Annotated in this window: 51 protein-coding genes and 1 tRNA gene (2 of these 52 running past the window's edge); 32 read left to right on the plus strand and 20 right to left on the minus strand. The window is 64.0% G+C overall.

Going from position 1 to position 57383, the window contains the following annotated elements; genetic code table 11:
- The 9 genes from cydB to FLM52_06050 form a co-directional block, all read left to right on the plus strand.
- Positions 1 to 534 carry the 3' end of a cytochrome d ubiquinol oxidase subunit II gene (gene cydB, locus FLM52_06010; GenBank protein NVN55349.1) on the plus strand. Its footprint begins 603 nt before the window's first position, so 534 of the gene's 1137 nt are visible here — the last part of the coding sequence; its start codon lies beyond the left edge, outside the window; it ends in the stop codon at positions 532 to 534.
- Positions 535 to 614: 80 nt separating this feature from the next.
- Positions 615 to 716, plus strand: a complete 102-nt coding sequence (cydX, locus tag FLM52_06015) for a cytochrome bd-I oxidase subunit CydX (protein NVN55350.1) — start codon at positions 615 to 617, stop codon at positions 714 to 716.
- A gap of 59 nt (positions 717 to 775) precedes the next feature.
- Positions 776 to 1081, plus strand: a complete 306-nt coding sequence (locus FLM52_06020; protein ID NVN55351.1) for a Cyd operon protein YbgE — start codon at positions 776 to 778, stop codon at positions 1079 to 1081.
- A 561-nt stretch (positions 1082 to 1642) separates the two neighbouring features.
- Positions 1643 to 2704, plus strand: a complete 1062-nt coding sequence (locus FLM52_06025) for a glycosyltransferase family 2 protein (protein ID NVN55352.1) — start codon at positions 1643 to 1645, stop codon at positions 2702 to 2704.
- A complete protein-coding gene (locus FLM52_06030; protein ID NVN55353.1) occupies positions 2673 to 3128 on the plus strand; it encodes a GtrA family protein in 456 nt (151 codons plus the stop codon). The genes FLM52_06025 and FLM52_06030 overlap by 32 nt, the downstream gene beginning before the upstream one ends.
- A complete protein-coding gene (locus FLM52_06035) occupies positions 3125 to 4324 on the plus strand; it encodes a hypothetical protein (GenBank protein ID NVN55354.1) in 1200 nt (399 codons plus the stop codon). Before FLM52_06030 ends, FLM52_06035 begins: the two co-directional genes overlap by 4 nt.
- On the plus strand, positions 4299 to 4994 hold the full coding sequence (locus tag FLM52_06040) for a hypothetical protein (protein ID NVN55355.1): 696 nt from the start codon (positions 4299 to 4301) through the stop codon (positions 4992 to 4994). Before FLM52_06035 ends, FLM52_06040 begins: the two co-directional genes overlap by 26 nt.
- 231 nt (positions 4995 to 5225) lie before the next feature.
- A complete protein-coding gene (locus FLM52_06045; GenBank protein ID NVN55356.1) occupies positions 5226 to 6041 on the plus strand; it encodes a mechanosensitive ion channel in 816 nt (271 codons plus the stop codon).
- A gap of 144 nt (positions 6042 to 6185) precedes the next feature.
- A complete protein-coding gene (locus tag FLM52_06050) occupies positions 6186 to 8012 on the plus strand; it encodes a hypothetical protein (GenBank protein ID NVN55357.1) in 1827 nt (608 codons plus the stop codon).
- A 143-nt stretch (positions 8013 to 8155) separates the two neighbouring features.
- On the opposite strand, the gene putP is transcribed toward FLM52_06050, so the two are convergent.
- The 4 genes from putP to FLM52_06070 all read right to left on the minus strand — a co-directional run bounded on the left by putP (position 8156) and on the right by FLM52_06070 (position 15041).
- Entirely contained in the window at positions 8156 to 9637 is a 1482-nt protein-coding gene (gene putP, locus FLM52_06055; GenBank protein ID NVN55358.1) for a sodium/proline symporter PutP, read from the minus strand.
- Between the two features lie 468 nt (positions 9638 to 10105).
- Positions 10106 to 13285, minus strand: coding sequence for a bifunctional proline dehydrogenase/L-glutamate gamma-semialdehyde dehydrogenase PutA (gene putA, locus FLM52_06060; protein ID NVN55359.1), 3180 nt, complete (start codon positions 13283 to 13285; stop codon positions 10106 to 10108).
- Positions 13286 to 13917: 632 nt separating this feature from the next.
- Positions 13918 to 14676: a helix-turn-helix transcriptional regulator gene (locus tag FLM52_06065; protein NVN55360.1), complete on the minus strand. Its 759-nt coding sequence runs from the start codon at positions 14674 to 14676 to the stop codon at positions 13918 to 13920.
- Complete coding sequence (locus tag FLM52_06070; GenBank protein NVN55361.1) at positions 14676 to 15041, minus strand: hypothetical protein; 366 nt, start codon at positions 15039 to 15041, stop codon at positions 14676 to 14678. The genes FLM52_06065 and FLM52_06070 overlap by 1 nt, the downstream gene beginning before the upstream one ends.
- 200 nt (positions 15042 to 15241) lie before the next feature.
- On the opposite strand from FLM52_06070, the gene FLM52_06075 reads away from it, so the two are divergent.
- Positions 15242 to 15907, plus strand: a complete 666-nt coding sequence (locus FLM52_06075; protein ID NVN55362.1) for a helix-turn-helix domain-containing protein — start codon at positions 15242 to 15244, stop codon at positions 15905 to 15907.
- A 140-nt stretch (positions 15908 to 16047) separates the two neighbouring features.
- On the opposite strand, the gene FLM52_06080 is transcribed toward FLM52_06075, so the two are convergent.
- The 4 genes from FLM52_06080 to FLM52_06095 all read right to left on the minus strand — a co-directional run bounded on the left by FLM52_06080 (position 16048) and on the right by FLM52_06095 (position 20973).
- Positions 16048 to 17568: a tripartite tricarboxylate transporter permease gene (locus FLM52_06080; protein NVN55363.1), complete on the minus strand. Its 1521-nt coding sequence runs from the start codon at positions 17566 to 17568 to the stop codon at positions 16048 to 16050.
- Entirely contained in the window at positions 17568 to 18005 is a 438-nt protein-coding gene (locus tag FLM52_06085) for a tripartite tricarboxylate transporter TctB family protein (GenBank protein NVN55364.1), read from the minus strand. Before FLM52_06085 ends, FLM52_06080 begins: the two co-directional genes overlap by 1 nt.
- Positions 18005 to 18991, minus strand: coding sequence for a tripartite tricarboxylate transporter substrate binding protein (locus FLM52_06090; protein NVN55365.1), 987 nt, complete (start codon positions 18989 to 18991; stop codon positions 18005 to 18007). Before FLM52_06090 ends, FLM52_06085 begins: the two co-directional genes overlap by 1 nt.
- A 914-nt stretch (positions 18992 to 19905) precedes the next feature.
- Positions 19906 to 20973, minus strand: a complete 1068-nt coding sequence (locus tag FLM52_06095) for a tripartite tricarboxylate transporter substrate binding protein (protein ID NVN55366.1) — start codon at positions 20971 to 20973, stop codon at positions 19906 to 19908.
- A 340-nt stretch (positions 20974 to 21313) separates the two neighbouring features.
- Here FLM52_06095 and FLM52_06100 point away from each other — a divergent pair, with 340 nt between their 5' ends.
- The 3 genes from FLM52_06100 to FLM52_06110 all read left to right on the plus strand — a co-directional run bounded on the left by FLM52_06100 (position 21314) and on the right by FLM52_06110 (position 22830).
- Complete coding sequence (locus FLM52_06100; GenBank protein ID NVN55367.1) at positions 21314 to 22336, plus strand: adenosine deaminase; 1023 nt, start codon at positions 21314 to 21316, stop codon at positions 22334 to 22336.
- Positions 22337 to 22494: 158 nt separating this feature from the next.
- Positions 22495 to 22568: transfer RNA gene (locus tag FLM52_06105), tRNA-Gly, on the plus strand.
- A 52-nt stretch (positions 22569 to 22620) separates the two neighbouring features.
- Positions 22621 to 22830: a hypothetical protein gene (locus FLM52_06110; GenBank protein NVN55368.1), complete on the plus strand. Its 210-nt coding sequence runs from the start codon at positions 22621 to 22623 to the stop codon at positions 22828 to 22830.
- Here the strand turns inward: FLM52_06110 and FLM52_06115 are convergent.
- Positions 22813 to 23811, minus strand: coding sequence for a TRAP transporter substrate-binding protein (locus tag FLM52_06115; protein ID NVN55369.1), 999 nt, complete (start codon positions 23809 to 23811; stop codon positions 22813 to 22815). The two genes, FLM52_06110 and FLM52_06115, sit on opposite strands and share 18 nt — an antisense overlap.
- A gap of 144 nt (positions 23812 to 23955) precedes the next feature.
- Positions 23956 to 25065, minus strand: a complete 1110-nt coding sequence (locus FLM52_06120) for a TRAP transporter substrate-binding protein (protein NVN55370.1) — start codon at positions 25063 to 25065, stop codon at positions 23956 to 23958.
- Positions 25066 to 25325: 260 nt separating this feature from the next.
- On the opposite strand from FLM52_06120, the gene FLM52_06125 reads away from it, so the two are divergent.
- From FLM52_06125 to xylB, 10 genes are all read left to right on the plus strand, one after another.
- Positions 25326 to 25919 (plus strand): YIP1 family protein, encoded by a 594-nt coding sequence (locus FLM52_06125; GenBank protein NVN55371.1) that lies wholly within the window; start codon positions 25326 to 25328, stop codon positions 25917 to 25919.
- Between the two features lie 181 nt (positions 25920 to 26100).
- Positions 26101 to 27057, plus strand: a complete 957-nt coding sequence (locus FLM52_06130; protein NVN55372.1) for a sugar-binding transcriptional regulator — start codon at positions 26101 to 26103, stop codon at positions 27055 to 27057.
- A gap of 396 nt (positions 27058 to 27453) precedes the next feature.
- On the plus strand, positions 27454 to 28797 hold the full coding sequence (locus FLM52_06135; protein ID NVN55373.1) for a sugar ABC transporter substrate-binding protein: 1344 nt from the start codon (positions 27454 to 27456) through the stop codon (positions 28795 to 28797).
- A gap of 237 nt (positions 28798 to 29034) precedes the next feature.
- Positions 29035 to 29922 carry a sugar ABC transporter permease gene (locus tag FLM52_06140; protein ID NVN55374.1) on the plus strand — a complete coding sequence of 296 codons (888 nt, stop codon included), beginning with the start codon at positions 29035 to 29037 and terminating at the stop codon, positions 29920 to 29922.
- 31 nt (positions 29923 to 29953) lie between these two features.
- On the plus strand, positions 29954 to 30838 hold the full coding sequence (locus FLM52_06145; GenBank protein ID NVN55375.1) for a carbohydrate ABC transporter permease: 885 nt from the start codon (positions 29954 to 29956) through the stop codon (positions 30836 to 30838).
- Positions 30839 to 30927: 89 nt separating this feature from the next.
- Positions 30928 to 32175, plus strand: a complete 1248-nt coding sequence (ugpC, locus tag FLM52_06150; GenBank protein NVN55376.1) for a sn-glycerol-3-phosphate ABC transporter ATP-binding protein UgpC — start codon at positions 30928 to 30930, stop codon at positions 32173 to 32175.
- Positions 32176 to 32228: 53 nt separating this feature from the next.
- Positions 32229 to 32927 (plus strand): HAD family phosphatase, encoded by a 699-nt coding sequence (locus FLM52_06155; GenBank protein ID NVN55377.1) that lies wholly within the window; start codon positions 32229 to 32231, stop codon positions 32925 to 32927.
- Positions 32928 to 32970: 43 nt separating this feature from the next.
- Entirely contained in the window at positions 32971 to 33813 is an 843-nt protein-coding gene (locus tag FLM52_06160) for an L-iditol 2-dehydrogenase (GenBank protein ID NVN55378.1), read from the plus strand.
- A gap of 93 nt (positions 33814 to 33906) precedes the next feature.
- Positions 33907 to 34575: a nucleoside/nucleotide kinase family protein gene (locus FLM52_06165; GenBank protein ID NVN55379.1), complete on the plus strand. Its 669-nt coding sequence runs from the start codon at positions 33907 to 33909 to the stop codon at positions 34573 to 34575.
- A 24-nt stretch (positions 34576 to 34599) separates the two neighbouring features.
- Positions 34600 to 36117: a xylulokinase gene (xylB, locus tag FLM52_06170; protein ID NVN55380.1), complete on the plus strand. Its 1518-nt coding sequence runs from the start codon at positions 34600 to 34602 to the stop codon at positions 36115 to 36117.
- Positions 36118 to 36242: 125 nt separating this feature from the next.
- On the opposite strand, the gene mgrA is transcribed toward xylB, so the two are convergent.
- Positions 36243 to 37286, minus strand: a complete 1044-nt coding sequence (mgrA, locus tag FLM52_06175; GenBank protein NVN55381.1) for an L-glyceraldehyde 3-phosphate reductase — start codon at positions 37284 to 37286, stop codon at positions 36243 to 36245.
- 194 nt (positions 37287 to 37480) lie between these two features.
- On the opposite strand from mgrA, the gene FLM52_06180 reads away from it, so the two are divergent.
- The gene (locus tag FLM52_06180) at positions 37481 to 38386 is read left to right on the plus strand and encodes a LysR family transcriptional regulator (GenBank protein NVN55382.1); all 906 of its coding nucleotides are present in this window, start codon (positions 37481 to 37483) and stop codon (positions 38384 to 38386) included.
- 124 nt (positions 38387 to 38510) lie between these two features.
- On the opposite strand, the gene FLM52_06185 is transcribed toward FLM52_06180, so the two are convergent.
- The 4 genes from FLM52_06185 to glcD form a co-directional block, all read right to left on the minus strand.
- Positions 38511 to 38918, minus strand: a complete 408-nt coding sequence (locus tag FLM52_06185; GenBank protein NVN55383.1) for a hypothetical protein — start codon at positions 38916 to 38918, stop codon at positions 38511 to 38513.
- Between the two features lie 78 nt (positions 38919 to 38996).
- Positions 38997 to 40379 (minus strand): glycolate oxidase subunit GlcF, encoded by a 1383-nt coding sequence (glcF, locus tag FLM52_06190; GenBank protein NVN55384.1) that lies wholly within the window; start codon positions 40377 to 40379, stop codon positions 38997 to 38999.
- 28 nt (positions 40380 to 40407) lie between these two features.
- Positions 40408 to 41556, minus strand: a complete 1149-nt coding sequence (gene glcE, locus FLM52_06195) for a glycolate oxidase subunit GlcE (protein ID NVN55385.1) — start codon at positions 41554 to 41556, stop codon at positions 40408 to 40410.
- Positions 41557 to 41689: 133 nt separating this feature from the next.
- A complete protein-coding gene (gene glcD / locus FLM52_06200; GenBank protein NVN55386.1) occupies positions 41690 to 43189 on the minus strand; it encodes a glycolate oxidase subunit GlcD in 1500 nt (499 codons plus the stop codon).
- Between the two features lie 389 nt (positions 43190 to 43578).
- Here glcD and glcC point away from each other — a divergent pair, with 389 nt between their 5' ends.
- Together glcC and FLM52_06210 are read left to right on the plus strand one after the other, a co-directional pair.
- On the plus strand, positions 43579 to 44394 hold the full coding sequence (gene glcC / locus FLM52_06205; GenBank protein ID NVN55387.1) for a transcriptional regulator GlcC: 816 nt from the start codon (positions 43579 to 43581) through the stop codon (positions 44392 to 44394).
- Positions 44395 to 44503: 109 nt separating this feature from the next.
- Positions 44504 to 45088 carry a DedA family protein gene (locus FLM52_06210; GenBank protein ID NVN55388.1) on the plus strand — a complete coding sequence of 195 codons (585 nt, stop codon included), beginning with the start codon at positions 44504 to 44506 and terminating at the stop codon, positions 45086 to 45088.
- 4 nt (positions 45089 to 45092) lie between these two features.
- Here FLM52_06210 and FLM52_06215 read toward each other — a convergent pair whose 3' ends face one another.
- From FLM52_06215 to FLM52_06230, 4 genes are all read right to left on the minus strand, one after another.
- The gene (locus tag FLM52_06215; protein NVN55389.1) at positions 45093 to 46499 is read right to left on the minus strand and encodes a D-serine ammonia-lyase; all 1407 of its coding nucleotides are present in this window, start codon (positions 46497 to 46499) and stop codon (positions 45093 to 45095) included.
- A gap of 614 nt (positions 46500 to 47113) precedes the next feature.
- Positions 47114 to 47533 carry a CBS domain-containing protein gene (locus FLM52_06220; protein NVN55390.1) on the minus strand — a complete coding sequence of 140 codons (420 nt, stop codon included), beginning with the start codon at positions 47531 to 47533 and terminating at the stop codon, positions 47114 to 47116.
- A 155-nt stretch (positions 47534 to 47688) separates the two neighbouring features.
- The gene (locus tag FLM52_06225; protein NVN55391.1) at positions 47689 to 49173 is read right to left on the minus strand and encodes a dihydrolipoyl dehydrogenase; all 1485 of its coding nucleotides are present in this window, start codon (positions 49171 to 49173) and stop codon (positions 47689 to 47691) included.
- Between the two features lie 113 nt (positions 49174 to 49286).
- Entirely contained in the window at positions 49287 to 50036 is a 750-nt protein-coding gene (locus FLM52_06230; protein ID NVN55392.1) for a glutathione peroxidase, read from the minus strand.
- A gap of 356 nt (positions 50037 to 50392) precedes the next feature.
- On the opposite strand from FLM52_06230, the gene FLM52_06235 reads away from it, so the two are divergent.
- The 6 genes from FLM52_06235 to FLM52_06260 all read left to right on the plus strand — a co-directional run bounded on the left by FLM52_06235 (position 50393) and on the right by FLM52_06260 (position 56094).
- Entirely contained in the window at positions 50393 to 50671 is a 279-nt protein-coding gene (locus tag FLM52_06235) for a hypothetical protein (GenBank protein NVN55393.1), read from the plus strand.
- 114 nt (positions 50672 to 50785) lie between these two features.
- Positions 50786 to 50947 carry a YqaE/Pmp3 family membrane protein gene (locus FLM52_06240; protein NVN55394.1) on the plus strand — a complete coding sequence of 54 codons (162 nt, stop codon included), beginning with the start codon at positions 50786 to 50788 and terminating at the stop codon, positions 50945 to 50947.
- A gap of 368 nt (positions 50948 to 51315) precedes the next feature.
- The gene (locus FLM52_06245; protein NVN55395.1) at positions 51316 to 52464 is read left to right on the plus strand and encodes an ABC transporter ATP-binding protein; all 1149 of its coding nucleotides are present in this window, start codon (positions 51316 to 51318) and stop codon (positions 52462 to 52464) included.
- Between the two features lie 213 nt (positions 52465 to 52677).
- Positions 52678 to 53763: an extracellular solute-binding protein gene (locus FLM52_06250; protein NVN55396.1), complete on the plus strand. Its 1086-nt coding sequence runs from the start codon at positions 52678 to 52680 to the stop codon at positions 53761 to 53763.
- Positions 53764 to 53937: 174 nt separating this feature from the next.
- The gene (locus FLM52_06255; GenBank protein NVN55397.1) at positions 53938 to 55239 is read left to right on the plus strand and encodes an ABC transporter permease; all 1302 of its coding nucleotides are present in this window, start codon (positions 53938 to 53940) and stop codon (positions 55237 to 55239) included.
- Positions 55240 to 55242: 3 nt separating this feature from the next.
- The gene (locus FLM52_06260; GenBank protein NVN55398.1) at positions 55243 to 56094 is read left to right on the plus strand and encodes an ABC transporter permease; all 852 of its coding nucleotides are present in this window, start codon (positions 55243 to 55245) and stop codon (positions 56092 to 56094) included.
- A gap of 194 nt (positions 56095 to 56288) precedes the next feature.
- Here FLM52_06260 and FLM52_06265 read toward each other — a convergent pair whose 3' ends face one another.
- Positions 56289 to 57383, minus strand: the 3' portion of a protein-coding gene (locus FLM52_06265; protein NVN55399.1) for a hypothetical protein. It continues 1056 nt past the right edge of the window; the window shows 1095 of its 2151 coding nt (coding positions 1057-2151); its start codon lies beyond the right edge, outside the window; it ends in the stop codon at positions 56289 to 56291.

Consider the following 57383-nt stretch of genomic DNA (forward strand, 5'->3'; position numbering starts at 1 on the left):
GCGCGTCTGGTGCAGCCGCTGGGCCTGTTGACGCTGGGGCTGTTCGCGCTGGGCGGGCTGTGGGTGTGGCTGTCCGGCATGGGCTACAGCATCGATCAGATGGGCGATACCGCCTCGGCCCTCAAGCTGCTCGACAAGCAGGTCGGGCCGGGTAGCTGGCTGGATGTCTATGCGCGTGAGCCGCTGACGCTGCTGGCCCCGCTCAGCGCGGTGGTCGGTGTGCTGGCCGCGATGGTGCTGTCGGCTCGCCGCAAGGGCGGCGCGGCCTTCACGGCAAGCTCCGTCGGGGTAGGAGGTGTGGTCGCCACCGCAGGCATCAGCATGTTCCCGTTCATCGTGCCGTCCTCGCGCATGAGCGAGGCCAGTCTGACGCTGTGGGATTCCGTTTCCAGCGAGCTGACGCTCTCCATCGTCACCGTGGCGGGTCTGGTGATGGTGCCGACCATCATCCTCTACACCACCTGGTGCTACGTGAAGATGTGGCGTCGCGTCACCGTCGCGCATATCGAGCAGGACGGTCACAGTCTGTATTGAGTTGAGTTGAGCTAGCTGAGCCAATTGCTCCCATTTGCTATCAACAGGCGAGGGCAGTGCCTTCGTCAGGAGACGACACCATGTGGTATTTCGCCTGGATTCTCGGTGTGTTGCTGGCCTGCTTCGCGGGCATCATCAATGCATTGTGGCTTGAGCAGACCCACACCTTTGACGATGATTGAGTGAGGCGGCCCCCAACGTTACTTCTGCGCCGCTGACTGTTCCGATCAAGGAGAGCTTGATGTCACGACCCTGGTACGCCTCACGACCACCGGCCTGGTGCCGAACTCGACCTGCCCATCTGGCCTCGCTGCTGCTGTCTGCCATGGTGGCCATCTGGATGCTGCTGGGGCCGGATGCGATAGCCTCGATGCAGACAGGGCCGCGCTATCTGATGTTGCTGGTCGCGCTTTGGGGGCTGGGCGCCGGCTTCACGCATGGCGTCGGCCTGGTGCCGCGCCATGCGACTCGCGCCTGGCTGCTGGGGGCGCCGCTGAACTGGTGTCTTCTGCTCATCACGCTGGTGGTCCTCGCGTCCAGCCAGTAACGCGATTGCGCAGATTCCATTCATTACATAAACAAACACGGCCGCTCCAGGGAGCGGCCGTGTTTGTTTAGGGCTAAAGGCATGGCTCGAGGGCATGGCTCATGGGCATGGCTTGCGAGCCCTTGAGTGATTCAGGCTTTGCTTGTCGAGGCCGCAGGCTCTATAACGCAGCGAGGTGGTGTCGCGCTCATTGCCCCTCGCAAGCCCTTGCCGATGTCTGGCGCCGTGCGGGGGCTTTTCACGGATTCTTGCAGTTGGCAGGTCCGTTCGCGCGGGTCACCGTCAGCATTGACGCTGCGTTGTAATCGTCGCCCTCGGCCCCAAGAGGTAATGGAGCGGAGGGAGGAGAGGCACCGATCGAGAGCGGGAGAGTGTCTGGCAAGGCGCTGGTGCAGCCCCTGTGTCCTCTTCATTCTCATTTTGTCAGATGATGACGCCCTGGCGTGCATGAATGACGGGGCTCTCGATGGAGGAAATACCATGCGGTCCTTAGCTGATGCATCCTGCGGCCAGACGTCTGGCAGGCAGTCCTCGACTTCGTCGGGGCATATTCCCCGCGACATGTCGCGACGCCTTTCCGGTGACTGGGTCTTGTCATTGGTAGTGCCGGTGATGAACGAGGAGGAGACCATCGGTCTCTTTCTGGAGGCCATCGAGAAGACACTGGGCTCGCAGGTACCGCATCTTGAAGTGCTGTTCGTCGATGATGGCTCGACCGACGGCACCCTGGCGTGTCTGGAGGCCGCGGCAGCCGGCGACGCTCGTGTGCGCTACCTGAGCCTGACACGCAACTTCGGCAAGGAAGCGGCCATGTCCGCGGGCATCGAGCAGGCGCGCGGCGATGCCATCGTGCCGATGGATGTCGATCTGCAGGACCCGCCAGCGGTGATCCTCGAGTTCATCAGTCAATGGCAGGCCGGCTACGACATGGTCTATGGCGTGCGCGCCGCGCGCCCTGAAGACACCGCCACCAAGCGCAAGACGGCAGGCTGGTTCTACCGCATCTTCAACCGCCTGACCTTCACCGAGATACCGCGCGATGCGGGCGACTTCCGCCTGCTGGACCGCCGTGTCGTCGAGGCGCTGCGGCGCCTTCCCGAGCGCAACCGCTTCATGAAGGGCCTGTTCTCGTGGCCCGGCTATCGCTCGGTGAGCGTCACTTACCAGCGCCCGTCGCGCACGGCCGGCACCACCAAGTTCAACTACTGGAAGCTGTGGAACTTCGCCCTCGATGGCGTGGTGAGCTTCTCGACCTGGCCGCTGCGGGTCTGGACCTATATCGGCAGTGTCGTCGCCGCTCTTTCCTTCCTCTATATCCTGGTGATCATCAGCAAGACGGTGCTGTTCGGCGTCGATGTGCCGGGCTATGCCTCACTGATGGTCGCGATCCTGTTCTTCGGCGGCATGCAGCTGATCTCGATCGGCGTGCTGGGCGAATACCTCGGTCGCCTGTTCATGGAAACCAAGCAGCGTCCGCTTTACCTGATCGACCATGACAGCCTGCACGACAGCCCGCCGGGCAGCGTGTCACCGGACAGGGGGCTCGACAGCGGCCTGAGCACTGCGCGAGTCGTGCGCGGTGGGCCACGCGATGCGTCGCGAGGTGAATCACTTGAGCCCTGATCGTGAAGGTGTCAGCGAGTCCGACAGGTCAGTCACTGCGCGCGCCAGGGAGGAGGCGGGCACCGCGACCCGCTTCGGGCTGGTCGGGCTGGCCGCCACTGGCGTGCACCTGGGCGTCGCCGCCTTGCTGCTGTTCCTGTGGCCGCAGCTCAATGAGTTCATCGCCAATATCATTGCCTTCTGCGTCGCCTTTCAGGTCTCGCTGGTCGGCCATCGCCGGCTGACCTTCAAGCGCCAGGGCAGTGCCTGGCGCTTCGGGTTGGTCGCGGCGGGCGGCTTTGCGCTCAACAATGGCCTGTTGGCCCTTCTGATGCAGGGGCTGGACCTGTCGGGCTTCGTCGCCATCGCGATCGCCACGCTCTCGGTGCCGATCGTGACCTATATGGCCTCACGGCTGTGGGCTTTCAAGGAAGACCCTGCATGAATGACAGTGTCACCGCAGGACCGCGCTCGGCGCTGGGAGAGCGCCTCAAGTCCCTGGCGGCCGAGACGCCACCCCCTGCCGAGGCACTCGCGCGGGCGCAGGCCGTGCGCATTCCCTGGGGGCATATCCTGCTGGCGCTGCTGGTAACGCGCGCCGTCTGGATCGCCATCGCGCTGTGGGGCGATCACGGCTATCTGCACGCCATGGCGCAGTTCGATGGCAGCTGGTTCAAGGGCATCATGACGCGCGGCTACGATATCGAGGCGCGCGGCATGAGTGATGGCGACGCCGCCAACTGGGCCTTCTTCCCGCTCTATCCGGCGCTGCTGTGGCTGGTGACGCTGGGCGGTCAGCTGGACCCCGAACTGATGGGCGTGCTCTTGAGCAATGCCTTGCTGGCAGTGGCGCTGGGGCTGGGCTGTCGCTATCTGGCCATCACGCGTCCCGGCGCGCCGTTGCTGCTGTTCGTGTGGCTGGTGGCCAGCATGCCGTACAGCTTCTATTTCAGCGCGCTCTATTCCGAGTCACTGTTCTGGCTGCTGTGTCTGGCGTCATTGATCGACTGGCGCTGTCAGCGCACTGGCCGCGTGATGCTCTGGACGCTGCTGTTGTCGATGACCCGCGCCACCGGGGTGTTCTGGGTCATCGCGATGGGAATCGAACTTGTGGCGCGCCTGCGCCTGCGGGCCTTCGCCGAGCTGTGGCGGCGGCCCGATTGGCTGCTGATCGGCGTGGTGGGGCCATTGGGGCTGTTTCTGTTCATGGCGCTGCTCTATCACCGCACAGGCGACGCGCTGGCCTTCAGCCATGTGCAGATTTCCTGGGGCCGTGAGATGGGCAACCCCCTCATCAACCTCATTGAAGGACTGAGCTACTGGCAGAGCGCGCCGGAGACGCTGCGTCCGGCGTGGCAGGCGAGCATGGCGCTGGTCGGTGTCGGTCTGATCGGCTGGCTGGGCCTGCAGCGGCGCTGGCTGGAGATGGGGCTGGCGGGCTTCACGCTGTTCATACCGCTGGCGACCGGGCTGGACGCCATTCCGCGCTACATGATCGGCATGCCGGTGTTCGTGCTGGCCCTCCATGACCTGCTCACTCGTCTGCCACGCACGCTGGCCTGGGGCCTTGTCATGCTGGGTGCGCTCGCTAATCTCTGGCTGGTGGAGAACTGGTATGACGCCGTCTTCTGGCTCGTCTGATGCCCTGTATGGCGCGCCACGCAGGCGCCGCAGCCAGCGGATCTGGTGGCTGCTGGCCACCGTGGTGGTGCTGGCCTTTGAACTCACCATGCTGTGGCTGGCGCGCACGCCCAGGGTCGATGATCATTACCGGCGCTACTTCATCGAGCATGCCACCACCTGTTACCGGCCGATGGGCGAGGTGCCGGTACTGACGCCCGGTGAGCGCTACTCCATCCGCAAGGGCGAGCCGCTGGGCAATTGCGGCGTGCTGTGGGCCGGTTTCTACTCGCCCCAGCCAGACGTGCCGGTCAGTGCGCGGCTGGCGGAGGTTACCTTGCGCCTGCGGGTGGCGCCCGAGGTCTCGCCGGCAGGCTCGCAGGCCGTGGTCGTGGCGCTTGAGTTGTCACGCTTCCCGGATTCGGCCACCGCGCTGCCGGTGGAAGTCATGATCCAAGAGCAGACCGTCACACGCTGGCCGGTGGGCGGTGATTATGAGCGCTTCGAGGTCGAGGTGCCCGCCGCGCTGATCGCGAGCGATGGCAGTTTCAGCCTGACCCTCAAGGGGCCGCCGCCCATTGCGCCGCGCGATGTGGGGCTGGATGCCAACAAGTTTCCCGTGGGCCTGCGTCTGGACGCGCTGACGCTGCGCTCACCGCTGGGACTGACGCCCGCTCGGGCACAGCCCTGAATGGATGAATGGCCTGGCAGGGCGTGCTGCTTCAGCGGTAAGAGCACTGACGTGACGCCAATAGTCAGGTAGATTGTGCGCGCGTGAATACCCAATAATCCGTTCGGCCGAGTGTCAGTGCGTCCCCGGCGCACGCCTCGTGCCTTATAACGATAAAGCACCCGGTAGTCTGCTGACTGCCACGCAAGGGATGCTCAAGGAGTTGTCGTGGAATTTTTGAATGCCATTCCCATGGATACCAGTCAGCTGTTCGAGATAGGGCTGCAATGGGGCGGAACCCTGCTGTCGGCGCTGGCCGTGCTGGTCTTCGGCATGTGGGTCGCCAAGCGTCTGACCCAGTGGGCGACCTCGCTGCTGCACCGCAAGAGCATGGACGAGGCAGCGGCCGGTTTCGTCGGTCAGATCGCCTACGCCATCCTGGTGGTCATGGTGCTGCTGACCGCCCTGGACCAGCTCGGTGTCGATACCACCTCGATGATCGCCGCGCTGGGTGCGGCGGGTCTGGCGATCGGTCTGGCGCTGCAGAGCTCGCTGTCCAATCTGGCTTCGGGCTTCCTGCTGGTCACGCTGCGTCCGTTCAAGAAGGGCGATTACGTCGAAGCCGCCGGTACCGCCGGCAGCGTCGATCAGATCACCATGCTGCAGACCCGTCTGGTGACGCCGGACAACCGCAAGGTCACCGTGCCGAACTCCAGCGTCATGTCCAACACCATCACCAACTACTCGGCGCTGCCGACGCGTCGTCTGGACCTGGTCGTCGGTGTCAGCTACGACGACGACATCCGTCAGGTCAAGGCGGTGCTCGAGGAGCTGGTCGCCGGTGACGAGCGCATCATGAAGGAGCCATCTCACCTGATCGCCGTGTCGGAGCTGGCCGACAGCTCGGTCAACTTCAACTTCCGCATGTGGTGCAAGGCCTCCGACTACTGGGCGCTGAAGTGGGACATGACCGAACGCATCAAGCTGACCTTCGATGAGCGCGGCATCAGCATTCCCTACCCGCAGCGCGATGTGCACTTCCATCAGGCCAGCACGCCGGCCGAGTAACTCCCGCAAGACGTAAGCATGTCGACAACGCCACCCTCGGGTGGCGTTTTTGATGGGCTTTCGTCGGGGCATTCCATCGCGCCCCGAGTCAGGTACTCTCGACGTCATCCGTCCTGGGTATCGTTCTGATCGGGAGTCCAGTGCATGACAAGGTCGCAGTCGTTGTCCCAAGCGTGTGATGCTGCTGATGCCAGACGGCGTCAGGCATGGCGCATTCTGCTTGCCAGTCTTGTGGTGATCGGCCTCGGGCTTGTGCCGCTGATTGCCACGCGTGCGCTGTATCTGGATGACATGAGTCGCGCGCTGGATGGCTATTTCGGCTGGATGCTCAATGCACGCCCGGCCGCCGAGGGTATCATGCGTCTGCTGGGCTTTGGCGACGTGCTGGTCAATGTTGCGCCCTTGCCGCAGCTGGCGGCCTGGGGACTGGCGGCGAGCATGGCACTGGCCTGGTGGCGATGGCTGCCGGGGCTCTCGCTGGCGGGCTGCGTCGTGGGCAATGCGCTGATCTGGCTGACGCCCTTCACCCTGCAGAATTTCAGTTACGCCTTCGACAGCCTGCCGATGAGTGTGGCGCTGGCCAGTGCCATATTGGCCAGTCTGGTGCTGCGTACTGGCGGGAAAACCAGAGCAGAGGGAGAGCAGGCCGGCGGGGTAAACGAAAGACGAGGGCTATGGCAGGCCTGGCAGCCACCGCTGAGCGCCTTGCTGCTGTTGTTGCTGGCGCTGTGCTGCTATCAACCGGCCCTGAATGCCTTTCTGGTGCTGAGCCTGCTCGAAGCCCTGTTCGCGGGCGCTGCCAGCACGTCACTGTGGTCGCGTTGGCGGATGCTGTTGCAGCGTGGGGCACTGGCCGCCGTCGCCTTGCTGCTCTATCTGCCCATCACGCGGCTGCTGGTGGCGGGGGAGTACAGTCAGCAGCATGGCCAGATGCTGCCCTTCGCCGACCCTCAGGCCTTGCTGGCGGGGCTCGAGCACAACCTTAACGTGGCGTTGGGCGCGCTGCGTGAGGGGCTGGGGCAGGTCACGCTGCTGCTCAGTCTGGCGCTGCTGGCCGGGGCGGCGCTGTTGCGACTCCTTCCTCACGGCGCGCCTGTCCGACAGGGAGCCACTGGCGCACCCGAGGGCAGGTCTCGCTCGGCGCGCCAGCTATCGCTGCAGCGCATGAGCTGGGCCCTGTGGGCGCTGCTGCTGGCTCCCGCCCTGTGGGGGCCGATGCTGTTGCTGGCCGAGCCGGTATTTCATTCGCGCACCCTGATCGCCTGGGGACCGCTGCTGGGCGGTGCCCTGATGCTGGTTCTGAGTGCGAGAGCGAGTGCCGGCGCAACGCCGAGCATGACGGAAACGGCCACCACGCAGCGCAAGCCTCCTGTCTGGCGGCGGCTGAGGCAGTGCTCGTTGATGCAGTGCCTGTTGATCGTCGCCTGCCTGTTGCTGGTGCGCCATGAGGTGATCTTCGCCGCCTGGAGCAATGCGCTGGCCGCCCAGCAGGCCCATGAGACACAGCTGGCCCGCACCCTGGTAGCTCAGGCTCGGGAACAGGGGCTGCCGCTGGACTCGCCCCGCGATGCCGAGCGCTACCAGCCGCGCGATGCCTTGCCGGTACTGGTGCTGGGCGAGGCGCCAGTAGCGCCACTGGCGCGGGTCGCTCGCCAGCAGGTGGCGGCCGTGGGCCAGAATCTGGTCGCCGCCTTCACGCCCGACAACTACTGGGCCGTGGTGCGGCTGCGCCTGGTGGGCGCCAGTGCGGTGACCTTGCTGCGCGATGAGGCGCTCAAGGCACGCCTGCAAGCGCGGTCGCCCTGTGCGCCGGGCGATGCTGTCAGTCAGGCCTCCGATCAGCTCACCAGTCAGTCCTCAGCCCCTTCATCCGCTCAATCTCAAGTGCTGTCGCAAGTGCAATCGCCAGGGCTGTCACTGCAAGAGGGCGTCTGGGTGATCGATTTTCGCAAGCCTCGCCAATGTGATTAGGCCATATGAGAGAGCCATGACAGCGTGAATCAGTGAGGACCAGTTGCCATGAACGACAACGCCGCCCCGAGGGGCGGCGTTGTCGTATTGCCGATATGAACGGCAATAGGTACAGGCTTCAACAGTGTCCTGTCACACCTCGATCAGGCGTGGTTCTCGACCTTGTCGAATTCCGTGGTGACCTCATCAGCCGGTGCTGCGCTCATGATGCTGACCACGTAGATGGCGATGTAGGCGAAGATGACGCCCGGCACGATCTCGTAGAGATCGAAGATGCCACCGGAAAGCTGCTTCCAGACCACCACGGTCACGCCACCGACGATGATGCCGGCCAGCGCGCCGAAGCGGTTCATGCGACGCCAGTACAGCGACATGATCAGAGCCGGACCGAAGGCAGCACCGAAGCCGGCCCAGGCGTAGGACACCAGACCCAGCACGCTGGAGTTCGGGTCCAGCGCCAGGATCCAGGCGATGATGGCGATACCTACCACCGCGAAGCGACCGACCCACACCAGCTCGGACTGGGTCGCATCCTTCTTGAACAGCGCCTTGTAGAAGTCATCGGCCAGGGCAGAGGACGACACCAGCAGCTGGGAGTCAGCGGTGGACATCACGGCAGCCAGGATGGCGGCCAGCAGCACGCCGGCAACCGCCGGGTGGAAGATGAAGTTCACCATGACCATGAAGATCTTCTCGCTGTCGGCCAGGTCCTTCGGCACGTAGACGAGACCCAGCAGGCCGATGCAGATGGCCGCGAACAGACCCAGTGCAGACCAGACGACGGCGATGGTGCGTGCCGCGCCGATGTCCTTCTCGCTGCGGATGGCCGCGAAACGCGCCAGGATATGCGGCTGACCGAAGTAGCCCAGGCCCCACGCCAGTGAGGAGACGATGCCGACCAGGGTCAGCGCTTCGCCGGTGGAGGCGTCACGGAACCATTCCAGCAGCAGCGGGTTCTCGGCGGTGATGCGCGAGGTCGCTTCTGCCACGCCACCCATGTCGGTGAGTGCCACGATAGGCACCACGATCAGGGCCGCGGCCATCATCAGACCCTGGATCAGGTCAGTCCACGACACGGCGAGGAAGCCGCCGAAGAAGGTGTAGGACACGATGGCGATGGTACCGACGGTCACGGCGATGGTGTAGTCGAGGCCGAAGACGGTCTCGAACAGCTTGCCACCTGCCACCAGACCGGAGCTGGTGTAGAAGAGGAAGAACAGCAGGATGAAGACGGCCGAGATGACGCGCAACATCTTGGAGTTGTCGCGGAAGCGCTTCTCGAAGTAATCCGGCAGGGTCAGCGAGTCGCTGGCGACGAAGCTGTAGATACGCAGGCGCTTGGCGACGATCAGCCAGTTGAGCCAGGTACCTGCCAGCAGACCGATGCCGATCCAGGCAGCGGACAGGCCGCTGAGGTAGGCAGCGCCGGGCAGGCCCAGAAGAAGCCAGCCGGACATGTCAGACGCACCGGCGGAAATGGCGGATGTCCAGGGGCCCAATGAACGGCCACCCAGGATGTAATCCGACATGTTGGAGGTGCGCTTGTAGGCCAGCAGGCCAATGCCGAGCATCACCGCCAGATAGATTGCGAACGTGATGAGTATGGTGGGGCTGTTATCGACCATCGTGGAGTAAATCCTTTGCATTTATTGTTGTCGGACGGCGAGCGTCGTGATGATTTACTGCCAGTGACGGTTCCTGTCAGACCGTCACCGGGAGTCCTGCGTCATGCATCGAACGTCCTTCGAGGGCCATGTCGCGGCGGCTCTCGCAAGTTCCTGCCAATCTTGTACGTTCAGATTAGCGCATAAACGAATCTTCTGACGTTCGTCCGTCCCCGCATATTGCCGTCGAGTCAAAAGGGGAAACGGCAACGGACACCGCAGGGCACGAGCATGAGGGGCCAGTCGCTGGCGATCCATGTCCGTGGGCGTCCCTGTCGGTGTCCGGGGCAGATGACGGCCTGGCGTGCTCGCCGTCATCCACTGGGCATCGTCCTGATGCCCTGTCACCTGGCTACCTCATGCACGTCCAGCATGCAGTCTTCCGCCAGGCATGACCTCTGCTGCTGCCGCGAGAGCAGGTAGCGTCGGTCATTCGTCGCCCATGGCGAGAAGAGACGCGTTGCCGCCGAGAGCCGTGGTGTTGACGGTACGGGTCTTCTCGGTAGCGAAGCGGTGCAGGTAGTGCGGGCCGCCGGCTTTCGGGCCAGTACCGGAGAAGCCCTGGCCACCAAACGGCTGTACACCTACTACAGCACCGATGATATTCCTGTTGACGTAGACATTACCAACACGAATTTTCTGTGCAACGGCATTGGCAAAACTTTCGTTTCGCGAATGCACACCGAAGGTCAGGCCGTAGCCGAGGCCATTGATGGTATCGATGACCTTGTCCACTTCGCCGCCTTTCCAGGTCGCGATGTGCAGTACCGGACCGAACTGCTCGCTTTCCAGGCTATCGATGCCGTCGATGCGCAGGGCGACCGGCGCGACGAAGGTACCGTGCTCGGTGATGGTCTTGTCGACGGCGGCTTCGGCGATCACGCGGCCCTGGCTGCGATATTCCTCGATGTGCTTGAGCAGACCGGCACGCGCTTCCTCGTCGATGACCGGGCCGACGTCGGTGCCCAGGTCACGCGGGTCGCCGATCTTCAGCTCGTCCATCGCGCCCTTGAGCAGGCTGATGACGCGCTCGGCGACGTCTTCCTGCACGTAGAGCACGCGCAGGGCGGAACAGCGCTGACCGGCACTCTGGAAGGCGGACTGCACCACGTCGTTGACGACCTGCTCCGGCAGGGCGGTGGAGTCGACGATCATGGCGTTGAGGCCACCGGTCTCGGCGATCAGGCTCGGCAGCGGAGCGTTCTCACGCGCGGCCAGCGAGCGGTTGATGATCTGTGCGGTCTGGGTGGAGCCGGTGAAGCACACGCCAGTGATACGCGGGTCGCTGGACAGCACGCTGCCCACGGTCGGGCCATCGCCCGGCAGCAGCTGGACGACATCGCGCGGCATGCCGGCTTCGCGCAGCAGTTCCACGACGCGGTGCGCGACCAGCGAGGTCTGCTCGGCAGGCTTGGCGACCACGGTGTTGCCGGTGACGGCAGCGGCGACCATCTGGCCGCAGAAGATCGCGACCGGGAAGTTCCACGGGCTGATGCAGGCGAAGACACCCTTGCCGCCGAGCATGATCTGGTTGTGCTCACCGGTCGGGCCCTGCAGCTCGGTCGGCTCGGCGAAGTCGGCACGCGCACGGTTGGCGTAGTAGCGGCAGAAGTCGACTGCCTCGCGGATCTCGGCGATGCCGTCGGTCAGCAGCTTGCCACCCTCGCGGGAGCACAGGGTCATCAGCTCGGCGGTGTGGGTTTCCATCAGGTCACCGAAGCGCTCGAGAATTGCGGCGCGTTCCTCGACCGGTGTCTGCTCCCAGCGCGGGAAGGCAGCCCAGGCGGCGTCGATGGCCTTGGAGGCTTCCTCGGCGCTGGTCCACTGCACGTGGCCCAGGGTATCACGACGGTCGAACGGGCAGGTGACGGCCTGACGACGCTCGGCATTGACCTCGACATCGAAGGCCAGCTGCGGACGCACGTCGTAGGTGGTGTCCATGTGCGTGGCCATCTCGTCGATCAGCGGCTGGTACTGGCTATTGATGTTCAGATTGATGCCCCGTGAATTCAGGCGGTCTGCGCCATAGATGTTCGGCGGCAGCGCGATGCGTGGGTTGTGGTAGGTCTTGTACTGATTGAGCGTGACCACCGGGTGGGTACACAGGCTCTCGACCGGCACGCGCGGGTCGACCAGCTGGTGAACGAACGAGGAGTTGGCCCCGTTCTCCAGCAGACGACGTACCAGGTACGGGAGCAGGTCCTTGTGCGCGCCGACCGGCGCATAGATACGGCACCAGGTCCCCTTGGGGGCACGCTTCAGCGCGGCTTCATACAGGGCTTCGCCCATGCCGTGCAGGCGCTGGAATTCGAACTGACGTGTCTCGCCGGCGTTGGCCACATCCAGGATGGTGCTGATGGTGTGGGCATTGTGGGTGGCGAACTGCGGGTAGATGCGTCCGCGAGTGTTCTCGGACAGCAGGAAGCGCACGCAGACCAGGTAGCTGACGTCGGTGGAGGCCTTGCGGGTGAACACCGGATAGCCTTCGACACCCAGCTCCTGGGATTCCTTGATCTCGCTGTCCCAATAAGCGCCCTTGACCAGGCGCAGCGGGATCTCGTCGCCTTGCAGGTCGGCGATGCGGTTCAGGTACTGCAGGGTCGGCAGGGCACGCGTCGAATAGGCCTGCACGACGAGGCCGAACTTGCCCCAGCCGCGGCAGGTGTCGCTCTCGTAGACGGCGCGGAACACTTCCAGCGAGATCTCGAGGCGATCGACTTCCTCGGCATCGATGGTGATGGCGACGTTCAGCTCGCGGGCGATGCCGGCCAGTTCACGCACGCTTGCCACCAGCTCTTCCAGCACCTGCTCACGACGGCCGAATTCATAGCGCGGATGCAGGGCGGACAGCTTGATGGAGACGGACGGTGACGGGGTGGATTCCTTCAGCTTGCGTGAGGTTTCGCCGACGGTGCGGATGGCACGCGCGTAGTCGTCGAAGTAGCCCTTGGCGTCGTCGCGGGTGCAGGCCGCTTCACCCAGCATGTCGTAGGAATAGGTGTAGCCCTTGTCGAACAGCGGCTGGGAGCGCTTGAGCGCTTCCTTGATATCGCGGCCCAGCACGAACTGCTTGCCCATCACCTTCATCGCCTGGTACATGGCGCGGCGGATGACCGGCTCGCCGAGACGATTGACCATGCGATTGATGAAGGTGGCCGGCTTGCCGTCGCCCTTGGGCAGATCCATCTTGATGACGTTGCCGGTCATCAGAAGGCCCCAGGTGGAGGCGTTGACGAACCAGGACTCGCTCTGGCCCAGGTGGGACTTCCAGTCGGCCACGCCGAGCTTGTCCTCGATCAGCGCATCGGCGGTTTCCTTGTCCGGAATGCGCAGCAGCGCCTCGGCCAGGCACATCAGCAGCACACCTTCCTGAGTGTCGAGGCTGTACTGCTGCAGCAGCTCGTCGATGGAATCGACAGCGGTGTCCATGGTGCGAATCTCGCGCACCAGTTCTGCCGTCTTGTCGCCGATGCGCTTGACATCCTTCTCTTCGGCATTCAGAAGTCCGACCAGCTCGCTGACGTAGGCACTTTCATCGACCAGATAGTGGTCGCTGACGCGCGAGAACAGCGCCTCCGGAGACTGCTGCCAGGTGCTGGCGGCCAGCATCTGGTCACTGCGCAGGATGTTGTCCTTGAGCACATCGCCCTTGAGAACCCCTTGCTTGACAGTATTCGTGGACGAATTGTTCGAGGACTGGGCGGCTGTGGACGTGGCCGAGGCGATCGCGGCATTCACTGCACTGGACTGATCGGAGGAAGTGGAGGTGGTCATGGTGCGAACCCCTTGCTGCTGGGCGTCGAAGCGCCGAATGGGATTGCCGAGTCACAGCGCCGAGAGTGATGCAGAACGCATCAGAAAGCGCGACAGCGGCACGTCTGGATGTATGACTGAGAATGTAGGGTGGCGCAGGGGGGCGGGTCTTTCCAATTTCTCGGCTGCGCATGTCAAATTCACGGGCATGTCAGAAAAGTGACACGCTTCTCCGACCTTTGTCGAAGGATGTGCCGCGAAATGACGCGATCTTGTTATACCAAGGTGGTAGAGGTCTGGAGGAGAACTGGTTTGCAGCTGACGGTGGGGGTGCCGTTGAACGACGTGCGTGCCCCAAGCGACGCACTTCCCGCGCGGGGGAGGAATTGAAGAGCGGGGTGTCAGAAATGCGGCCGTGAATGAGGGAGGCAAGGGCGTGTCAGATACCCGAGGGGGTGCGCACGTCCCATCGGCTTCTGCCAACTCGATCAGGCTTTGCGCAGTGCCGAGGGCGGGAAGCCGAGATGCTTGCGGAAAGCATGGGAAAGGGCGCTCTGGTTGGCAAAGCCGCAGCGATCCGCGATCTGGGACAGGGATAGCTCGCTGGTGCCCAGTAGCTGGCGTGCCTCCTCCAGCCGACGGCGCAGCAGGTACTGATAGGGCGAGAGGCCGGTCAGTACGCGGAAACGCTCGCTGAAATGCTGCTCGGAGAGATGCGACTGGCGGGCAAGATCCGCCACGCTGAGGCGCTGGCCGAGATTGGCATCGATGAAACGATTGAGCGCCACCAGGTCCAGCTGGCGTCCCGTGGTATTCAGGGCGCTCATCGGCGTTTCGATGCGCGTGTTCAGGCAGGCGAGGAAGGTAGCGGCGAGCAGGTCGCCCGGTGCCTGCTGGTAGTCGTTGACTTCCGCGAGCATGAATTCGAGATAACCGCGCAGGCGGGTATCCAGCGTGAAGAAACGTGGCCGCTCGAACAGCCGCCGGAGTTCGCGATGGTGGCCGGTCAGGTAGGGGGCATCATCGGGCAGGTCGAGAATCAGCTGGCGATTCTCGCCGATGCCCGCGTAGTAATGGACATGATCGGCCGGCACGATGCAGCCGGTCAGCGGGCGAATCTCGCCGCCCTGACCCTCGATCTCGAACTCGGCCAGGCCATCGAGGCCGATCACCAGCTGGTGGTAGCTGTGATCGTGGTGCTCGCGCAGGTTGGAGAGCGGGATCAGACGCATCTCGCTGGCGGCCATCAGGCGCGAGTCTCCGCGACACCGGTGCGGGCACGCAGATGGCCCAGCAGCACGTTGAGCTCTTCACGACCGGCGCGCGAGAACAGCGCGCCGCCCTGGGCCAGCTGCCACGGCCGAGCGTGGTTGTCGAAGATGCCCTGGCAGCGGCGCCGCAGACTCTCCAGATACTCATCATGGCGAATCGGGTAGCCGATCACGCTGTGCCATTCGTTCTCGTTGATCTCGCCGCTGATCGCCTGGTCCAGCACGCGGGCGATGTCGCTGTAGTCGGTACGAAAGCGCGGCGTACGCGACATCATCAGCATGGCCACGGTGCCGACGGTGACGATCAGGCAGACCACGAAGGTGATGATGAAGATGGACATGTGTGAACCTTGTGCGGACGTAACCGGGAATAGTGTCGTAGCTCACCATTCTACCACGCTGCACGGCCAGTATCGTCAGTGCGACAGGCGTGTCATGTTCTGTCTGTCAGAACGTTATGGCATGATTCAAGTCCTGTGAGGCGGCATGGCGCAAGCCGCCTGTCAGCCTCGTTCTTCACCTGCCGTGGGAGTCCCGCCGCATGGCCAATCAACGTGTGGAAGCGGTCGAGCGTGCCTTGACGCTGCTGGAAGCCTTTACCCCCGCGACACCTCGCCTGACGCTCAACGAGCTGGCCCAGGCCAGTGGTTTCTACAAGAGCACGATTCTGCGGCTGATGGGCTCGCTTGAGCACTTCGGCTATGTGGCGCGTGACAGCCACGGTATCTACTCCATCGGCGCGGCGCTGGGGCGTTTTGCCCAGTTGGCACCCGCGCTGCCGGCCCGCGAGGTTCAGCTGCGCGGCTGGCTGGCGGCGCTGAATGCCGCCAGTGGCGAGACGGCCAGCCTGATGCTGGTCGAGCATGGCCCGCTGGCCGAGGCGCGCCCGGTGGAGGGCATGACGCGACCGCGTCAGGCAATGTGTCAGTACGCGCATGTCAGCCAGTGGCCGCTGCGCCATCAGCTGGAGGAAGGCGAGCTGGTCGATGAGGCGCTGTCCGCCTTGCTGCAGCAGTGTGTCGATAGTGGCGAGATCGAGACCGCCAACGCCGCCGGCCTGTCGGTGGCGGCGTTGGCGGTCAGCGTCGCCCAGCATCACGACGAGGGGCTGGCACCGGCTGAGGTCATCGTGCTCAGTGGCCCGGCGGCGCGCCTGACGCCTGCCCAGGCCCACCGCCTGCTCGCCCAGTGGCAGCAGGGCGACTGAGGCGCGCTCACCAGTGTCAGGAGTCTTGAAGTGCTGAAATGACATCGCCCCCGCCGGCAAGACCGGCGAGGGCGATGTCATTTCAGAGCGCTGTCGTTCAGGGCGTGTCACCTCATGAGAGGCGTGGGCCCTGGCCCGGATCAGGCGTCGGTGGCAGCCTTGGCGGCGCTCATGCGGCGACGCAGGATGGGGCCGACGATCACCGGCAGCAGCAGACCGGCGATGGCGATGCACCACAGGGTCACGGCCAAGGGGCTACCGATCAGGATGGTCCAGTCGCCGTCGGACAGCTGCATGGCGTGACGCAGGTTCTTTTCCATCTCCGGACCCAGCAGCATGCCGAGAATGACCGGCACCAGCGGAATTTCCAGCTTGCGCAGGAAGTAGCCGGCGACCCCGAAGGCGACCATGAAGTACAGATCGAAGGTCGAGTGGCTGATGGAGTAGATGCCCACGAAGGCAACCATGGTCACCACCGGCAGCAGGTACTTGGGCGGCACGGACAGCAGCTTGACGAAGATGCCGACCATCGGGATGTTCATCAGCAGCAGGATGACGTTACCGATCAGCAGCGCCGCGATCACGCCCCACACGATGTCGCCGTGCTGGGTGAACATCAGCGGGCCCGGGGTGATGTTGAGCGAGATCAGCATCGCCAGCAGTACCGCGGTGGTACCGGAGCCCGGCACGCCCAGCGTCAGCATCGGCACCAGGGCGCCAGAGGCGGCACCGTTGTTGCCGGCTTCCGGGGCGGCCACGCCGCGTGGGTCGCCTTCGCCGAAGTTGCCTTTCTTGCCGACGGTCTTCTTCTCCAGCGTGTAGCTGATGAAGCTGCCCAGCGACGCACCAGCACCCGGCAACACGCCGGAAATGAAGCCCAGCACACCCCCGCGGAAGGAAGTCGGCAGGATGGCGACGATCTCCTTCAGCTTCAGGGTCATCTTGTTCATGGCGATCATCGGCTTGCCTTCACCGGCGTGCTGTTCGATGAAGAACAGCAGCTCCGAGATGGCGAATAGACCGACGATGGCGATGATGAAGTCGATGCCTTCGAACAGCTCCAGCACATCAAAGGTGTAGCGCTGGGTACCGGTGGAGCCATCGATGCCGACGGTGGCAATCATCAGGCCGATGGCGGCTGCCATGATGGTCTTGACCGGATTCTTGCCGGTGATGCCGCCCAGGGTGGCGAAGGCCAGCACGAACAGCGCGAAGTATTCCGCCGGGCCGAAGGTCAGCGCGAAGCTGGCCAGCCACGGCGCCATTACGATCAGGCCGATGGTGGCGATCAGGCTGCCGATGAAGGAGGCGATCGCCGAGATGGCCATCGCTTCGGCGGCCTTGCCTTTCTGGGCCATCGGATAGCCGTCGAGACAGGTCATCATCGCCGGCTCATCGCCCGGGATGTTGAGCAGGATCGAAGAGATGCGCCCGCCGTACATGGCACCGGCGTAGACCGAGGTCAGCAGGATCAGCGAGGTTTCCGGGCTCAGGCCCAGGGTGAAGGCCAGCGGAATCAGGATGGCCACACCATTGGCCGGGCCCAGGCCCGGCAGTGCGCCGATCAGGGTGCCCAGGAAGGCCCCCAGCACGGCGAACATCAGATTCTCAGGCTGCAGGGCGATGCCGAAGCCCTGCATCAAGAAGCCAAGACTTTCCATTACGCCACCTCCAGAATGCCCAGCGGCAGTGGTAGCTCAAGCACGAAGTTGAACAGGGCGAAGACGACAATGCCGCCGAGCAGGCCTGTCACGTAAGCGCGAATCGGCCTGGAACCCATGCGCCAGCACAGGGTGCCGACCGCAGCGGTGGTCGTGACGATGAAGCCCAGCGGCTCAAGCAGTGCGGTGTACAGGCACAGGATGACGATGGCCAGCACCATCTCGGCGCCGGTGCGGCTCCACGGCCATTGCTGGTCCGGGTCGGGGCGCAAGATCAGATACAGGCTGCTCAGCGCCAGCACGATCGAGAGCAACGTGGGGAAGGTTTCGGGCCCGATGGACTCGGCCCCGCCGAAGGGTTCCGGGAACTGCTGGGCACCCCAGCCGTACGCGACGGCCAAGGTGAGCATCAGCAGACCAAAGATGCGGTCATTCATCAGCGAATCAGCCCAATGTCCTTGGAAAGGGTCTGGATGTCCTGGATTTGTGCCTTCACGAAGGCATCAAACTCGGCACCCGATTTGTGGAACGGCATCAGGCCGCTCTTGGTCATCACGTCTTTCCATTCTTCGCTTTCATAGACGCTGTCCAGCGTGGTGGTCCAGTACTGCTCGGCATCGTCGCTGACACCGGCCGGGATGTAGAAGCCGCGCCAGTTGGGGGCGACGGCATCGATGCCCTGTTCGCGAGCGGTCGGCACGTCAGCCAGCTTGCCCGGCAGGCGTTCTTCGGAGAGCACGGCCAGCACTTTCAGATCGCCGGATTCCATGAATCCCTGAATCTCGGAAATATCACCGGTGAAGGCCTGCACGTGGCCGCCGACGACCTGGGTGATGGCTTCGCCGCCGTTGTTGTAGGACAGGTAGGAGACCTTGGGCAGGTTCTCGACATCGGCTGCCTGGGCGGCGATCAGCACCTTGAGGTGATCCCAGCCACCTGCGGCACTGCCACCGGCGAACTTGACGGATTTCGGATCTTTCTTCAGCGCGTCCATCACCTCGCTCAGGGTGTTGTACGGCGAATCCTTGGAGACGGCGATGGCGCCGTAGTCCGCGCCCAGTGCGCCGATCCACTCGACCTGGTCCTGATTCATGCCCGGGAATTGGCCCTGGGCCAGACGGGTGGTGGTCGCGGTGGAGGCGGCCACCAGCAGCTGCTCGTCACCGGCACGCTTGGAGACGGTGTGCGCGAAGGCGACGCCGCCACCGGCACCCGCCATGTTGATGGTCTGCACGTTGCCCGGCACGAAATCGAGCTCAGACAGGATCTTGCCGACGCTGCGGCAGGTGAAGTCCCAGCCGCCGCCCGGATCAGCCGGCGCGATGCAGTCAACCTTGCCTTTCGGTTCGAAGGCGAAGGCCTGGGCGGACATGGCGGTGACCACCGCAGCTGTCAGGAGTTTGAGTGTCATATGACGTTTCATGGCGACCTCTGGTGTTATTGGATTGTGGTAGCGGCACATGTCGTGGGTCAGGCGCTGGCAGCGGTTGAGCGGAAAACTCGCCCTGCAGCCGCGAACCTGACACTAACCTTACAATTCTGTAAGGCGGAACTTTATTCTGTATGGTGAAATTAGACTGCCGCCCGACGGCTCGCAAGATACCCATTCGTCGCACCGACCTTGGTCGAGAAGCGTATTTGCGCACCTTTGCGGTTCACTTTGTGAAAGATCCGACTGGACGTTGTGTCGGAATCTGGCGGTGTCTGATGCTCTCTCGCCTCTCCTTCACGTCTCCCTCGCCCCTCTCCCGGCAGGCTCGAGCGGGGCGCTTGCGCCGCTCGCGTGAGCTATCCGCCCACGGGCGCCATGGCTTGCCTGTCGTGTTTGAAACGCTATGCGGCGTTGCAGCGCAAGCGTGGCCCTTGGGCTCTGGTCTAGCGTGTAGCCGGTGGCCAGACTGCATGCTGTCCGGGTGCCAGCGGCAATCGTGCAAGGGGACAGGGGAGGGGGGAAGGCTCATGGCCAAGGTGTTGGGCAGTGTGTGGGCATTGTTGCTGGGGAGCTGAGCTGACAACTGAGCCAGAAGCAGCGCCGGAGGCAGAGCCTCGGTCACAGGCAGATTCAGAGACAGATTCTGAGCCGCACGAAGAGCGCGACCAGGTATCGTCCTGTCAGTTCGACCCCGATCATCAGCCGCCCAAGGGGCCCTGGCCGTCCATGCCCTGAGATTGCTGGGGCAAACCAGTCAGTCATCAAGAAGCCGCCACCCCGGCTAACGGTGTGGCGGCTTTTTTGGGGCTGCCATGAGCTTTTGCCAGTCTTGAGCGTTTGCCAGGCGAGCGCAGGGCTCAGGGCTCAAGGGCCTCAGGGAGCCACTACCTCAGGGCTTCAGTCGATCACTGCAGGCCCAGCTCCTGCGACAGCTGCTCGACATCGCTGACCTGCTGGGTAATGAAGCGATCCAACGCCTCGCCGGACTTGTGGAACGGCATCAGGCCGTTGTCCTGCATCACCTGCTGCCACTCGGGCGTCTCGGCCATGCGATTGAGAGTCTGCTCCCACCAGTCGAAGGCGGCATCCGATGCGCCGCCCGGCAGGTAGAAGCCGCGCCAGTTGGGTGCGACCACATCGATCCCCTGCTCACGCGCGGTGGGGATGTTGCTGTACTGGCCGGGCAGACGCTCCTCGCTGAACACTGCCAGCAGGCGCAGGTGACCGGATTCGACGAAACCACGGGCCTCGGTCATGTCGCCGGTGAAGGCCTCCAGGTGGCCGCCCATCACCTGGGTGATGGCGACGGAGCCTGAGTCGTAGGCGAGGTACGGCAGGGCGCGCAGGTTGTCGATACCCGCCTCACGCGCCGCCATCAGCACCTTGAGATGATCGAAGCCACCCGCGACATCGCCACCGGCGAAGCGCACCGCCTTGGGGTCTGTCTGCATGGCGGCCAGCAGCTCGGTCAGCGAGTGATAGGGCGAGTCCTCGGCCACGGCAATCACGCCGTAGTCGGCGCCGAGGGTCATCAACCAGCGCACGTCGTCGACCTTGCCGTCCTGATAGGCATGCTGCCCCAGACGGGTGGTGGTCGCGCTCGAGGCGGAGACGATGACCTGCTCATCGTCATGGCGCTTGGACTTCACATGCGCGAAGGCGACGCCTCCGCTGGCGCCGGGCACGTTCAGCGTCTGCATACCGGCGGGGATCAGGTTCTGCTCATCCAGCAGGCGGGCCACGCTACGACAGGTGAAATCCCAGCCACCGCCGGGCTTGGCCGGCGCGATGCACTCCGTCTTGCCCTGCGGGGCGAAGCCAGTCTGTTCGTTATGTTCCTCTTGGGCGGCGTTGGCGCTCAAGGGCACCAGCAGGCCAAGGCTGAGCAACAGCGCAGTGGGCAGGGTGCCAGTGCGCTGTCGAGATTGCTTTCTGCGTGAGAAGGGATGGCGGGCATGGGATGTGGCGTGCATGGCAATCGTGTCCTTGGTGTTCAGCATCGATCGTTATGGTTATGTCAGTCAGCGGGGCATGGGGCTGCGCGTTGCTGGCTGTCGCACGCTCATGACTGTTGTGATGAGCTTGTGTCGTGAGCTTGCGAGAGTGCGAATGAACGAAAATAGCCTATTTCGGCGAGCCGCGAAAAGGCACGGCAGGTGGGCAGTGCGCAGAGAAATCGCATTTCCCGCGCCGTCTCTCCTCAAGGTGGTCTCGGGATTGCTAGAATTGCGCCATCAGGCTGTGGTGAGCGCTCCGCGATCTTCCAGCCGCCGCCTTTCATTGAGGAGACGGGCCATGACCCTTACCCCGCGCATGCACGACTTTCTCGCCCGCCTGCCCAAGGTGGAGCTGCACCTGCACATCGAAGGCTCGCTGACGCCGGCTTTGATGTTCGAGCTGGCGGCGGAGCAGGGCATCACCTTGCCCTACGCCACCCTGGAGGAGGTCGAGGCCGCCTATGACTTCGCGGATCTTCCCGCCTTCCTCGCGCTTTATTACCAGGGCATGGGCGTCTTGAATGACGAGTCGCACTTCTACCGCCTGGCGCAGGACTACTTCCGCCGTGCGAGCGCCGATGGCGTCAAGCATCTGGAGCTGTTCTTCGATCCGCAGGCGCATCTGGCGCGTGGCGTGAGTCTGGAAACCCAGTTCGCGGGCCTGGAGCGCGCCTGTCGTGAAGCGGTGAAGGAATTTGATATTACCTCGGCGCTGGTGCCGAGCTTCCTGCGCTGTCATTCCGCGGCGTCTGCGCGCGAGTTGTTCGACGCGCTGATTCCCTTTGAATCGCGCTTCGTGGGTGTCGGCCTGGACAGCGCCGAGATCGGCAATCCGCCGGAGAAGTTCACCGAGGTCTTCCAGCTTGCGGGAGAGCGCGGCTGGCATCGTGTCGCGCACGCAGGTGAGGAGGGGCCGGCTGCGTACATCCGCACGGCGCTTGAGGTGCTGGGGGTGGAGCGTATCGACCACGGCGTGCGCTGTCTGGAAGATGCCGCCCTGGTCGCGGAGCTGGCCGAGCGGCGTATCCCGCTGACGGTGTGTCCGCTGTCCAACGTCGCGCTCAAGGTGGTGGAGCGCATGGAAGACCACCCGCTGCCGAAGCTGATCGAGGCGGGCCTCAATATCACCCTCAACTCGGATGATCCGGCCTATTTCGGTGGCGGCATGCTCGACAACTTCCTCGCTGTGCAGCAAGCGCTGGATCTCAGCGAGGCGCAATGGCTCACCCTGTGCCGCAACGCCATCGACGCCGCCTTCCCGCAGCGCGCTGAAGGCCTCGGCATGAGTGACGCCCGCCGTGGCGTGCTGCTGGCACAACTCGATAGCTGCGCAGCCTGAGAATTATCACCGGCGCTTGAATACTGAATGCAATCAACGGCTTGGCCACCAACATCGTCAGCACGACGCCGCCTGCGGCAACCGCTCCATCAGATGTTGCTTGACCGCGCTAAGTCGTTGAGTACAATGCAGTTCTGGCGTGCGCAATGCACCGCCCTGCGGGTGTAGCTCAATGGTAGAGCAGAAGCTTCCCAAGCTTAAGACGAGGGTTCGATTCCCTTCACCCGCTCCAGATTCTTCAAAAAAGCCTCCCGAATGGGAGGCTTTTTTGTGTCTAGGATTCCATGCGGCATGCATGCGCATGGAATTCGTTCTTGATCAACTTTCCCAGACCGTTTGCGTTGCTGTGCATGGATCATGGCCTGCGCCACGGCCGACGCCGCTCGGTCTCGACGGTGGCGGGCGGGGCGGCGCCGTCACTGGTGCTGATGGCCTTGTCGTGTCTGGAGCCTGACGATCATCAGGCGTTTTCGGGCTCAGCGCTCAGGGCGTGATTCGAGGTACCTGCTCAGCAATTCGCGATCTTCACTGGTGACCTTCTGCTTCCAGCTTTCCACCACATGCTGGCTGGCCTCCTCGAGGGCATCCTGCAACTCAGGTGGGGCCGGGGTGATCAGCTTCGCGCCGTTCTCCTGCAGGGTGGCGTAGGCCTGGTCCAGCACGCTGTGGGTGGCTGTCCAGCCGGCAGACTCAGCGGCATGCGCGGCATCGATCAACGCCTGCTGCTGGGCCTCTGTCAGGTCGTCGAAGCTATCGCGATTCATGTGGATGATATTGAGCGGCATCGCGTAGTTGAGCGTGGTGAAGTGAGGCATGTAGCGGTAGAGCTCCGCACTGACGCCGCCCATCGCGGAGGTCAGCGCGCCGTGGATGCTGCCACCGTGCAGCAGGGGCTTGAGCTCTCCCCAGCTCATGACCTGAGGTGCCGCGCCCAGATTGAGCAGCACACGCTGCGTGTTGCGGTCGTAGGTGCGGATCGGCATGTCCTTCAGGTCATCACCGTCAGCGATGGGCACTTTCGACCACAGGCCGCTGGGCGTCCACGGCAGGGCATACAGCAGGATCTGGTTGTATTCGGCGAGCAGTTCCTCGTAGCGTGGCTTCGCGACCACGTAAAGGCGGTGAGCTTCATCGAGGTCGTAGGCGATCGCCGGCAGCGACGAGATGCCGAAGAAGGGGGCTTCCTCAGCGAGCGCGCCACTGAGTGTCGCGGCGATGTCGATGACACCGCCGGCAGTGGCCTGCAGGTGACTGGCAGAGCGAATGTCCGAGCGAAGCGTCAGCGTCAGGTCGCCTCCGGACTGGCTGGCGACCTGCTGGCTGAATTCGGCAGCGCGTTGGCCCATCATCGTGTCGGGCTTGTAATCGCTGCTCATGCTGAGGGTCGTCTGAGCCTGCGCACTGAGTGCGCCGATCAGGCCTACCGCTGCCAACCAAGCGGATAACAGGGCGGCATTACGTGAGGAGGACGTCATGGGGAATCCTTTCTTTTTATCTTTGGCCGCTAGGGTAGTGCATGTCTGCGTTTATGCTCAGATGAATCGTGTCTCCACGGACTTTCAGCACTTCCATCGAAGGTGGCCGTCATGGTCAAGGATGGTGGCGTGGGAGCGCCTGGCTCAGAGGGTATCGCGTTGTGCGAGATAGCGGTCCAGCAGTTCGCTTTCCTCGGGGGCGACCTTGCTGCGCCAGCTCTCGATCACGCTGACACTGGCGCGTGCCAGTGAGCGCTTGAGTTTGGGCGAGAGCGGATTGCTGACCGTCACGCCGGCCTCTTCCAGCTGGGCATAGGTCTGTTCCAGGACGCTGGCGATGGCGTTCCAGCTGGTGTCTTCAATTTCGGTCGCGGCAGCGAGAAGGGCCTCGCGCTGGGTGTCGTCGAGCGCTTCGAAGCGTGACCGGCTCATGTGAACGATATTGAGCGGCATGGCGTATTGCAGCGCGGTGTAGTGATCCAGCGTGCGGTTGAGCTCCGCCGTCAGGCCGCCCAGGGCCGAGGTCATCACCGCCTCGATACGGCCTTCGGCCAGTTGCTGCTGCATCGGCTCCCAGCCGAGCACGGTGGCGATGGCGCCGAGGTTGAGCAGCACGCGCTGGGTATTGCGGTCGTAGGCCCTTACTGGCACGCCTCGGAGGTCATCACGTGTGGCGATCGGCTTGCGCGACCACAGCCCGCTGGGCGGCCAGGGCAGGGCGTAGAGCAGAAGCTGGTCATGCTCTTTCAGCTGCGCTTCATAGTGGGGGCGCGCCAGACGGTAGAGTTCGCGCGCCTGATGCGGGTCATCGACCAGTGTCGGCAGCGAGCTGAGGCCGAACAGCGGCATCTCGGCGGCCAGCGCGCCGCTGTGGGAGTCGGCCAGCTGGATGATGTCAGCGCTGATGGCCTCGAGATGATTCACCGAGCGCAGCCGACCCAGCGGGCCTTCTCCGAAGGTGATCTCGAGCTCGCCCCCGCTGAGCGCTGCCACCTGATCGACGAACTGCTGGGCGCGCTGGCCCATCATGGTCTGGGGGCCGTATTCGCGGCTCATGGTCAGCTCGACAGGCTCCGCCTGGGCGGGCGTGCCCGGGACGGAAAGCCCCAGCGCCAGGGCCACGCCGAGCGCTCTCTTGATGCCGAGCTCTCTCTTGATGCCGAGCATTCTCTTCATACCGAACATTTTCTTCATGTCGAGCACTCCCTGCATGACAAGCACTGCCTGCATGCCGCTACTCTGTCCGATTGGCATTCGTCGTCATCCATCCATAGGAGGTGAAATCAAGTATCCCTCAAAGGTGCAGGATGATGTCGCTGTCTCCGTCAACGCTTCCCAGTATGGCCTGTTCCATGCCTGCGCCGGCACGATTCGGAAGGGGTAACGGGCGTTGAACTGCCAGTTGGCGCAATGTGGTCTACGCTCAGAACAAGGCTGTGCAACTGCCCTGACACGCATCCGCGCCGGGACCGCATGGCCGGATTGTCGACGACTGTCAACGGGAGGTAGACCACATGCTGACCCACGTATGGGGCTTGATGGCGCATCCGCAACGGGAATGGCAGACCATCCGCAAGGAACACGAATCCATCACCCACCTCTACGCACATCATGTGCTGCTCATGGCGCTGGTGCCTGTCATCTGCGCCTATATCGGGACCACGCAGTTCGGCTGGAGCCTGACGGAAGGCCACGCCATTCTTCTGGAGCCACTGGATGCCTTCTTCGCCGGTATCGCGTTCTATATCGCCATACTGACAGCGATCGGCTTCATGGGCACTGTCATTCACATGCTCTCGAAGCGTTTCTCGGGGCACCCCAGTCGCCGGCGTTGCATCATCTTCGCGGGCTATGTCGCCACGCCGATGTTCCTCGCGGGGCTGGTCGCGCTCTATCCCGTCATTTGGGTGTGTATCCTCGCGGGGACCATTGGCCTGTGTTACAGCGCATACCTGCTGTATCTGGGCATCCCGCCACTGCTCGACATCTCCAACAAGGAAGGCTTCCTTGTCACCGGGTCGACACTGGGGATCGGGGTGCTGGTCCTCGAGGGTCTGCTGGCGGTCACCGTGCTGCTGTGGGGGTATGGCGCACGCTGGTTCATGTAGTCCTCTGGGCACACTGATGTCAGTCAGCTGATGCCATAGGCGCGAGAAAAGCGTCTCTGCAACGCCTCGCCTTCATCGGCGGGGCGTTGTCGTTTCGTGCGCGGGTTGGCGCGTGGCACTTGTGCTCGGTGGCGGCGGCGTGGAAAGTGTTGGACTCAATCGACAGTGTGGAAGAAAGCGCATGGACAAGTTTGAACAGCGACTGGAGCAGGCTGCGCGGGCTGCATGGTTGTCATATGTCGGTGGACGGACCCAGGACGACATCGCGGTTCAGCTGGGGGTGTCGCGCCCCGGCGTGCAGCGCCTGCTGTCGTTGGCGCGCCAGGAGCGGCTGGTCAAGATCTCCATCGATCACCCCGTGGCCAGCAGCATGGCGCTGTCGGATACGCTGGTGGAGCACTTCGGGCTGAGCTTCTGCGATGTGGTGCCCTCTGACACCCAGTCACCGGAAAGCATCGCGGAATATCTGGCGGTGGCGGGTGCCGAACGCTTGGCGTTCTATCTCGGTCGTCAGCAGCCGCAGACCATTTCGCTGAGCACCGGGCGTGCGGTACGTGCGGCGGTGGAAGCGCTGAGTCGCAGCGAGCGCCCCCAGCATCGCATCGTGTCACTGGTCGGCAATGTGGCGTTGGATGGCTCTTCCAACCGCTATGACGGCGTGATGCTGCTGGCTGACAAGATCGGCGCTGATCGCTTTCTGCTGCCCGCGCCCGTGGTGGCGGCCAGCATCGAGGAGAAGGAGTCGCTGCTGAGTCAGAATCTGGTCAAGGCGGTATTCAAGGTCGCCTGTGAGGCCGATGTGGGCATGATCGGTATCGGGCGTCTCGATGCCCAGGCGACGCTGTTCCAGGATCAGTTCATCAGCGCCGCGGAACGCGATGAGCTGATGGAAGTCGGTGCAGTGGGGGAGTTGATGGGGTGGCCGCTGGACACCCATGGCCGGCTGATCGATTGTCCGCTGGCGCAGCGCATCACCAGTGTGCCGCTGACCTCGCTCAAGGCGCAGCCGCTGATCGGGCTGGCGGGTGGGCACGACAAGGTGCCGGCCATTCTGAGTGCGTTGCGCGGTGGTTGGCTGCAAGGGCTGATCATCGATGAGGTGGCCGCCCAGCGTGTCTGCGCGGCCCTCAAGGAGTGAGCGGTGGCGGCCTGGGTCTGAAAATCGCCCACCTTTGTTCTTCTCGATGATGGCGCCTTGGCGTGACCTTCCTGGCGGATGTCATTTTATTAAACGCTGATATTTGCTCAGACTAATTTCAGCACCACCCCAGTGGCCATGCCGCCTTGTGGCCTACACCCAAAGGATCAGATCCCAAGGTTGTATAGCCCAAGGTATAGCGCTTCAGGGTTTGCTTTTTCACAGGTCTGATCCGATCATTTGTTCACTGAATGACGTTTTGATCGATCGTGTATGCGTCGCGATGTCCCGCCAGGACATCCGTTCACCAAGCCGGTTGATGGGAAGGCAACGGTGCCCAAGGCGCTTTTGCCCTCGAAAAGAACAATGCCAATAACGCCCCGATGGAGTGCCCTTATGCGCCTACCTCACATCACCAAGTCCCGCCGTCATCTGCTCTCGCTCGCCAGTGTCGCTGCCCTGGCGCCGCTCAGCGCCCAGGTCAGCGCCGAGACCATCACCGTCGCGACCGTCAACAACGCCGACATGGTGGTCATGCAGAGCCTGACCAGCGAATTCGAGAAGGCGCATCCGGACATCACCCTCGACTGGGTGATACTGGAAGAGAACGTGCTGCGTCAGCGTCTGACCACCGATGTGGCGACCCAGGGGGGCCAGTTCGATGTCATGACCATCGGCACCTATGAAGTGCCCATCTGGGCCAAGCATGGCTGGCTGACCAAGCTCGACAACCTGCCGGAAGACTATCAGGTCGATGACCTGATCAAGCCGGTGCGGGATGGTCTGAGCGTGACCGAAGGCGAGAAGAAGGGCCTCTACGCGCTGCCGTTCTATGGCGAAAGCTCCATGCTCTATTACCGTAAGGACCTCTTCGAGCAGGCCGGTATCGAGATGCCGGAGCAGCCGACCTGGAGCCAGGTCAACGACTGGGCCGCCAAGCTCAACTCCGCGGATGAAGGCGTCTACGGCATCTGCCTGCGCGGCAAGCCGGGCTGGGGCGAGAACATGGCGGTGCTGGGCACCATGGTCAACAGCTTCGGCGGTCGCTGGTTCAACGAGGAGTGGGAACCGCAGCTGGATTCCCCGGCCTGGAGCGAGGCCATCAACTTCTACGTCGACATGATGGGCAAGTACGGCCCGCCGGGCGCGACCTCCAACGGCTTCAACGAGAACCTGGCACTGTTCTCCAGCGGCAAGTGCGGCATGTGGGTCGACGCTACCTCGGCGGCCGGCAAGCTCTACAACCCGAAGGAATCTTCCGTGGCCGACAAGCTGGGCTTCGCGCCGGCACCGATCGCCAAGACGGAGAAAGGCTCGCATTGGCTGTGGTCCTGGGCGCTGGCGATTCCGGAATCCTCCAAGTCCAAGGATGCCGCCCAGACCTTCATCACCTGGGCCACCTCCCAGGAATACGTGAACCTGGTCGGCGAGCGTGAAGGCTGGGCCAGCATCCCGCCGGGCACCCGTGTCTCCACCTACGAGAACCCGTCCTACAAGGACGCCGCACCCTTCGCCGGCTTCGTGATGGACGCCATCACCAGTGCCGACCCGACCGATCCGACGCTCGAGCCGGTGCCCTATGTCGGCGTGCAGATGGTGACCATTCCGGAATTCCAGTCCATCGGTACCCAGGTGGGTCAGATGATCGCCGCGGCACTCGCGGGCCAGATGTCGGTCGACCAGGCCCTGTCCTCGGCCCAGCGTTCCACCGAGCGCACCATGCGCCAGTCGGGTTACTGATCTGATCGAGCGGTCGTGGGGCTGACCTGCTGGTCCCGCCTCACGACCTCATGGCCTCCCGCCTTGCCTGGAGCTTCAGGTTGAATTGACACCAGGCATGGCGGGACCCCGTCCGACTCCAGCGGCGCTCCCTTTCTTTCGAGATTCCTGCAACGTCCTCGTGGCGTGGCACGGACAGCCTCTGCCTGAAGGGCGCACCGCAACAACGGACTTCCTCACCGTATCGAAGGACTCACCATGCGCACGAGAGCATCCGGACGCACCGTCGGGGGATTGCGAACCCTGTCGCTGCAAGCCCCAGCCGTAAGCCTGTTGTTGATGTGGATGCTGGTACCACTGGTCATGACCCTGTGGTTCTCCTTCCAGCGTTACAACCTGATGATGCCGTCGGTGTCGGGCTTTGCCGGCGTCGACAACTATTACTTCCTGCTGACCGACCCGTCCCTGTGGACCGCCATGGGCAACACCCTGCTGCTGGTGGGCTGGGTGCTGGTCGCCACCGTGGTCGGCGGCACCCTGCTGGCGGTATTGCTGCAGCAGGAATTCTTCGGGCGTGGCGTCGCGCGCCTGTTCGTGATCGCGCCGTTCTTCATCATGCCCACCGTGAGCGCCCTGGTGTGGAAGAACATGATGATGCACCCGGTCAACGGCATTCTGGCCTGGGTCGCCGGGCTGTTCGGTCTGCCGGCCATCGACTGGTTCGCCAGCCTGCCGCTGACCTCCATCGTGATCATCGTCACCTGGCAGTGGCTGCCGTTCGCGGTGCTGATCCTGCTGACCGCCATCCAGTCGCTGGATGACGACCAGGTCGAAGCCGCACGCATGGACGGGGCAGGGCCGATCGCGATCTTCTTCTACATCACCCTGCCGCACCTCAAGCGTGCCATCAGCGTGGTGGTGATGATCGAGATGATCTTCCTGCTGACCATCTTCGCCGAGATCTTCGTCACCACCTCCGGTGGACCGGGGCTGGCCTCGACCAACCTGGCCTACCTGATCTACATCCGCGCGCTGCTGGACTTCGATGTGGGTGGTGCCTCCGCCGGTGGCGTGATCGCCATCATCCTGGCCAATATCGTGGCCTTCTTCCTGGTGCGTACCGTCGCCAAGAATCTCGAGAACTGATGACAAGCGCTCAGCACAGGGAGACTCAATGATGTCGACTTCAACTTCCAATTCCGTGGCCGCCGCCAGCGCTGCCGTCAGTGCCAGTCGCGCGCGCCGCAGCGTGATCAACAAGAAGCTTGTCCTGACCCTGGTGGCCTGGACCATCGCGCTGGTGATGTTCTTCCCGATCTTCTGGATGATCCTCACCAGCTTCAAGACCGAGGCCGAGGCGATCGCCACGCCGCCGAGCCTGTTCTTCACGCCCAGCGTCGAGGGCTATATCGAGATCCAGGCACGCGCGGACTACTTCAAGTACGCCATGAACAGTGTGGTGATCTCACTCGGCGCGACGCTGCTGGCGCTGCTGATCGCGATTCCGTCCGCCTACTCGATGGCCTTCCTGCCCACCAAGCGCACCCAGGGCACGCTGCTGTGGATGCTCTCCACCAAGATGCTGCCGTCCGTGGGCGTGCTGCTGCCGGTCTACCTGATCTTCCGCGATCTGGGGCTGCTGGATAGCCGTACCGGCCTGATCATCATCTACATGCTGATGAACCTGCCGATCGTGGTCTGGATGCTCTACACCTTCTTCAAGGACATTCCCAAGGACATTCTCGAAGCCGGTCGCATGGATGGTGCCAGCACCCTGCAGGAGATCTTCCACCTGCTGTTGCCGCTGACCCTGCCGGGCATCGCCTCCACCGGGCTGCTGTGCGTGATCCTGAGCTGGAACGAGGCGTTCTGGAGCCTGAACCTGACCACCTCCAACGCCGCGCCGTTGACCGCCTACATCGCCTCCTTCTCCAGTCCTGAAGGACTGTTCTGGGCCAAGCTGTCCGCGGCTTCGACGCTTGCCATCGCGCCGATCCTGATCTTCGGCTGGATGACCCAGAAGCAGATGGTACGCGGCCTGACCTTCGGTGCCGTCAAGTAACGGTTCGCCATACGCATGTTGCACGCATGCCATGCCACCCAAATTTGCCATCACCTGCCCACGGGCAGGTGCGGATAAGGAAACTTCCCATGTCCACACTCACGCTCAAGAACATCGTCAAGGAATTCACCTCCGGCAGCGGCGCCAGCGCGACCACCACCCAGGTCATCAAGGGAGTCGATCTGGAAGTGAAAGACCAGGAATTCGTGGTCTTCGTCGGCCCGTCCGGTTGCGGCAAGTCCACCCTGATGCGCATGATCGCCGGGCTCGAGAACGCGACCTCCGGTGACATCCTGATCGATGGCCAGCGCATGAACGACATCGGCCCGGCCGAGCGCGGCCTGGCGATGGTATTCCAGAGCTACGCGCTCTACCCGCACATGACGGTGGGCGAGAACATGGGCTTCAGCCTCAAGCTCGCCGGCGTCTCCAAGGAAGAGCGCGCCGAGAAGGTCAACGCCGCAGCCGAGGTGCTGCAGCTCGGGCCGCTGCTGGACCGCAAGCCCAAGGCGCTCTCCGGTGGCCAGCGTCAGCGTGTCGCCATCGGCCGCGCCATCGTGCGCAACCCGAGCATCTTTTTGTTCGATGAGCCGCTCTCCAACCTGGACGCCGCGCTGCGGGTGCAGATGCGCATCGAGCTGGCGCGCCTGCATGCCGAACTCAAGGCGACCATGATCTACGTGACCCACGACCAGGTCGAGGCCATGACCATGGCCGACAAGATCGTCGTGCTGCAGGGCGGCGTGGTCGAGCAGGTCGGCTCGCCGATGGAGCTCTACCATCATCCGCGCAACCGCTTCGTGGCCGGCTTCATCGGCTCACCGAAGATGAACTTCCTCGATATCACCGTCACTGGCGTGGCGGGCGAAGGCGTCACGGTGCGCCTGCCGGATGGCAGCGAGCGCCTGATTCCGGTGGCGAGCCAGACCGAGGATGGTGTCTCGGTCAGCGTCGGTGACACCCTGACGCTGGGCGTGCGCCCCGAGCACCTGATGCTCGACGGGCAGGGCCCGTTCAGCGGCCAGGTACAGGTCATCGAGCGGCTGGGCGGGGTGACCTCGCTTTACCTGGCGACTCCGGATGGTTCCGGCGATACCCCGATCGGTGGCCTCAAGTCCGACGAGCAGTCCGACAGCGGCTGGATCCTGATGGCGGATGGCGACGTCAACAGCCGCGTGGGTGACAGCATCCGTTACGGCTTCGATACCGAGCGGGCGCACCTCTTCACCCGCGAAGGGCTGGCGCTGCAGAATCTCAACCGCCACCCGCTGACCAGCCTGACCCGTCAGGACAATTCGCTGTCCAGCGCCAGTGCCGCACAGGAAGCTCGCGCATGAACCGGACAGCAGGAAAGCTGACGGCCAGAGAGGAGGACGAGATGAGTACCCCCTTGCAGCAGGTGATCTTCGATTGTGATGGCGTACTGGTGGACAGTGAGGTACTGGCCGAGGAGGAGCTGAGTCGCCAGCTGGGCGAGTGGCTGCCGGACCTCGACACCGAGGCCGAGCTGCGCGCGGCGCTGGGCATGACCACCGAGGCCATCCTGGGGCACCTGGAGGCCATGAGCGCTCACACTCTGCCGCCGCAGGCGATGGAGCGCATCGACCACGCCATCGAGTCGCGTCTGGCGAAGGAGCTTGCGCCCATCACCGGCATGGCGGACCTGCTGGAGGGGCTGTTGGCCGATGGCGTGGCCGTGGCGATCGTCTCCAACAGTGCCGAGCGGCGGGTGCGCGCCTCGCTGGCCGCCACCGGTCTGGACCGCTGGCTGGGGTCGGTGCCGCTGTTCACGGCCGAGCAGGTCGCGCGACCCAAGCCCGCGCCGGATGTCTATCAGCTGGCGCTGCGTCAGCTGGGGCGCGATGCCCATGAGTGCGTGGTGGTCGAGGATAGCCTCGCTGGCGTCAGCGCGGCGGTCGCGGCCGGTCTGCGCGTGATCGGCTTCACCGGTGCCGGGCATATTCCGCCGGGTCACGCCCAGCGCCAGCAGGAGGCGGGTGCCTGGCAGAGCCGTGCGAGCATCCACGAAGTCAGTGTGCTGATCCGTCAGCTGCGTATCGGTCAGGCCAGCGACCTGAGCGCCACTTGAGCATCACATGATCATCACATGAGCACCGGCAAGGGGTAACAACATGCAGACGCTATCCAGGGCCGCTGGCAGTGAAGCGCTGACCTCGCCACGCAGTGCCCGGCTCGCCGGCAAGGTGGCGGTGGTCACCGGCGCTGCAGGCGGCATCGGCCTGGCCATCGCTACCCGCTACGTCGCCGAAGGCGCCTATGTGGCGCTGGCGGACATCAATGGCGAGGCCGCCGAGCGTGCCGCGAAGCGACTGCGCGAGCAGGCCGGGCCTCAGGCACGCGTGCTGGCGGTGACGCTGGATGTGACCTCCAGCGTCTCGCGTCAGAGCATGCTGGAATGCGTGCAGGCACAGTTGGGGCCGATCGACATTCTGGTCAACAATGCGGCCGTCTTTGCCATGGCGCCGGTGCTGGAGGTCAGCGAGGGCATGCTGCGCCACCAGCTGGCGGTCAATGTCGAGGGCCTGTTCTTCACTCTGCAGGCGGTGGCCAGAACCATGGTCGAGCGCGGGCAGGGTGGCAAGATCATCAACATGGCCTCCCAGGCCGGACGACGCGGCGAGGCGCTGGTCAGCGCCTATTGTGCCTCCAAGGCTGCCGTGATCAGCCTGACCCAGTCCTGCGGGCTTGATCTCATCCGCCACGGCATCAATGTCAATGGCATCGCGCCGGGCGTGGTGGACACGCCGATGTGGGACCAGGTCGATGCGCTGTTCGCTCACTACGAACAGCGCCCGCTGGGCGAGAAGAAACGCCTGGTTGGCGAGGCGGTACCCTATGGACGCATGGGCAGGCCTGACGACCACATCGGCGCCGCGGTATTTCTGGCCTGTGAAGACAGCGATTTCGTCGTCGCCCAGACACTCAATGTCGACGGTGGCAACTGGATGAGCTAAGGATGAAGAACGCCTTCCATCCTGCAGCAAGCGGTGTGCATCCATGAATGAGGTAGTCACGTGACATCTTTACCCGATTCTCGTCTGGCCCACATGTCGCCCTCGCTGGGTGACATGGCCAGCCGTGTGCTGGCGGAACACGCCTCCAGTCAGCGCACACGTACCGTCGTGGCTCTCGCCGGTCCTCCCGCAGCGGGCAAGTCGACCCTGTCGGAATCCCTGTGCGAGACCCTCAATGCGCTGGAACCCGGCATCGCCGTGGTGGTGCCGATGGATGGCTATCACTACGACAACGCCGTGCTGGCGCCGCTGGGGCTGCTATACGTCAAGGGTGCCCCGGAAACCTTCGATGCGCGCGGGCTCTATCATGATCTCGTCAGGGTGCGCGCCAATGATGGCCCGGTCGCCGTGCCGGTCTTCGATCGCCCGCTGGACCTGGCACGTGCCGGTGGCCGCGTGGTCGAGAATCACCATCGCATCGTGCTGGTCGAGGGCAATTATCTGCTGCTGCGCCACGCGCCCTGGGATGCATTGCTCGGCCTGTTCGACATCAGCATCTTCCTGGATATCGAGGATGAGGTGCTGGTGCCGCGCCTGCTGCACCGCTGGCGCGAGATGGGCCAGGACGCGCGCGGTGCCCACGAGCGCACCCATCACAAGGACATGCTCAACGCGCACCTGATCAAGCAGGACTCGCTCAACGCCGATTGGCGTTGGCGCCTCGCGAATGCTCCCATCGGCCGCGACGGGGATGACAGCTGAATGACGGATGGCAGGGAGAGCCTCATGTGGGTAGGCGTTGACTGCGGGACCCAGAGTACCAAGGTGGTGATCGTCGATCCGGCCTGCGGGAGCATCGTGGCCCAGGGCCAGCGCAGTCATGCGCTGCAGGAAGGCGCCAACGGGCGCCGCGAGCAGGACCCGCAGGACTGGGTGGCGGCGCTTGAGGGCGCCTTCGATGATGCACTGGCCACCTCGCGGCTGGACCCGCAGCGCATCGCGGCGATCGGGGTGTCGGGCCAGCAGCATGGCATGGTGGTACTGGATGAGGCGGGCGCGCCGCTGCATCCGGCCAAGCTGTGGTGCGATACCGAGACCAGCGAGCATAACGCCGCCCTGATCGAGGCGCTGGGAGGCGAGACAGGCTGTCTCCAGGCGCTTGGCCTGGTGCTGCAGACCGGCTACACCGCCTCCAAGCTTGCCTGGTTGCGAGAGCGGCATCCCGAGCGCTATCAGCGCATCGCCAGCATCCTGCTGCCGCATGACTATCTCAACTTCTGGCTGACCGGCGAGCGCGTCGCTGAATACGGCGATGCCTCGGGCACCGGCTATTTCGATACGCGGCGGCGCTGCTGGCATCAGGAGGTCTTCGCGCAGATCGCCCCGGGACTTGACGCCCGGCGCGTGCTGCCCCGATTGATCGAATCCCATCAGCCTGCCGGGCGCATTCGTCCCGAGATCGCCGCGCGCTTCGGACTGCGTGACGACGTCATCGTCTCCAGTGGCGGCGGCGACAACATGATGAGCGCCATCGGTACCGGCAATATCGCGCCGGGGCGGGTGACGCTGAGCATGGGCACCTCCGGCACGGTATGTGCATGGTCGGCGGACTATCCGGCCGGCTGTGATCCTCAGGTGGCGGCCTTCAGTGCCAGCGATGGCGGCTGGCTGCCGCTGGTATGCACCATGAATGTGACCTCGGCCACCACCCGCGTACGCGAGATGTTCGGCTTCGACATCGCCACCTTTTCCACCCGGGTGGCAAGCGCCCCGCGCGGAGCCGAGGGTGTGCAGGTGCTGCCGTTCTTCAATGGCGAACGCGTGCCGATGCTGCCGCGTGCCCAGGCCAGTTTCCATGGGCTGGATAGCCGCAATGCCACCCCGGCCAACCTGTGTCGCGCGACCATGGAAGGCGCAAGCTACGGCCTGCGCTACGCACTCGAGTGCATGGGGTCGCTCGGTAGTGAGGCGCGTCAGATCCGTCTGGTGGGCGGTGGCGCCAGAAGTCCGCTGTGGCGTCAGATGCTGGCCGACATTCTCGGCCTCGAGGTGGTCTGCCCGCAGGTGACCGAGGCCGCAGCATTAGGCGCCGCCATTCAGGCAGGTTGGTGTCTGGGCCAGTCAGGCGATGAAGGGCAGGGTCGCCCCAGCGAGACGCTTGAGCAATTGTGTGAGCGGCTGGTCGCGCTGGATCATGCGACACTCGCCCAGCCCCAGGCAGAAGGCGTGGCCGCCTACCGCAAGGGCTACGCCGATTACCGCGCGCTGCTGGAAGCCGAGCACGGCATTGCCGCCGGTGGCTGAGCACGTTGTCAGAGCTCGATACATCAGCGCGTCACGTCAAAACACATCGCCCCCGCCGAGTCTCACTCGACGGGGGCGATGTGATTCACGCGCTTGACTGCATCAGTCGCGGCTCAGGTACGGGCTCAGGCATTGGACGAACGCGCCCATAGATTGACGCCGCCATCGACGGCGTAGCGGTCGATCTCGTCGAGCTCGGCCTGGGTGAAGTCGAGATGATCCAGCGCCTTGACGCAATCGCTGACCTGTTCCGGGCGGCTGGCACCGATCAGTGCGGTGGTGACACGGTTGCCGCGCAGCGCCCAAGCGAGGGCCATCTGGGCCAGCGATTGGCCACGGCGCTCGGCGATGGCGTTGAGGGCGCGCACCCGCTCCAGATTGTCCTCGGTGAGGTGGTCTTCCTTGATCGCTCCGCCGCGTGCCAGGCGGCTATCCTGTGGCACGCCACCCAGATACTTGTCGGTCAGCACGCCTTGGGCCAGCGGCGAGAACACGATGGAACCGATGCCCTCGTCATCGAGGGTGTCGAGCAGGCCGTCTTCCTCGATCCAGCGATTGATCATCGAATAGCTGGGCTGATGGATGATGCACGGCGTGCCCAGCTCGCGCAGAATGGCGGCGGCTTCGCGGGTGCGCTGGGCATTGTAGGAGGAAATGCCCGCATAGAGTGCCTTGCCGGAACGTACGGCGCTGTCAAGCGCCCCCATCGTCTCTTCCAGCGGCGTGTCCGGATCGAAGCGGTGCGAATAGAAGATGTCGACATAATCGAGATCCATGCGCTTGAGGCTCTGGTCCAGGCTCGAGAGCAGGTACTTTCGGCTGCCCCATTCGCCGTAGGGGCCAGGCCACATGTGATAGCCCGCCTTGGTGGAGATCACCATCTCATCGCGATAGCCGGCGAAGTCGCGCTTGAGCATGCGCCCGAACATTTCCTCGGCGCTGCCCGGTGGCGGCCCGTAGTTGTTGGCCAGATCGAAGTGGGTGATGCCCAGATCGAAGGCGGTCTGGCAGATGGCGCGAGCATTGTCTTCATGGGCATGGCCTTCTTGAGCATCGTTGCCGAAGTTGTGCCAGAGCCCCAGTGACAGGCGGGGCAGCTTGAGGCCGCTCTTGCCGCAGCGCTGGTAGTGCATGCGTTCATAGCGATCTTCAGCCGGGGTATAGCGCATGGCGGAGTCCTTTCGCGAGTGGAGGCGTCGATGTCACACAGAGATGAAGCGACATCGAATGACGCCTTCAGTCTAGGTCGCGTCTGCAGGTCTGATAAGCGCATGCGAACGAATAGATTGTTCGCCAGAGCGTACAATGCTGTGGCAGTCTCGTTCACTGAAATCCCGGATGGCTGGCATGAGGAGCAGGCAGGATGCGGCATCACAAGCAGGTGGAGCGACTGATGTTGTTCGCTCAGGTGGCGGAAGCCCTCAGCTTCACCCGGGCGGCCAAGGCGCTGGGCGTGTCGCGTGCTCATCTTTCCGAGCAGGTGCGGCGGCTGGAGCAGGACATCGGGGCGCCCTTGCTGATCCGCACCACGCGGGCGGTCCGTCTCACCGAGGAGGGCGAGCGCATTCGAATGCGCATGCAGTCGGTACACGGCGAGCTGCTGGCACTGGAGCGGGAGCTTGAACACGACCTGGAGCAGACGAGCGAGTCGGAGCGCCAGGGCTACAGCGGCGTGTTGCGTATCACGGCACCGGTACTGTTCGCCGAGCGTTATCTGGTCGAGGTCTGCAATGCCTTTCAGGCCCGCCATCCGGCGGTCGAGCTGCGTCTGGACGTCAGTTACGAGAGCCATGACCTGACCCGTGAGCCATTTGATGTGGCATTTCGTGCCACGCGCACGCCACCGGACAACATGATCGCGCGTCGCCTGCTCGATTATGTCCACTGCTGCTGCGCCTCACCCGAGTATCTTGCCGCGCATGGCACGCCGCACTCGGCCGCGGCGCTTGGCGATCATCGCTGCCATGTCTGGTCAGGGCAGTCCGGCTGGCCGCTGGCCAGCGGAGAGGTCAGTCTCGCGGGGGGATTGGCCATCAATGATCATCGCCTGCTCAAGCAGCAGGCCCTGGGTCATACCGGCATCATCCGGGTCGCCCATTATCTGGTAGATCGTGAATTGGCCGAGGGCCGTCTGGTGCGTCTGCTGGCGCATGAGGAGGGCGAACCCAACAGCATCTACATGCTCTATCCCCAGCGCCTGCCGCAGTCGGGCAAACTGCGTGCCTTCATGGCGGCGGTGGAAGCCGCCATGCCACCTCGCAGTGCGTGATCGAAAGACACGGAAGCAAAAGGGGCATATGCAAAAAGACCGCCGTGCCCTGAGGGGCGCGGCGGTCTTTTCATTCGCCTTTTATTGAGACCGGTGAGGTCTCTTTATCCAGGCTGGCGGCGCCTCAGAGGCCCAGCGCGGCGACCCCGGCCTTGGCGATCTGGGCGTCCTGCTCCGGTTTGACGCCGGACACGCCGATGCTGCCGGCTATCTGGCCTTCGACCATCACCGGCACCCCGCCGCCCAGCATGCTTTCAAGCTGCGGCGCTGACAGGAAGGCGGTGCGACCGCCGTTGATGGAGTCCTCGAACAGCTGGGTCTCACGGCGCCCCAGAGCGGCGCTCTTGGCCTTCTCCTGGGCGAAGTAGCCGGTCATCGCCGGGGTGTCGTCGAGGCGACGCAGGCCCAGCGGGTGGCCGCCGTCGTCGGCAACGGCGATGGAAACGGCCCAGCCATTGGCCTCGGCTTCCTTCTGGGCGGCGTCCAGCATCTGATTGACGTCAGCGAGGGTCAATACGTGGCGAGTGATCATCGGGCTTCCTTGGCAGTGGTGAGGGAAAAGGACAGTGAAAGAGAGAGTGAAACAGATAGTGAACCAGATAGTGACGCTTCATTCCTGCGGGAGCGTCTCGGGCAGGGCGTCATCCACCAGCTCGATCCAGTGACTTATCGGCGTGCGTCCGGCGCTCGAGAGATGCGTCTGACAGCCGATGTTGGCGGTGGCGATGCGCGCCGGCCCGTTGGCCTCCAGCGCCTCAAGCTTGCGGTCTCGCAGCTGGCGTGACAACTCCGGTTGCGTGATCGAGTAGGTGCCGGCGGACCCGCAGCACAGATGGCCCTCCATGACAGGGGTCAGCGTGAAGCCCAGTTGCGATAGGATCTTCTCCACCTCGCCGCCCAGCCCCTGGGCATGTTGCAGGGTGCAGGGGCAATGGAAGGCCAGCGGCTGTTGGTCGGGCGCGGCCGCGAGATTCTGTCGATCATCGCGCGCGATCTCCTCGCCGAGCACTTCGACGATATCGCGGGCCAGGGCGCTTACGCGTGCGGCGCGCTCAGCATAGTCCGGGTCATCGGCCAGCATCTCGCCATATTCCTTGACGAAGGCCCCGCAACCACTGGCGGTCTGCACGATCGCTTCCGCGCCGGCCTCGATGGCCGGCCACCAGGCATCGATGTTGGCACGCATGCGCGCGCGACCGGCCTGCTGGGCGTTGAGATGATAGTCGATGGCACCGCAGCAGCCGGCCTCCTGTATGGGTGTGACACCGATGCCGAAGCGCGCCAGCACGCGGGCAGTGGCGGCATTGATGTTGGGGGCCAGGCCCGGTTGCACACAACCCTCCAGCATCAGCATCTGACGCGAAAGCACTGGCCGAGAAAGCCCTTGCCGAGAAAGCCCTTGGCGAGAAAGCCCTTGGCGAGAAAGCGCCTGATCAGAAGACGTTGCGGTGACGGGGGCAGTCGGGTGCCTGGCTTGACGGTCGCGCTCGCGGGTCAGCGGTATCTTGTCGGCCAGCGCGCCAGGCGCGAGGGGGCGAAAGCGCACGCCAAGTGCCAGCAGGGCCTTGAAGCGCGCGGGTTCGACCAGCGCATGGCGCAGGCCGCTGCGCAGCAGGCGCTCGCGCCACGGACGGCCGACGCGGCGCTCCAGTTCCTGACGCCCGATATCGAGCAGGGTGTGATACTGCACGCCCGACGGGCAGGTGGTCTCGCAGCTGCGACAGCTCAGGCAGCGATCCAGGTGCTGCTGGGTCTCGCGGGTGATCTGCGTTGCCTGCTCGCGAACTGCCTCGTCGGGACTTTCGGGATCGCTTTCCAGCAGCTGCTTGATCAGATAGATGCGCCCGCGTGGGCCGTCGCGCTCATCGCCCAGCAGTTGGTAGGTAGGGCAGGTGGCATTGCAGAAGCCGCAATGCACGCAGCTGCGCAGGACCTTGTCGGCCCGCTGGATATGCGGTCTGGCAAGCGCGGCGTCATTGAAGTGGGTCTGCATTCAGGGGCGTCTCCTGTCGTGGCGTGAGTCACATCTCGGCATACAGGCGACCGGGATTGAGGATGCCGTGGGGGTCCAGCTGATGCTTGAGCTGAAGGTGGTAGCGGGCATTGGGGGCGGCCAGCGGCATCAGCGGGCTGTCCTCGGCGGCGACGGTGCCCGGGGTATAGCAGATGGCATGGCCGCCCAGCCGACTGGCCAGCGCGCGGATGCGCTGGGCCGGGGCATCGCTTGCGAGCCAGCGCTGGGCGCCCGCCCAGTCACACAGCAGGTCGGCATCCCCCAGAGGGCCCAGCAGTTCGCTGACGGCGGCTTGCCACTCGAGGTGGTCAAGCGCCAACGGCAGCGACAGTCGCCACAGTGCCTGATGCGGTGCGCGCGCGCTGAAGAAGGGCAGGCGGTGCTCACGCAGCTCAGTCCAGTGCGCCGTCGCCTGATCCGTCGTCAGGGCCTCGCCGCCCAGCTGCTCGCACCCGGCCTGGACCGAGCGCTCGCCCCCTTCCAGGCGCAGGGTGAGGCGGCCGTCATGCCAGCTGGTCGCGGTGATCGGCAGCGGCGTGCGCCCCCACGCATTCAGGCGAGACAGTGCCTCGGCGAGGCTGATTTCCAGACACAGCGATTCGCTTGCCACCGGGCGCGGCATCACCTTGAGCGAGACTTCACTGATCACGCCCAGCGTGCCCTGGGCACCGCACATCAGGCGTGACAGGTCGTAGCCCGCCACGTTCTTCATCACTTCACCGCCGAAGCGCAGCGACTTGCCGTCGGCGCTGATGATGCGGGTGCCCAGCACCAGGTCGCGCAGGCTGCCGCTCCAGGGGCGGCGTGGGCCACTGAGACCCGAAGCGAGGGTGCCGCCGACGGTCGCCGCAGGCCCGAAGTGGGGCGGCTCGCAGCTCAGGTGCTGACCCTGCTCGGCGAGTGCGGCCTCAAGCGTCGCAAGCGGCGTGCCGGCGCGCACCGAGACCATCAGCTCCACCGGGTCGTAGTGGGTGATGCCATGATGCGCGCGCATGTCGAGTACCTCCTCGGCGGCCACTTCACGGCCGAGAAAGGTCTTGCTGCCACTGCCTGCGATGCGTAGCGGGCGCCTCGCCTCATGGGCGGCGCGAACCTGCGCGCAAAGTGCCTCGCTGGCATCCTGCTGCTGCGGGGGCTGGCTGGTGGCAGGTGTCATGCACTCGGCGTGGCTCGGCACCTGATCCTGGAGCGAATCATCTGGCTCTGGCATGGCATGTCTCTATTAAAGTGGCGATGAAGTGGGGAAGAAGTGGCGAACGCCAGGTAGCGAAAGGTCCCGCCGCAGCTGTCTAGAAGCGCGGCAGTTCGGGGTGCGGCAACTGGTTGTCATGCACATGCATGGCACCGAATTCGGCGCAGCGCGCCAGCGTCGGGATGTTCTTGCCGGGGTTGAGCAGGCCTGTGGGGTCGAAGGCGGCCTTCACGGCATGGAAGACGCTGATCTCCTCGTGATTGAACTGGGCGCACATCTGATTGATCTTCTCGCGGCCCACGCCATGTTCGCCGGTGATGCTGCCGCCGGCGGCCACGCACAGTTCGAGAATCTTGCCGCCGACCTCCTCGGCCAGCTCAAGCTCGCCGGGCTGGTTGGCATCGAACAGGATCAGCGGGTGCATGTTGCCGTCACCGGCATGGAAGACATTGGCCACCGCGAGCCCCGATTGGCGCGAGAGCTCCGCGATGCCGTTCAGGACGGCGGGCAGCTCGCGACGCGGAATGGTGCCATCCATGCAGTAATAGTCCGGCGACATGCGGCCCACGGCGGGGAAGGCATTCTTGCGCCCGGCCCAGAAGCGCGCGCGCTCGGCCTCGTCCTGTGCCTGACGGATCTCGGTGGCGCCGGCGCGCTCCAGCACCTCACGGACCCGTGCGCAGTCATCGACGACATCGGCCTCGGCGCCGTCCAGCTCGCAGAGCAGGATGGCGGCGGCATCGACCGGATAGCCCGCGTGGATGAAGTCCTCGGCGGCGCGGATCGCCAGGTTGTCCATCATCTCGAGCCCGCCGGGGATGATGCCGCAGGCGATGATGTCGCCCACCGCGCGGCCGGCCTTGTCGATATCGGCGAAGCTCGCCATCAGCACCTTGGCGGTCTCGGGCCTGGGCAGCAGGCGCACCGTGACTTCCGTGACCACCCCCAGCATGCCTTCGGAGCCGGTCATCAGCGCCAGCATGTCCAGGCCGGGCGAGTCGAGGCTGTCGGCGCCGATCGTCACCGCCTCGCCTTCGATGGTCAGCATCTCGAGCTTGAGCAGGTTGTGAACGGTCAGGCCGTACTTGAGGCAGTGCACGCCACCGGCATTCTCGGCCACGTTGCCGCCGATGGAGCAGGCGATCTGCGAGGAGGGGTCCGGTGCGTAGTAGAGTCCGAAGGGCGCGGCGGCCTCGGAAATGGCGAGATTGCGCACCCCGGGCTGCAGGCGCGCGGTGCGGGCGTCGGGGTCGATCTCGAGAATCCGCGCCATGCGCGACATCACCAGCAGCACGCCCTGCGCCAGCGGCAAGGCGCCGCCGGACAGCCCGGTGCCGGCGCCACGTGTCACCACCGGCACGCCCAGCGCATGACATTCACGCAGCAGGGCGGCGACCTGCTCGACCCGCTCCGGCAGGGCGACCAGCATCGGCATGACGCGATAGGCGGACAGGCCATCACATTCGAAGGGCTGCAGGTCCTCCTCGCGGTGCAGCAGCGTCAGGTCCGGTAGCAGAGTGGTGAGATGCGCCAGCACCTGGCCCTTGTCGTGCTGGACCCGCGGTCCATCCAGCGTCGGGTCATAGAGGATATTCATGCACTGCCTCCCGGGAGGTTGGGGTCTGCGCGGCTGTTGTCTTTCGCTTCTGTCTGCTGGTGCTGTCTGACGTTACTGTCAGCTGATGCGGGGTTCGAGCGAGTCGCCTGTCGATTCCGCCGCACCTGATCTGCACACAATCTGGCCTGCCTCCCTGGCCTTGTCCATGCTTCATATCAGTGGTCTGACCAGACATTCGTCTAGTGTTTGTGCAAAGAAAACCACGCTTTACTGGCCTCACACCCGCTGCCATCAGGCGCCTTTGCGCCCGCTGATTGACAGGTCTGACCAGTTGAGAATCGCCAGGCGTTGCCAACGGGTTGATCAATTGCCACGAGCGGGTTGATCAAGACGAGCACACGAAGGTCGAGCAAAAGGGGAGGGGCAGGATGCTGCAAACCATCGCCGAGTCAGGAGCTGACCCCCGCGCCGCGGATCAGGCCGCGGCGCGCCTGGAGCAATTGATTCTGGACGGCGTGCTCAAGCCCGGGCAGATGATCCCCTCGGAGCGCCGGCTATGTGAGCGGCTGGGCATCTCGCGGGCCTCGCTGCGCGAGGGGCTCAGGCTGTTGCGTGGCAAGGGCATCATCGAGACACGACACGGCAAGGGATCGAGCGTAGCGGCGCTGTTGCCGAGCGGCGATATCAGTCTGCTGATGCACCTGTTTCGGGATCAGCCGCGCACCCTGTATGACCTGCTGGAAGTGCGGGCCTTGCTGGAAGGGCAGTCGGCGCGACTGGCTGCCCTGCGCGGTACGCCGGCGGACAGGGTATTGATCCGGCGTCATTACGAGGCAATGGCGGCCTGTGTGCGCGAGTATCCGCTCGACTTCGAATCCTCAGCGCCGGGCGATGTGGCGCTGCCGGATGCCCAGCAGCTGGCGCGTCACGACCACGCCTTCCACCACGCCATCTGTGAGGCGTCCCACAATCCGGTGCTGGTGCATACGCTCAAGGGCATCAATGACCTGCTGCTCAGCTCGGTGTTCGCCTCGCTGCGCAATCTCTACCATCGCCCGATTCCCCGCGGCCAGATCAATGCCCAGCACACGGCCATCTACCGCGCGGTGATGGACCAGCAGCCGGAGGCGGCGGAGAAGGCGGCGCTGGAGCACCTGCACAGCATTCGCGACAACCTGCGCGAGCTGGAGGCGGAGGACGAGCGGCTGGTGCGCTCGGCCATGCGGCTGGAAGGCTTCGAGTAGCGCGTCAGGGTTCTGGCTCAGGCGTGCGCTGGCGGACAAGCAGGCTGGCAAGCGGGGCGGACTCAGGGCAAAGTGGTCAGCTCATCGCCCAGGACAACGTGCTGCCTTCATGTGGAAACTCTCTTCCGCGAGTGATTGGCTCGACCGCCTCAACCACTCCCGCCACGCCATGCTGTGGCTGTTCATCGCTTCGATGCTGGAAACCCTGCTGATCCCGATTCCCATCGAGGTCGTTCTGATCCCGTGGATGCTGCGCCATCCCGAGCGCCGCTGGCGCGTGGCCGCGGTGGCACTCGCCGGTAACCTGACCGCAGCATTGCTGGGCTTCTATCTGGGTGCCTACGCGCTGGCGGCGTGGGGTGATGGGTTGATCGGCTTCTTCGGCGGGCAGCAGGCCTTCGAATCCTTCCAGCAGCGCTTCAGCGAGCATGGCTTCCTTGCCATCATGCTGATCGGCATCGTGCCGATTCCCTTCCAGAGCGCCATGCTGGTCGCCGGTGCCAGCGGCTATCCGGTCGCGTTGTTCCTGCTGGCGGCATTGGTCGGGCGCGGGGTGCGCTATTTCGGACTGGCAGCCCTGGTGGCACTGGTCGAGGATCAGGCGCTGGCGCTCTGGCAACGCTACTCGCGTCCGCTGGGAGTGATCGGGCTGGCGCTGACCGGCGTCTGGCTGTGGCAGGCCTTCATCGCCTGATCGCTCACTCTCGCCGGCTTGCGCTGGCCTGGAAGAGCAACGCCTTGCCGCGCTGATAGTCGGCCTGCCAGACCGCCTCGGGCACCATGCTGCCGCCGGTAGCCCAGACGACATGGGTGGTATTGGCCTGGACCTCCCGGTCATCCAGGCCGACAGCCGTTCGCCAGGCTTGCCACTCGGGCGCGTCATTGCGCAGTACGTGGTGAATACCGGGCACGCCGGCCAGCGCGGACGGCTCAAGCATGAGTCCTTCACTGTCATATGCCAGCGCGAGCAGTTCGAGCAGATGCTCATCACGCACGGTATGGATGCCGCTGAGCAAGGGGGCCATCACACGCCCGACGAAGGCTGAGGCGCGACCCACCGCCAGGCCATCGGCGCAGGTGCGATTGTCCAGCCCGATATCCTCGACCGCGATGCCGTCATGTTCGCCGGTCAACATGCCCAGCAGCATGCAGGGGGAGTTGACCGGCTCGGCGAAGAAGCAGTGCACGGCGTCACCGAAGACCAGCTTGAGGCCCCAGGCCACGCCGCCCGGCCCGCCGCCGACGCCGCAGGGCAGATAGACGCAGAGCGGATGGCGGGCATCCACCGGGATGCCCTGCGCCGAGAGCTGTTCCGCGAGGCGGCTGGCCGCCGTGGCATAACCCACGAACAGGTCCCGCGAGCTTTCGTCATCGATGAAGTGGGCGTTGGGCTGCTGCGCTTCCTGGCGCCCAGCGGCGACGGCCTTGCCATAGTCGCCGCCGTGTTCCACGACCTCGGCCCCCTTCGAACGCAGCAGGTCCTTCTTCCACTGCTTGGCATCCGCCGACATGTGCACGGTGACATGAAAGCCGAGCCGCGCGCTCATGATGCCGATGCTGAGCCCCAGATTGCCGGTGGAGCCCACCACGACCTGGTGTCCGGCCAGCAGCTCGCGTATCTCGTCACGCTGGAAGGCGCGATAGTCGTCTTCAGGACGCAGCAGTCCCGCATCGATGGCGAGCTGCTCGGCATGCTTGAGCACCTCGTGAATGCCGCCACGCGCCTTGATGGAACCCGAGATGGGCAGGGCGTTGTCACACTTGATCATCAGCCGGCCGGGAAGCACGGATTCGTCGTGAGATGAGCCGCGCGCGAACCTGTCGCCCAGCGCCTGTTGCAGGGCAGGGGCCGCCACCAGCGGTGACTCGATGCGCCCCGAGGCGGCGGCGGTCTCGGGGAAGGCTTCGGCAATCCAGGGCGCGAAGCGCGCAAGGCGTGCTTCGGCGTCCGCGATCTCCTGTGCGCTCATGCCACTGGAGTGCAGCGCCCTGGCGGTCTCTGTTCGGCCGGGATTGAGCCAGGCGAATTCGTCGCCGCTCCTCAGGCTGGCGATTTCCGAGTGACGCAGCGCCAGGGTGTGGAGGTCATGGGGCGTGGCAGACATGCGGTGTCCTTGTGGCGGTTCGATCCTGCGATCAGGTCAGGTCACAGGTTAGCGCGTCTTCCACTGGCAACGCACGTAGCCCAGCTTTCACATTCCGTAAAGGTCAGTGACAAAAAAGACCGGATTTTTTGGCAACCGTCGGGATAGAAATGCAAAAGGTGCAGTCATAGTAGGCAAGGACATGATGTTATCGCGATGTTATGTCTGGCTTTAACTGTTCTTTGGTCCGCCACGGTTTTCCTGGCGGATTTTTTTATGCCTGAAATACGTGGGCTTTTGCCGGTGTTCGCTAGGGCTTTCGGATTCTCCCAGACTTTCAGCGACTTTCACTGTGGCCAGAGGTCTTGATGGCAGGGCGCGGTACAGCGCTTCCCAGCGACTGTCACCGCCTCGGGTTGCTGCTCGACTATTGATGAGCGTCAGGCTGGCGGCAGAGGTGGATTAGCCATTGGGTAATCTTCGAGGCGTTGGCCTGCTGGTGCAAGCATGCTGAAGGCGCTCTCGATGCACACGGTTTTCTCAGCCATCACGCACAGAGCCCCCAGCGGCGATGACCGCTGGGGGCTCTGTGCGTTAGGTCTGGCTCCAGGCAGTTTCTTGATGGGTGAACTGTCTCAACAGCCGTTCTGCATCACCAGCAGAGCACTCAGGACATCGCGGCGGGTGACCATGCCGATCAGGCGGCCCTGCTCGACCACCGGATAGACCTTGGGACGCTGCCCATTCATGTGCTGCGCCAGGTCCGTGATGCTGTCGTTCGGGCCGACGCTCAGGACTTCGTGACGCATCAGATCGCCGACCTGGGCATGCTGGCCGCAGTGATAGGCACTGTCGAGCAGCTTGCCGAGGATGTCCTGCTCGGAGATGAAGCCGATCAGACGGTCCAGATCATCCACGACCGGCACACCGGGCAGACGGTGGTGGGTCAGGCCCTGGGCGAGTTCGAGAATGCTGGTGCGTGCCTTCACGCGATAACAGTCGCGGGACATGATGTCGCGGATGGTCGAGGGCACCTTGAGCTGAGTGGCTTTCATGGGCGGATCTCCTGCGTCACTGCTCTCCAACTCCCCGCAGAGGAGTCGTGCGATGAATGCCGACAGCCTTCGGATGGCTGTCGGCAAGGGTCAACCTCTGACTTGAGCATAGGGCATCACTGCGTGAGCTGCGCGACCCGCTGTCTTCGCGGCGATCAGTCGCCCGGGCCGCACTCCATGCAGCGCTCGACGATGGCCGGGCCCAGCTGCAGGTTGGCGTTGAGGTCACGCAGCGCGGTGCGCAGGCCTTCCTCGATCACCGGGTGATAGAAGGGCATTTCCAGCATCTGCTCGATGGTCATGCGTTGCTGATGGGACCATGCCAGCAGGTGGGCGAGGTGCTCGGCACGCGGGCCGAAGATCTCGGCGCCCAGCAGCAGGCCGGTGCCTTGCTCGCCATAGACGCGCAGCATGCCCTTGTTCATGCGCATCACGCGGGAGCGACCCTGGCCGGTGAAGTCGACTTCGCCCACCGCGTAGCAGTCGCAGGCACCGTAGCGCTGTTCGATCTCGGCGGTCGAGAGGCCGATGGTGGCCATCTGCGGATCACTGAACACGACAGCGATGGTGCTCTTGCGCTGCCCGGCACGTACGTCGGGGAAGCGACCGGCGTTGTCACCGGCGATACGCCCCTCATCGGAGGCTTCGTGCAGCAGCGGCAGGTCGTTGTTGGCGTCGCCGGCGATGAAGACATGGCTCGGCGTGTCGTCGCTCAGACGAGTCTGCAGGGTGTGACGATTGAAGATCGGCACGCCGCGCTCGTCCAGCTTCAGACCCAGCGCCTCAATATTGAGGCGATCGACATTCGGGCGACGGCCAGTGGCCGCGAGCAGATAGTCGAAACGTTCGGTCAGGCGAGCTTCGCTGCCACGCTCGATGAAGGTGATCTCGACACCGGCACCGTTCTCGTCCTCGACACGTTCGATCTTCTCGACCTTGGCGTCCGGGTCGAGATAGAACTCCTCGTTGAAGACGCGATCGGCATTGGCACGCAGCTTCTCGTCACGCAGCGGGCCGATGGCGCCGCCGACACCGAACATGCGAATGCGCACGCCGAGACGCGTGAGCGCCTGGCCCAGTTCCAACCCGATGACGCCCGGGCCGAAGACGGCGACGGATTCCGGCAGGTCGTCCCAGTCGAAGACGCTGTCGTTGATGATCAGGCGGTCTCCGGCATTCTCGAAGAAGCCCGGATAGCTGGGGCGTGAGCCGGTGGCGATCACGACACGCTCGAAGGTGACGCGGGTCTCGTTGTCGCCGATGATCAGGCTGTTGGCGGTCTCGAAACGCGCATTGCCGCGCAGCTTGTCGTGGGAGGGAATGCCTTCCACGGACTCGACCACGAAACCGACGAAGCGGTCGCGCTCACGCTTGACGCGGTCCATCACGGCGCGGCCATCCACCTTGACCTCGCCTTCGACATTGATGCCGAACGGTGCGGTGTCACGGGCGTGATGCGCGGCTTCTGCAGCACTGATCAAAAGCTTGGACGGCATGCAGCCGACACGGGCACAGGTGGTGCCGTAGGGGCCGCCTTCGATCATGACAACGGAATCGGTGTGTGCCTTGGCGGCGCGATAGGCACCCAGACCGGCACTGCCTGCGCCGATGATGGCGACTTCAACCTGGCGTTCGTTCACGTCGTACTCCTCAAGGCGCGCCAGTAGCGCACCTGACAATGGGGTCTCAGGCGCGGGCGTGGCCCGCGCGTGATGAAAAGAGAAAGTTATCGGGGCCTGTCAGCGTGTAGCGTTCAAGCGCTGGTCAGGCTGCCGAAGTAGCGGGCGACTTCATCGCTGCCGCCGACATGCTCACCGTCGATCCAGACCTGCGGCACGGTGGCTTGGCCGGTCATGGCGCGCAGGGTGCGTGAGGTCACGCCGCGGGTGCCGACTTCGATGACTTCGTAGCTGATGCGCGCTTCGTCGAGCATCTGCTTCGCACGTGCGCAGTACGGGCAGCCCGGCTTGCTGAACAGGGTAGCGAAGCTGGGGCGACCGGCGTCCGGGTCCAGATAGTCGAGCATGGTATCGGCGTCGGAGACTTCAAAGGGGTCGCCCGGCTTCTGCGGCTCGATGAACTGCTTCTCGATCACGCCGTTGCGTACCAGCATGGAATAGCGCCAGCTGCGCTTGCCGAAACCGATGTCGCTCTTGTCGACCAGCATGCCCATGCCGGCGGCGAAATCACCGTTGCCATCGGCGATCAGGCTCAGGTTCTCGGCTTCCTGATGCTCGCCCCAGGATTCCATGACGAAGGCGTCATTGACGGACAGGCAGACGATCTCGTCGACGCCGACAGCATAGAAGCGATCGGCCAGCTCGTTGTAGCGCGGCAGGTGAGTGGAGGAACAGGTCGGGGTGAAGGCCCCCGGCAGGGCGAAGACCACCACGTTGCGGCCCGAGAAGATCTCCTCGCTGGTGCGCTCGACCAGGCGGCCGTCGCGACGGATCTTGAAGCTGACGTTCGGGACCTGCTGGCCTTCGTGTGATTCGAGTTGCATGACATTGGCTCCGGTCTCGATGAGACGTATCTAAAAGGGATGGCAGGCGACTGAGGCTCGATGACGCTGTCGAGTGCATGAGAAATCAGTGCCTTGCGAAACTGGAGCCAGTCTAGGGGCAAGCCTCTCGCGGGTGAATTTGATTGCATCAAGCGAGGCGATAGCTTTTCTTGATGATGGTGCTGACAGTCAGGCGTGGGCTGGCGCATGGCCTTGTTCTCGGCAGGAACGTGCTGGCCGGCAAGCGGCTTTTTGGCGGAAATAGTTATACAGTCTTGATATTTGCCCTTATCAGCCATAAGTAGTCGATACGTCACAGCATCGTCAGGCGTCGAGTCTGGCAAGTGAGGCATTAGATGAACGCACGAGAGTACATGGCGAAGCACGGCCTGGACGGCGACAAGGACAAGGAGGAGGACAAGCCTCAGAGTCTGGAAGAACATGCCTGGGCACGTGCACGTGAGTCCGGCAGTCATCGGCCACGCACGGGGACGCCGCATGACTGGGAAGACTGGGAGCGCTACCACGAGCAGCTGGCTGCGGACTCCGAGACACTGACACAGAAGATCAATCGTCAGGCGCGTGGCGGATCAGCTGCCGCCCACGACGATGGCGCTGACCCGGACGACAAGTGATCAAGAAGGGCTGTGATCAAGAAGGATATTGATCTGCCAGCACGTACACTCATTCATGCCCCGTACTCATGACTTCCGTGGAGTCACGGTTGCCACAATCGCAAGGAGCAACTCATGGATATCATTCGCATCATTCTGGCCATCATCCTGCCGCCGCTGGGCGTTCTCATGCAGGTGGGGATCGCCAACAAGCATTTCTGGATCAACATCATCCTGACCTGCTTCGGTTTCCTGCCGGGGATCATCCACGCGGTGTGGGTCATTACCAAGTTCTGATCGCCGCTGAGCTCCCGATGCTCTGATATGGCTGCCCACCTCGGGCAACCCAGAGTTGAATTACCCAAAGCCCCCGCTGCCTTGTGTGCAGCGGGGGCTTTTCAGTGGGCGCTCACCGGGGAGGCGCCATGTGGCGTCGGTGATTCAGCGGCGGGGCCTGTCGAGGGCCCTCGGCGAATGGCTGGCGGCGGTAGTTCAACATGTAGACTTTCGCATAGCCTGATTTCAACGCTATTCAGCGAGCGCGGCGCTTGTCGCCTCTCGCTTGCCCCCGTAGGGTCAAATGGGACTGAGGGCAGCGATCAGGGCCGGTGAAGCCTGTTCGATCACATGCTCCACGATAACAACAACACGTATGGATACCCCGCATGGTCACGACTGCTGAGCCCGACGCGCCGCAGGAGACCAGCTCCTGCTTCGCGATCTTCAATGATGTGCAAAAGAGCTATGACGGCGAAACGCTGGTGGTCAAGGGCTTCAATCTTGAAGTCCAGCGCGGCGAATTCGTCACCCTGCTGGGGCCGTCCGGTTCCGGCAAGACCACCTGCCTGATGATGATGGCAGGCTTCGAAACGCCGACCCACGGCGACATCCTCCTCGACGGAACCCCCATCAATGACTTGCCACCGCACAAGCGCGGTATCGGCATGGTCTTCCAGAACTATGCGCTGTTTCCGCACATGAGCGTGGCCGAGAACCTGGCCTTCCCATTGGAAGTGCGCGGCATGAGCAAGGAGGAAATCTCGACCAAGGTAGCCAACGCGCTGGATATGGTGCGACTCGGCGAATTTGGCGATCGCCGCCCGGGGCAGCTCTCCGGTGGCCAGCAGCAACGGGTCGCCCTGGCACGTGCGCTGGTCTTCGAGCCGGAGCTGGTGCTGATGGATGAGCCGCTGGGGGCACTGGACAAGAACCTGCGCGAGGAAATGCAGTTCGAGATCAAACGCATCCACCAGCGCCTCGGCGTCACCATGCTCTACGTGACCCACGATCAGACGGAAGCGCTGACCATGTCGGATCGCATCGCGGTCTTCAATGACGGCGTCGTCCAGCAGCTGGCAACCCCCGAGGCGCTGTATGAAGCGCCGGAGAATGCCTTCGTCGCCTATTTCATCGGCGAGAACAATCGCCTCAACGGCCAGGTATCGCAGCTCGACGCTCAGGGTGAGCATTGCACGGTGACCCTCGACAGCGGCGAGCAGGTACGGGCACTCAAGGTGGCCGTCAATGAGGTCGGCGAGCGCACCCAGCTGTCACTGCGCCCGGAGCGGGTGCGCCTGCTGTCGGCGGAAGAGCCAGGGGGCGCGGGCACGCCAAGCCCTCCCGACAATGTCTTCTCCGCCGAGGTGCTCGAGGTGATCTATCTTGGCGATCATCTGCGCACGCGCGTGGCGGTGTGTGGCAGTGACGAATTCATCATCAAGACACCCAACGCCGAGGGCTATCCGTCCTTGCGACCCGGGCAGACCCTGCAGGTGGGATGGGACGCCTGCGATTGCCGGGCGCTGGATGCCTGAGGCCAGCAAAGGTCAGAACAGGCCAGTTAAGGACAGACTAGAAAAGGACAGGCGAGTAAAGACAAGGCAGCACGGGAGGTGAAGCACGCTTCCTCAGCAGAGCAAGAGCAGATTTCGCGACAAGAGTGCAGCACAACAACAAGAAATCAGGGAGATTCATCCATGTCAGTCATCAATCAGTTCACCGCGTCATTCACTACCTCGCGCCCGGGCATGCCGCTACGCAGCCTGCTGGCGGTTGCCGTGGCAGCGGCCGGCATGAGCGCCGGTGCGGCCCAGGCCGAGACGCTCAATATCGTCTCGTGGGGCGGCGCCTATACCGACAGCCAGAACAAGGCCTATCACGAGCCCTGGGAAGAGAAGAGCGGCGACACCGTCGTCAATATCGACAAGTCATCCAATGCGCTTTCCGGTCTGCGCGCACAGGTCCAGGCCGGCAACGTCACCTGGGACCTGGTCGACATGCTGCCCAGTGATGCCTTGATCGCCTGTTCGGAAGGCCTGATCGAGCCGCTGGACCCGGACACCCTGTTCGCGGCAGCGCCGGATGGCACGCCGGCCAGCGAGGACTTCATCGAGAATTCGCTCAGCGAGTGCTTCGTACCGCAGATCGTCTACTCCAACATCGTGGCCTTCAATACCGAGATGTTCCCCGAGGACAAACAGCCGGATTCCATCGATGACGTGTTCAATCTCGAGGAATTCCCCGGCAAGCGTGCGCTGCAGAAGAAGCCGATCAACAACATGGAGTGGGCGCTGGTAGCCGATGGCGTGGCCCCGGAAGATGTCTACGAGATGCTGGATTCCGAGGAAGGCATCGAACGTGCCTTCGCCAAGCTCGATACCATCAAGGACAGCGTGATCTGGTGGGAAGAGGGCGCACAGCCGCCGCAGCTGCTGGCGGACAAGGAAGTGGCCTTCGCCTCGGCCTACAACGGGCGCATCTTCGATGCCGAGGTCAACGAGAAGCAGCCATTCTCCATCGTCTGGGATGCCCAGGTCTTCGAGCTGGATGGCTGGGTGGTGCCGACCGGCAAGCTCGACAAGGTCAAGGATTACCTGATGTTCGCCACCGATACCCAGCGTCTGGCGGATCAGGCCAAGTACATCTCCTACGGTCCGGCGCGTACCTCCTCCGCGGCACTGGTCTCGACCCATGCGGACACTGGCATCGACATGAAGCCGCACATGCCGACCTATGGCCCCAACTTCGCGACCGCCATCCCCAAGGATGACGAATTCTGGGCCGACAACCTCGATGAGCTGAGCCAGCGCTTCAACGCCTGGCTGGCACGCTGATCCCTGCACTGACCCGCTGGCCCCGGTGGCGCACACCCGCCCGCCGGGGCCTTTTTGATCATGCCTGATGGCCCGTCGGCCATGCTCGATTCCGCCAGGTTGGCTTCCGTCACTGTCACGCGGAAGCCGGCTGGCGGCCCAGGCATCCTCGGATAGCCGATCAAGGAGTGCAGGATGAGCGATTCCTCCGCCCCGGCCACGTCCGGAAGCGCAGCACATGACCCCAATGGTGCCCCCGGCGCGGCGCTGACCACCGCCGATGGCGTACCGCTGAAACAGAGCCTCAATCGCGCCATCCGTCGCAGCCGCATCAAGGCGTTGCTGCTGGTGGCGCCGTTGCTGGTCTTCATCGGGCTGGCATTCGTCATGCCCATCTTCGACATGCTGTCACGCAGTGTCGACAACCCGGAAGTCTCCACCTATCTGCCGCGCACCAGCGAGGTGCTGGTCGACTGGGACGGCGAAGGGTTGCCGGAAGAGGCTGCCTACGCCGCCCTGGCGCAGGATCTGGCCGCGGGACTCAAGGAGCGCAATCTCGGCCGCGTCGCCTCGCGTCTCAACTACGAAAAGTCCGGCATGCGGTCGCTGTTCATGAAGAGCGCCCGCCGTGCCGGTCGCATGGAGGCCCCCTACAAGGCCGCGCTGATCAAGGCCGATGAGGATTGGGAGGACCCGGATATCTGGCGTCTGATCAAGCGCGAATCGTCGCCTCTCACCGCTTCCTACTATCTGGCGGCGGTGGATCGCCAGTTCTCACCGACAGGGGAGATCGTCGAGAAACCGGAGTATCTGCAGATCCACGTCTCGCTGTTCATCCGCACCTTCTGGATGAGCGCCGCGATCACCGGGCTATGTCTGTTGCTGGCCTATCCGGTGGCCTGGCTGCTGGCGACCCTGCCGGCCAGTCGCGGCAATCTGCTGATGATCCTGGTGTTGCTGCCGTTCTGGACCTCGCTGCTGGTACGAACCACCACCTGGATCGCGATCCTGCAGCAGCAGGGGGTGCTCAATGACATGCTGGTGGGTGTCGGGATACTCGCCGAGGAGGCGCGTATCCAGATGATCTACAACAAGACCGGCACCATCATCGCGATGACCCACATCCTGCTGCCGTTCATGATCCTGCCGCTGTACTCGGTGATGAAGACCATCCCGCCCAGCTACATGCATGCGGCGCGCTCGCTGGGCGCCGGGCCGATCACCGCCTTCCGGCGCGTCTACTTCCCGCAGACCCTGCCGGGTATCGGGGCGGGCTCGATTCTGGTCTTCATCCTCTCCATCGGCTACTACATCACGCCGGCACTGGTGGGCGGGCAGTCGGGCCGCTTCATCACCAACTTCATCGCCTATCACATGCAGACCTCGCTCAACTGGGGGCTGGCAGCGGCCATTGGCTCGATTCTGCTGGTCGTGGTGATCCTCTTCTATCTCGTCTACAACCGCCTGATCGGTGTGGACAAGGTCAAACTGGGGTGACAGATGGCCATACCTTCCTATGCAACTCGTGGTGAGCGGATCTGGCATTGGGTGTTCTGCGTGCTCTGCGCGCTGATCTTCCTGTTCCTGATCGGGCCGATCCTGGTGATCATTCCGCTCTCGTTCAATGCCGAACCCTACTTCACCTTCTCGGAGAAGATGCTGTCGCTGGACCCGGAGGGCTACTCGCTGCGCTGGTATCAGGAGTTCTTCACCTCGGATGAGTGGATGCGCTCGATCAAGAACAGCATCATCGTGGCGGTGTGCGCGACGGTTCTGGCCACGGTACTGGGCACGCTTGCCGCACTGGGGCTTTCCAGCCGCTTCATGCCGTTTCGCAATACCATCATGGCGATCCTGATCTCGCCGATGATCGTGCCGCTGATCATCAGCGCCGCGGCGATGTTCTTCTTCTTCTCGAAACTGGGGCTGACCCAGACCTATCTGGGCGTGATTCTGGCGCACACGGCGCTGGGCATTCCCTTCGTGGTGATCACGGTGACGGCGACGCTGTCCGGCTTCGATCACTCGCTGACACGTGCGGCACACTCGCTGGGGGCCAGTCCGAGTCGCACCTTCTTCCGCATCATCCTGCCGCTGGTGACGCCGGGGGTGGTGTCCGGTGCGTTGTTCGCCTTCATCACCTCGTTCGATGAGGTGGTGGTGGTGCTGTTCATCGCCGGGCCGGCGCAGACCACCATCCCGATCCAGATGTGGTCCGGTATCCGCGAGGAGATCAGCCCGACGATCCTGGCGGTGGCCACGCTGCTGGTGCTGGTCTCGATCCTTCTGCTGGCGACACTGGAGCTGATTCGCCGTCGCAATGAACGTCTGCGCGGCCTGACGCCGAGCTGATCTTTGTCCTCTGCCGTCTGCCCTCTGCTCTTTGCTCTCTGCCCTTGAGTGCTGAGCGCTTGATAGCGGTGAGAAACAGGAGTCGCAAGAAACACCCACGCCCCCGCAGACAGACTCTGCGGGGGCGTGGGTGTTTCAGGGCCAGGGCTTGAAAATAGGGCTTGGAGACAGGGCTTGAGAAAAAGCCTGCTTCGTCAGGCCGCGCCGAGTCGCTTGTAGAGCGTGGTGCGACTGATGCCCAGCTCCCGCGCGAGACGCGAGACGTTGCCACCCAGCGCGTCCAGCGCACTCTGCAGCTCCTCGGCGCTGGAGAGATCATGCAGTGAGGATTGGCCGCTCGATTGCGAGGGCTGGCGGGCGATTTGGCCCTCTGCTGCTGGACAGTCGCCTTCTACCGCGAGGCATTCGTTCTGTGATGCGAGACAGTCGCCCGCCAGCATCACATGGCACGGCTCCAGAGCCAGCCCATCGCACAGTGCCAGCGCCAGACGCAGCACGTTGTCCAGCTCGCGCACGTTGCCGGGCCAGTCATGCTGGGTGAGGCGATCGAGGAAGGCGGGCGTGATGCGCGGCGGCTCACGTTGCTGCTCCCGGCACAACCGTGTCAGCAGGGCACGACTCAGGCCGGCGATGTCGTGACGCTCCCTCAGTGGTGGCAGGGCGATGGTGGCACCGCACAGGCGATAGTAGAGATCCGCCCGGAAGCGCCCGGCCTTGACCAGCTCACTGAGGGGCTGATGGGTGGCGGCGACCAGTTCGAAATCGACCCGCTGCGGCTTGCCGCCGCCCAGCGGGGTGACTTCACGCTCCTGCAGCACGCGCAGCAGACGCGCCTGCACATGCAGTGGCATGTCGCCGATCTCATCCAGAAACAGGCGCCCGCCATTGGCCTCGAGCAGGCGGCCTTCGCGTCCGGCGGGGTCGGCGCCGGTAAAGGCGCCTCGCCGATAGCCGAACAGCTCTGCCTCGACCAGCTCATCAGGCAAGGCGGCGCAGTTGATGGCGACCAGCGGTTGATGGGCGCGATGACTGGCCTGATGCAGCGCCTTGACCACTTCCTCCTTGCCGACGCCGGTCTCGCCCTGCAGCAGCAGCGGCAGGCGTGCGTCCACCAGCCGTGCCAGCAGTTCGCAGACCCTGGCCCAGCCGGCATCGCCATGATGCAGGCGCGCGAGGCTCGGGTGGCACGCAGTCTCTCGAGTGGCGGTTTCGGCCGGTGTCTTGCTTTCCGGGGGCTCAGCCGGTGCGCGGGCCACGACCCGTGGCCTGGGCAGGACTGCGCGCAGGGT

The sequence above is a fragment of the bacterium Scap17 genome (assembly GCA_013376735.1).
Lineage (GTDB): Bacteria > Pseudomonadota > Gammaproteobacteria > Pseudomonadales > Halomonadaceae > Cobetia.

Excerpts from the sequence above, each read along its gene's own strand:
- FLM52_06145 (NVN55375.1), top strand. The coding sequence starts at position 29,954 with ATGTCGACTTCAACTTCCAATTCCGTGGCCGCCGCCAGCGCTGCCGTC.
- FLM52_06110 (NVN55368.1), top strand. The coding sequence starts at position 22,621 with ATGCGGCATGCATGCGCATGGAATTCGTTCTTGATCAACTTTCCCAGA.
- FLM52_06210 (NVN55388.1), top strand. The coding sequence starts at position 44,504 with ATGTGGAAACTCTCTTCCGCGAGTGATTGGCTCGACCGCCTCAACCAC.
- FLM52_06140 (NVN55374.1), top strand. The coding sequence starts at position 29,035 with ATGCGCACGAGAGCATCCGGACGCACCGTCGGGGGATTGCGAACCCTG.
- FLM52_06130 (NVN55372.1), top strand. The coding sequence starts at position 26,101 with ATGGACAAGTTTGAACAGCGACTGGAGCAGGCTGCGCGGGCTGCATGG.
- FLM52_06095 (NVN55366.1), bottom strand. The coding sequence starts at position 20,973 with ATGCACGCCACATCCCATGCCCGCCATCCCTTCTCACGCAGAAAGCAA.
- FLM52_06080 (NVN55363.1), bottom strand. The coding sequence starts at position 17,568 with ATGGAAAGTCTTGGCTTCTTGATGCAGGGCTTCGGCATCGCCCTGCAG.
- putA (NVN55359.1), bottom strand. The coding sequence starts at position 13,285 with ATGCTGGCCGCCAGCACCTGGCAGCAGTCTCCGGAGGCGCTGTTCTCG.
- FLM52_06240 (NVN55394.1), top strand. The coding sequence starts at position 50,786 with ATGGATATCATTCGCATCATTCTGGCCATCATCCTGCCGCCGCTGGGC.
- FLM52_06255 (NVN55397.1), top strand. The coding sequence starts at position 53,938 with ATGAGCGATTCCTCCGCCCCGGCCACGTCCGGAAGCGCAGCACATGAC.
- glcD (NVN55386.1), bottom strand. The coding sequence starts at position 43,189 with ATGAATATCCTCTATGACCCGACGCTGGATGGACCGCGGGTCCAGCAC.
- glcF (NVN55384.1), bottom strand. The coding sequence starts at position 40,379 with ATGCAGACCCACTTCAATGACGCCGCGCTTGCCAGACCGCATATCCAG.
- ugpC (NVN55376.1), top strand. The coding sequence starts at position 30,928 with ATGTCCACACTCACGCTCAAGAACATCGTCAAGGAATTCACCTCCGGC.
- glcC (NVN55387.1), top strand. The coding sequence starts at position 43,579 with ATGCTGCAAACCATCGCCGAGTCAGGAGCTGACCCCCGCGCCGCGGAT.
- glcE (NVN55385.1), bottom strand. The coding sequence starts at position 41,556 with ATGACACCTGCCACCAGCCAGCCCCCGCAGCAGCAGGATGCCAGCGAG.
- FLM52_06235 (NVN55393.1), top strand. The coding sequence starts at position 50,393 with ATGAACGCACGAGAGTACATGGCGAAGCACGGCCTGGACGGCGACAAG.
- FLM52_06160 (NVN55378.1), top strand. The coding sequence starts at position 32,971 with ATGCAGACGCTATCCAGGGCCGCTGGCAGTGAAGCGCTGACCTCGCCA.
- FLM52_06050 (NVN55357.1), top strand. The coding sequence starts at position 6,186 with ATGACAAGGTCGCAGTCGTTGTCCCAAGCGTGTGATGCTGCTGATGCC.
- FLM52_06035 (NVN55354.1), top strand. The coding sequence starts at position 3,125 with ATGAATGACAGTGTCACCGCAGGACCGCGCTCGGCGCTGGGAGAGCGC.
- FLM52_06230 (NVN55392.1), bottom strand. The coding sequence starts at position 50,036 with ATGCAACTCGAATCACACGAAGGCCAGCAGGTCCCGAACGTCAGCTTC.
- FLM52_06260 (NVN55398.1), top strand. The coding sequence starts at position 55,243 with ATGGCCATACCTTCCTATGCAACTCGTGGTGAGCGGATCTGGCATTGG.
- FLM52_06030 (NVN55353.1), top strand. The coding sequence starts at position 2,673 with ATGCGTCGCGAGGTGAATCACTTGAGCCCTGATCGTGAAGGTGTCAGC.
- FLM52_06120 (NVN55370.1), bottom strand. The coding sequence starts at position 25,065 with ATGCCAATCGGACAGAGTAGCGGCATGCAGGCAGTGCTTGTCATGCAG.
- FLM52_06185 (NVN55383.1), bottom strand. The coding sequence starts at position 38,918 with ATGATCACTCGCCACGTATTGACCCTCGCTGACGTCAATCAGATGCTG.
- mgrA (NVN55381.1), bottom strand. The coding sequence starts at position 37,286 with ATGCGCTATACCCCGGCTGAAGATCGCTATGAACGCATGCACTACCAG.
- FLM52_06065 (NVN55360.1), bottom strand. The coding sequence starts at position 14,676 with ATGGCCGCCAGCGAGATGCGTCTGATCCCGCTCTCCAACCTGCGCGAG.
- putP (NVN55358.1), bottom strand. The coding sequence starts at position 9,637 with ATGGTCGATAACAGCCCCACCATACTCATCACGTTCGCAATCTATCTG.
- FLM52_06040 (NVN55355.1), top strand. The coding sequence starts at position 4,299 with ATGACGCCGTCTTCTGGCTCGTCTGATGCCCTGTATGGCGCGCCACGC.
- xylB (NVN55380.1), top strand. The coding sequence starts at position 34,600 with ATGTGGGTAGGCGTTGACTGCGGGACCCAGAGTACCAAGGTGGTGATC.
- FLM52_06125 (NVN55371.1), top strand. The coding sequence starts at position 25,326 with ATGCTGACCCACGTATGGGGCTTGATGGCGCATCCGCAACGGGAATGG.
- FLM52_06020 (NVN55351.1), top strand. The coding sequence starts at position 776 with ATGTCACGACCCTGGTACGCCTCACGACCACCGGCCTGGTGCCGAACT.
- FLM52_06090 (NVN55365.1), bottom strand. The coding sequence starts at position 18,991 with ATGAAACGTCATATGACACTCAAACTCCTGACAGCTGCGGTGGTCACC.
- FLM52_06245 (NVN55395.1), top strand. The coding sequence starts at position 51,316 with ATGGTCACGACTGCTGAGCCCGACGCGCCGCAGGAGACCAGCTCCTGC.
- FLM52_06180 (NVN55382.1), top strand. The coding sequence starts at position 37,481 with ATGCGGCATCACAAGCAGGTGGAGCGACTGATGTTGTTCGCTCAGGTG.
- FLM52_06045 (NVN55356.1), top strand. The coding sequence starts at position 5,226 with ATGGATACCAGTCAGCTGTTCGAGATAGGGCTGCAATGGGGCGGAACC.
- FLM52_06220 (NVN55390.1), bottom strand. The coding sequence starts at position 47,533 with ATGAAAGCCACTCAGCTCAAGGTGCCCTCGACCATCCGCGACATCATG.
- FLM52_06085 (NVN55364.1), bottom strand. The coding sequence starts at position 18,005 with ATGAATGACCGCATCTTTGGTCTGCTGATGCTCACCTTGGCCGTCGCG.
- cydX (NVN55350.1), top strand. The coding sequence starts at position 615 with ATGTGGTATTTCGCCTGGATTCTCGGTGTGTTGCTGGCCTGCTTCGCG.
- FLM52_06025 (NVN55352.1), top strand. The coding sequence starts at position 1,643 with ATGTCGCGACGCCTTTCCGGTGACTGGGTCTTGTCATTGGTAGTGCCG.
- FLM52_06215 (NVN55389.1), bottom strand. The coding sequence starts at position 46,499 with ATGTCTGCCACGCCCCATGACCTCCACACCCTGGCGCTGCGTCACTCG.
- FLM52_06250 (NVN55396.1), top strand. The coding sequence starts at position 52,678 with ATGCCGCTACGCAGCCTGCTGGCGGTTGCCGTGGCAGCGGCCGGCATG.
- FLM52_06135 (NVN55373.1), top strand. The coding sequence starts at position 27,454 with ATGCGCCTACCTCACATCACCAAGTCCCGCCGTCATCTGCTCTCGCTC.
- FLM52_06115 (NVN55369.1), bottom strand. The coding sequence starts at position 23,811 with ATGACGTCCTCCTCACGTAATGCCGCCCTGTTATCCGCTTGGTTGGCA.
- FLM52_06070 (NVN55361.1), bottom strand. The coding sequence starts at position 15,041 with ATGTCCATCTTCATCATCACCTTCGTGGTCTGCCTGATCGTCACCGTC.
- FLM52_06165 (NVN55379.1), top strand. The coding sequence starts at position 33,907 with ATGTCGCCCTCGCTGGGTGACATGGCCAGCCGTGTGCTGGCGGAACAC.
- FLM52_06075 (NVN55362.1), top strand. The coding sequence starts at position 15,242 with ATGGCCAATCAACGTGTGGAAGCGGTCGAGCGTGCCTTGACGCTGCTG.
- FLM52_06100 (NVN55367.1), top strand. The coding sequence starts at position 21,314 with ATGCACGACTTTCTCGCCCGCCTGCCCAAGGTGGAGCTGCACCTGCAC.